Raw genomic sequence first — 55,844 nt, 5'->3', positions numbered from 1 at the left:
GGTCGGCTCGAACGACGACCCGCTGTTCGGCGAGAAGGCCTTCAAGGTCCCCGCCGGCCAGGCCTCGTACAAGCTGACGACCTCGGTCAAGCGCAGCGTCAAGGTCGCGGCGGCCTCCACCCGGATCGACGCCAGCTGGACGTTCTCGTCGAAGAAGACGGCGGACTTCACCAAGCTGCCCGCCTCCATGGTCCGCTTCAACGCGAAGACGGGTCTGGACAGCAGGGTCGAGGCCGGCAAGACGGTCAAGATCCCGCTGACCGTCGAGGGCTCCGCGAAGGGCTCCAACCTCAAGTCCCTCGCGGTGTACGTGTCGTACGACTACGGCCAGACCTGGAAGAAGGTCACGGTCTCGGGCGGCAAGATCACCGTGAAGAACCCGGCGAAGGGGAAGGCCATCTCCTTCCACGCCAAGATCGCCGACAAGAAGGGCAACAAGTCGACGATCTCGATCTACAACGCGTACTACGGGAAGTGACCCGCAGCACGCGCTGATCGAGAGGCCCGCCGGAAGCAGCACGACGCTTCCGGCGGGCCTTTCGCATGCCGTCAGCCCGCGGTCCAGGGCCGCAGCTTCTCCGGGTTCCGTACCGCCCAGACCCGGGTGACCCGGTCGTCCTCGACATCGAGGGCGAGGACCGCCTGAACGGTGTCGTCCACCTGGACCACCAGGCCGGGCCGGCCGTTGACCGTGCGTTCCAGGAGGACCAGTCCGGGGGCCCCGGCGACAAGGCCGGCCAGGAAGCGGGCGATCGGCTCACCGCCGTGGAGCGGTACGGGCAGAGCGCTGACGAGGCCGCCGCCGTCGCTGGTGGCCACGGCGTTCGGGTCGAGGAGCTGGACGAGGGCGCCGATGTCCTTCGCCTGCCAGGCCTGCTTGAAGTCCCGGACCACGGCCGCGTGCCGGCTCGGCGGGGTCACGGGGGGTCGTTGCTCGCGCACCCGTCGGCGGGCCGACACGGCCAGCTGACGGCAGGCCGCCGGGCTGCGGCCGACGATCTCGGCCACATCGGCGAACGGGTAGCGGAAGACGTCGTGCAGGACGAACACCACCCGCTCGGCCGGGGTCATCGACTCCAGCAGCACGAGGAAGGCCATGCCGACCGACTCGTCCAGGGTGACCCGGTCGGCCGGGTCCGCCGGGGCACCGGCCCACTCCGCGCTGTCCGGCAGCGGCTCCGGAAGCCACTCACCGACGTACCTCTCCCGTCTGGCCCGCGCCGAGCCGAGCACGTCCAGGCAGATCCGCCCCGCGACCGTGGTCAGCCAGCCGCCCGGCGACCTGATCGCCCGCTGCTGCTCGGGGGCCAGGGCGTACCAGCGGACGTACGTCTCCTGCACGACGTCCTCGGCGTCCGCCAGGGACCCGAGGAGCCGGTACGCGAGGTTGATCAGCCGGCGCCGCTCACCCATGATCGCGCTCAGGGCCGGCTCGGGCGGTGTGCTCATGATGGTCGCCTCCTTTGCCGGTACGACGGGACAGCGCCCCGAGACGTGACGTCCTCACATTCCCGGTGGCCGTGTCGTCGTACCGGTGAGACCGAGGAGGAGAGCGATGACCGACATCCGGACCCTTGCCGACCGCATCGAGATCCAGGCGCTGCCCGGCGAGTTCACCGACGCGGCCATGCTGCGGGACTACGACCGCCTGGCGGCCCTGTTCGCCGAGGACGGTGTCCTGCGGATACCGGCCGCCGGCGTCGAGTTCACCGGCCCTAAGGAGATCCGCGAGGGGATCGAACGGCTGCGGGCCGTGTGGGAGTACTTCGTGCAGACCGTGCACCCGGGAGTGACCCGGGTGGACGGCGACAGCGCGTACGGGCGGGCGTACATCGTGGAGTTCGGGCGGATGCGTGACGGGAGTTCGCACGGCAACCACGCCCTGTACCACGACCGCTACCGGCGCACCCCGGACGGCTGGAGGTTCACCGAGCGCTCCTACGAGATCCGCTACCTCGACACCAGCGCCCTCACCGGCGCCCCACCGGAGTCCGGACCGGTCATCACCCTTCCCGCCGGGACCGCCGAGGCAGGGCGGCCGGGACCGGGTCCGGCGAGCTGACCGGCGACGCGTCCTCGCCCCCGCCCGCGGCCGCAGCAGGCCCGGCTTCGTCAGCCGGTTCCCGGAAGGGCGGCTTCCGGCGGCCGTCCGTGTTTGAGTGGCCGTATGACCACAGAGACCGTCGAGTACATCCGCTACCGCATCCCGGAAGACCGCTCGGCGGAGTTCCTGTCCGCCTACACGCACGCCTCGGTCCAGCTGGCGGCGGCACCGCAGTGCGTCGACTTCGAGCTGGCGCGCTGCGAGGAGGACTTCGAGCACTTCGTCCTGCGCATCACCTGGACCTCCACCGAGGACCACCTGGAGGGCTTCCGCAAGTCCGAGCTGTTCCCGGACTTCCTCGCCGAGATCCGGCCGTACATCGAGAACATCGAGGAGATGCGCCACTACAAACCGACGACGGTCCGCGGCCGGGGCGCCGCCGTGCCCACCCTGTTCGCATGGGCCGGCGGCGCGGAGGCCTTCGCCCGGCTGACCACGGTGTTCTACGAGAAGGTGCTGGCCGACGACCTCCTGGCCCCGGTGTTCGCGGGTCTGGCCCCCGAGCACGCCGAGCACGTCGCCCTGTGGCTCGCGGAGGTCTTCGGCGGGCCGACCGCCTACTCGGAGACCCAGGGCGGCCACGGCCACATGGTCGCCAAGCACCTGGGCCGTGGCATCACCGAGCCGCAGCGCCGCCGCTGGGTGAACCTCATCCAGGACGCCGCCGACGAGGCCGGGCTGCCCACCGACGCGGAGTTCCGCTCGGCGTTCCTCGCCTACGTGGAGTGGGGCACAAGGCTCGCGGTCCACTTCTCGGGACCGGACGCCAAGCCGCCCGCGGAGCAGCCGGTGCCGAAGTGGAACTGGGGGGCCGCACCGCCGTACCAGGGCTGAGCGGGCGCCGGGTCACGAGCGCGCGGACTCACCCGCTCGGGTGGCGTCCGCGCCCCAGCTCGCCAGCAGCCGCAGGGCGTCGGCGGACGGCGAGCCCGGCTCCGCGTGGTAGGTGATCAGGAGCTGTTCGGTACCGTCGGACAGCGGGAACGACTCCCAGTGCAGGGTCAGTTCGCCGACCAGCGGATGACGCAGGTGCTTGGTGCCGTAGCTCTTCTCCTTGACGTCGTGCATGGCCCACAGACGCCTGAACTCCTCGCTCTTCACCGAGAGCTCCCCGACGAGGGCGGACAGCCGGGGATCGTCGGGATGGCAGCCCGCGTCCATGCGGAGGTAGCTGACCACGTCACTGGCCTTCTGCTCCCACGGCACGAACAGCTCCTGGTACTCCGGGCGCAGGAAGATCAGCCGCGCCCAGTTCCGCTCCTGGGCCGGCAGCTCCGCCCAGTCCCCGAAGACCGCCGCCGCCATCCGGTTCCAGGCGACGATGTCCGACCGGCGCCCCGAGACGTACGCCGGGACCTCGATGGAGTCCAGCAGGTGCCTGACCGCCGGGCGCACCTGCTCGGTGCGCGCGGTGGTCCGCTTCTTGTGCTCCTTCGGCTTCGCCAGATGCGTCAGGTGCGCGTGCTCGGCGTCGGTCAGCCGCAGGGCGCGGGCGATCGAGTCGAGGACCTCCGCCGAGACATTGCGCCCGTTGCCCTGCTCCAGGCGCGTGTAGTACGCCACGGACACGCCCGCCAGCTGTGACAGCTCCTCGCGGCGCAGTCCCGGCACCCTGCGGTGCCGCCCGAAGTCCGGCAGCCCCACGTCCTCCGGCTTCAGCCGGGCCCGCCGGGTGCGCAGGAACTCGCTGAGCTCGGCACGCCGGTCCAGTGAGCCGCTTCCGGGCAGTTCCTCGGCCATCTCGTCCATACGTCAAGTATTCACGGTCGTACGCTCACCATCCTGTCCCCGCCAGTAGTAGGCACAGCGAACGTACGCAAAGCTGTGACCTGGGTGGATCGTGATTCGTCGGGCAGGGTGGAGAACGTGCCCGGACGGATGGACAGAAGGCAGCCGGGCATGAACCCCCTCGCTAGGAGAACCCCCGGCATGACCACTGTCGCCGCATACGCCGCCCCCGCCGCGAAGGCTCCCCTGGAGCGCACCACCATCGAGCGCCGGGCGGTCCGTGAGCACGACGTCCTGATCGACATCAAGTTCGCCGGCATCTGCCACTCCGACATCCACCAGGCCCGTGAGGGCTGGGGCGAGGCCATCTTCCCGATGGTCCCGGGCCACGAGATCGCCGGCATCGTCTCCGAGGTCGGATCCGGCGTCACCAGGTACAAGGTCGGTGACCGCGTCGGCGTCGGCTGCATGGTCGACTCGTGCGGTGAGTGCGAGAACTGCAAGGCCGGCATCGAGCAGCACTGCGTCAAGGGCAACGTCCCCACGTACAACGGCATCGGCAAGGACGGCGAGCCCACCTACGGCGGCTACTCCGAGAAGGTCGTCGTCGACGAGAACTACGTCGTCCGCATCCCCGAGGGCCTGTCCCTCGACGAGGCCGCCCCGCTGCTGTGTGCCGGCATCACCACCTACTCCCCGCTCACGAAGTGGGGCGCCGGCCCCGGCAAGAAGGTCGCCGTGATCGGCCTGGGCGGCCTCGGCCACATGGGCGTCAAGATCGCGCACGCGCTGGGCGCCGAGGTCACCGTCCTGTCCCAGTCCCTGCGCAAGAAGGACGACGGCCTCAAGCTGGGCGCCGACCACTACTACGCGACCAGCGACGCGAACACCTTCAAGGAGCTGGCGGGCTCCTTCGACCTCATCCTCTCCACGGTCTCGGCCCCTCTCGACTTCGGCGCCTACCTGAGCCTGCTCAAGACGGGCGGCGCCCTGGTCAACGTCGGTGCCCCGGAGGAGCCGATCGCGCTGAACCTGTTCTCGCTCATCGGCGGCAACAAGACCCTCGCCGGTTCGATGATCGGCGGCATCGCCGAGACCCAGGAGATGCTGGACTTCTGCGCCGAGCACGGCATCGGCGCCGAGATCGAGCTGATCGCCGCGTCGGAGATCAACGAGGCGTACGAGCGGGTCGTCAACAGCGATGTCCGCTACCGGTTCGTGATCGACACGGCGACGATCTGACCCACCGCGCGCACAGGAAGGGCCCCGGTCCCGTGCCGGGGCCCTTCGGCGTACGGCCGGCTGCCGGGCCCTTTCACCGAACGGCGCTCCGCCGCCCCAGCAGCCACAGCAGATACGGTCCTCCGACCAGCGAGGTCAGCGCCCCGACCGGGATCTCCAGCGGCGGCAGCAGCGTGCGCGCGACGAGATCGGCGGCCACCAGGACCAGGGCACCGGTCAGCGCCGAGCACAGCAGCGGCAACTGGGGCGTGCGGGTCAGCCGCCGGGCCAGCTGCGGCGAGGTCAGCGCGACGAACCCGATCGGCCCGGCGGCCCCGGTGGCGGTCGCGGCGAGCACCACCCCGAGCACGGTCACCCCGAGCCGCACCCGGTCCACCCGCACGCCCAGCGCGGCAGCGGTGTCCGCGTCGAGCCCGAGCGGCCGCGCGGCCCTGCCCGCCCACACCAGGGCGGGCAGAGCGAGCAGGAGTACGGCGCCCAGGGGGCCGGCCTGCTCCCAGCCGCGCCCGTTGAGACTTCCGGTCAGCCACAGCTTCACCTGCTCGGCGGCTTCCAGCTCGGAGTCGGCTAGGTACAGCTGCACCACGGCGGACAGGGCGACCCCGATCCCGACACCGACGAGCACGAAACGGCCGCCGGCCTGCACACCGCGCCGCCAGGCGAGGACGTGGACGAGGGCGGCGGCGCCGAGACCTCCGGCGACGGAGACGAGCGGCATGGCGGCGGGCGAGCCGACCGCCCCGGTGGCGAGGGCCAGCACGGTGGCGGCTGCCGCCCCGTGTCCGACCCCGATCACATCGGGACTGGCGAGCGGATTGCGGGTGACGGTCTGCACCAGCGCCCCGGCGGCCCCGAGCGCGGCCCCGACGAGGGCGCCGAGCACGATCCGGGGGACGCGCAGCTCGTTGACGACGAGGTCGTGGGGCCCGGCTCCGGTCCGCAGGGCGCGCCAGACCTCGGCGGGGGAGACGTAGCTCTGCCCGAGGCAGGCGGAGAGGGCCATGACGGCGAGCAGGAGCGCGAGCAGAGCGAGGGCCACGCCGACGGAACGACGGTGGACGAGGAAGGAGAGACGGGGGTGCGGGCGCAGGACGGCGACCGTCGTCCGCCCGCCCCGGCTCGGTGATTGCTGATCGCGCAGCCGCACGACCGCACGCCGAGGCGCCTGCGCGGGCGGGCCGGCCCGCCGAGCACCGCTCACGAGACGGCCCCCCGCCGCCGTACGAGAAACACCAGCACCGGCACCCCCACCAGCGCGGTCATCACTCCGGCCGGGACCTCCGCGGGGGCCCGTACCACCCGCCCCGCCACATCCGCCCCCACCAGCAACGCGGCCCCGAGCAACGCGGACAGCGGCAGCACCGCCCGGTGCCCGCCCGGCACGAGCCGCCTGGCCAGGTGGGGCACCGCGAGCCCGACGAACGCGATGGGCCCCGCCGCGGCCACCGCCGCCGCGGTCAGCAGCGCCGCCCCCAGCGCCGCGGATCCCCGCACCCACGCGACCCGGTGCCCGAGCGCCCGGGCCGTGTCGTCGCCCAGCGCCAGCGCGTCCAGCCCCCGGGCGCACCCCAGCACCAGCACCGCCCCGGCGGCCAGGAACGGCAGCATGCGGACGACCGTCCCCGCGTCCCGCCCGCTCAACGCCCCCACCTGCCAGAACCGGAACTGGTCGAGGGTCGCCGCGCTCGACGTCAGGACGACGGTCGTGCCCCCGGCCGTCATCGCCGAGAGCGCCGTCCCCGCGAGCGCCAGCTTCACCGGTGACGCCCCGTCCCGGCCCCGCGCCGCGATCCCGTACACGAGCAGGGCGGCGAGCACGGCCCCCGCGAAGGCGTACCAGACGTATCCGGAGAACCCGTCCGCGAGCCCCAGCCCGATGGCGATCACGACCCCCGCGGCCGCGCCCTGGCTCAGGCCGAGGATGCCGGGGTCGGCGAGCGGATTGCGGGTCACGGCCTGGAGCGCGGCTCCCGCGACTCCCAGCGCGGCACCCGCCGTCAGCCCGATCTCGGTCCGCGGCAACCGCAGCGACCGTACGACCAGCGCGTCCGGCGATCCGCCGCCGTGCAGCAGGGCGTCCGCCACGGCGGACAGCGGCACCGCCCGGGTCCCGACCGTGAGGCTGAGCACCCCGGCGGCGGCCACCACGAGGACGGACGCCGGCCAGGCGAGACGGCGTATCACGCGACTACTTGCCGACGGTGTCGGCGAGTCGGGAGATGACGAGCCGCGCGGCGGACGGCCCGGCGTTGAGGTACCAGGGGTCGTCGTCGACCCGCACGGCCTGCCCGGCCCGCACCGCCTTCATCGACTTCCACAGCGGCCCGGCCACGACGCTCGCCGCGTCCGTCCCGGCCGCGTCCCCCTGCACGGAGTAGAAGATCCAGTCCCCGTCGGCCGTGTCGATGCTCTCCGCGCCGATGTCCTGCGAAATGGCGTGGAACCGCTGGGACTTGGGCCGCGACAGGCCCATGTCGACGGCGAGGGACCCGGTGAAGGAGGAGACGCCGAACATCCGGGTGCGGTCGGGTGTGAAGCGGACCATGGACACGGCCGGGTCGCCCTTGATCCGCTGCCCCTTCGCACGGGCGTCGGCGACGATGCCGTCCAGCAGCCTCCGCGCGGCCTCGCCCTTGCCGACCGCGGCGCCGACGAGCAGCAGGTCGCGCTTCCAGTTGATGCCGTTGCCCGCGGTGATCACGGTGGGCGCGATCTTCGACAGCTTGGGGTAGAGGTCGCCGAGGGAGTCGTTGGCGAGGATCAGGTCGGGCTCGGCGGCGGCGAGGGTCTCCAGGTTGGGCGCCTGGCGGGTACCGGCGTCGGTCATGCCGGCGAGCCGCTTCTTGTACGCCGGGAAGGCGTCCGCGAGATAGCCGGGCACGAGACCGGCGTTGTCGGCGCGGGTGGTCGCCGTGGGCACGACCCCCAGGGACAGCAGGTCGTCCAGCTGCCCGGTGCTGAGCACGGCGATCTTCTTCGGCTGGGCCCCGACCGTGGTGCTGCCCTCGAAGTGCGTGACCGTGCGCGGGAAGGCCCCGTCGGTGTCCTGGTCGGATCCCATGCCGTCGGCGAGGGCGGCGGGGGCGGCGGAGGGGCCCTCCAAGGCGTTTCCGGTGGCCCCCAGCACCGGGTGCCGGTCGGCCTTCCCGGTCGTCCCGCCGGTGTCCGAGGACGAGCAGCCGGCGAGCAGCCCTCCGACGACGATCGAGGCCAGGACGGCCCGCACTGCTGCTGTACGCACGACTACTCCGGTGGTGCTGGGTTCTCACTGACTCGCTAAGGCAAGGCTTACCTTAACTGCTTGCGGAGTATGGTCGTGCGGAGGAGGCCTCCACGATGACCGTTCAGCTGAACCACACCATCGTCGCCGCACACGACAAGCACGCCTCGGCCCGCTTCCTGGCCGACATCCTGGGCCTGGCGGTGAGCCCGCAGTACGGCCCCTTCGTCCCGGTCGAGATCCCCAACGGCGTGACCCTCGACTACATGGACACGACGGAAGAGATCACGCCGCAGCACTACGCGTTCCTCGTCTCCGAGGAAGACTTCGACACGATCTTCGCCCGGATCCGGGACGCGGGGCTGACGTACTGGGCGGACCCGTCCCACCACCGGCCCGGCGAGATCAACCGCAACGACGGGGGGCGGGGCGCGTACTTCGACGACCCGGACGGCCACCGGCTGGAGATCCTGACGCGGCCTTACGGCAGTGGGGGTTGAGTCTCTCGGACGGGGTGCGCGTGAGGGTGCGCCGCCCCTTTTTAGGGTGCGCACCCTCTGTCTGCTGCCCGGCTACCGAGTGCCGTCTGCGGTGTTGTCGGTGGTGCCGCCGATGGTGCCGTTGGCGGCGAACGTCCACACGGCACGGCTGCCCGGGCCGACGGTGAGCGTCGAGTGACCGATCTGCTCCACGTGCCGGTCCTTCACGGGCCGGTTGAGCGACATCTCGACCTGCTGGAACCCGGCTTGCTCGCGCGGGACGGAGTCGAACCGGATCGTGGTGCCGCCCCCCTCCGCGACGACACCTCCGCCGGCCACGTTCTTGACGGCGAACCCGCCGGCCCGCAGCAGCGGCACGGTGTCGGCGAGGTCGCCCTCGGTGACCGCGATGCGGACGGAGGTCACGTCACGCATCAGATGCGTGCGGTAGTCGTCGGACAGGACGCGCTCCCGGCCCACGTCACCCGGGAAACTCGCGGGCTCGGTCTTGCTGCGGGGATCGGCGAAGTACTCCGGCCGGTACTCCATCGCCCAGGCCCCGAAGGCGTCGTACTCGGTGGCCGTGAGGATGGCGTCGAACCACGGCACGGGCACCCCGTCGCCGAAGTCCCGGGTCTGGAGGAACTCGATCGGGTCGGCGACCCCCGCGCTCTTCAGCCGCTCGGTGACCGTCGCCAGGTCGCCGTCCCGTTCGGTGGACAGGCCCAGCCCGGCGGAGCCGAGGGTGCCGTCCTGGCCCGCGATGTCACCGACTCCGAACAGTTCGAGATAGGTCTCGCGGCCCATCAGATAGCGGCCGGTCCAGGTCTGCCCGCCGGTACCGGTCGTGGTGCGGACCTGGAAGTTGGCGAAGTCCCTCAGATAGTCGGAGTGTTCGATGGCATCGGCGGTCTCCCGGTCGAAAACCCCGTAGGAGTGGTTGTAGAACAGCAACTGCCGGTCGTCCGAGGACGGGTTCCCCTCGGCCTGTGCCTTCCCCTGGGCCTGTGCCGTCCCCACGGCACCCCCGAGCGCTCCGGTGAGGGCCAGAGCGAGTACGACGATCATCCGTAATGTCCGATGAATCAGCATGCAGGCGATCGTAGGTCGGGGAGGCGGCGGCCGCGGTTGTTTTTCAACGGGGTCGAAATGCTTGACACCCGGGGTTCGGCGAGGTGTTGCACGGCACCGCCTGACGGCCGTCGGCTCGGGCACGGCGCGGGGGTCGCATCGAGGGACGGCACCGCTCTTCAGGACGGGGTGGCGATGCCGGTCTCCGGCTCGGCGGTGCCCGGATCCTGTGACGGCTCCTGGAGCTGCTCGCGCATGTAGTTCCAGATCACCGCGATCAGCGCGGCGACCGGTACCGCGAGCAGGCTCCCCACGATTCCGGCGAGGCTGCCGCCCAACGTCACCGCCAGCAGGACCACGGCCGCGTGCAGGCCGAGCCCCCGGCTCTGGATCATGGGCTGGAACACGTTGCCCTCGAGCTGCTGCACCACCACGATGATGGCCAGCACGATCAGCGCGTCCATCAGGCCGTTGGAGACCAGCGCGATGAGAACCGCGACGAAACCGGCGAAGAAGGCACCGATGATCGGCACGAACGCCGAGACGAAGGTCAGCACCGCCAGCGGGAGCACCAGCGGTACCCCGAGGATCCACAGGCCCAGGCCGATCAGGACGGCATCGATCAGGCCGACGGCCGCCTGGGAACGCACGAAGGATCCCAGCGTGTCCCAGCCGCGCGCGGCCACGGTCGGGACGTCGGTGGAGAGCCGACCGGGCAGCTGACGGGCGAGCCACGGCAGGAACCGCGGACCGTCCTTGAGGAAGAAGAACATCAGGAACAGGGCCAGGACGCCGGTGACCAGGCCGTTCACCACGGTGCTCACTCCCGTGACGACAGCGCCGACCATGCTGCCGAGACCGTCCTGCGCCCGGGAGACCGCGGAGTCGAAGGCCTTGTCGATCTGGGCGTCACCGATGTTCAACGGCGGCCCGGCGGCCCACTCGCGCACCTTCTGGACGCCGTCGACCACCCCGTCGGTCAACTCGCCTGACTGCGACGCCACCGGCACCGCGATCAGTGCCACGACCCCTGCGGCGACCAGCAGGAACAGCACGGTCACCGTCGACGCCGCGAGAGCGGGCTTCCACCCGCGGCGCAGCAGGAAGCGAGTTGGTGGCCAGGTCAGCGTGGTCAGCAGCAGACCGATCACGAGCGGCCACACGACCGACCACATCCGGCCCAGCACCCACAGACTCACCGCGAGCATCAGCAATATGAGCAGCAACTCCGCGGAGGCCCGCGCCGACGTGCGCAGCGCCGCGCGGGCTTTCGTGGAACTCAAGTTGGCAGTCACGGGTGCACCCTATGGGTACTCACATCACACCGGCACCATGGCTGCGTCACCGGTCGGCCGTGGAATCGCCCGGCACCCTCGCGCGTTGAGGGGGAGTGGGCAGGGGCTGCCGGCGGTGTGCCGGCCGACCGGCCCGAGCGAGCAGATATGGGAGGACAGCGATGGCTGCGCAGACACAGAGGGCTGTGCTGGCGGGCGGATGCTTCTGGGGAATGGAGGAGCTGATCCGCCGGCTGCCGGGCGTGACGGCGACCCGGGTCGGATACACCGGGGGTGACGTGCCGAACGCGACGTACCGCAACCACGGCACGCACGCGGAGGCCATCGAGATCCTTTTCGACCCCGAGCAGACCGACTACCGCACGCTCCTGGAGTTCTTCTTCCAGATCCACGACCCGAGCACCAAGAACCGCCAGGGCAACGACATCGGCCTCAGCTACCGCTCGGCGATCTACTACGTGGACGACGAGCAGAAGCGCATCGCCGAGGACACCATCGCGGACGTGGACGCCTCCGGGCTGTGGCCCGGCAAGGTCGTCACCGAGGTGGAGCCGGTCGGCCCCTTCTGGCAGGCCGAGCCTGAGCACCAGGACTACCTCCAGCGCTACCCGGACGGCTACACCTGCCACTTCCCGCGCCCGGGCTGGCGTCTGCCGAAGCGCGCGGAGAGCTGAGGCGTCTGACGTCTCTGACGCCCCTGTGCGTCACATACCCGGCGCGCGCGTCCACAGGGTCACGTCGCTGCTCGTCGCGACGGCGAGGGTGCGGCCGGAGGGGGAGAAGCCGGCCGCCCGGTGTTCGGAGCCGTGGGAGTGGAAGACATGCCACCACCGCTCGCCGTGCGGATCGCGGTGGGGCATGCCGCTGCCGCGGGAGAGCAGGACGCGGTGGTGGGGCCAGGCCGGCGAGACGACCTCCACGTGCCAGCCGTCGGCGGTGGTGGCATGCAGCCCGCCGCCGAACAGCCCGGCGATGTGGACCCGACGGCCGGCGATCGGCCCGAGGCCCGGACAGGTCAGATCCGGGGCCGCGTCCGGCGTACCGCTCTCCGGATCGGGATCCCGGTCCCGTGCGACCTTCTCGCCGGTGACGGCGTCGAAGAGACCGTGGCCGTCGGTGGAGACGACCATCACGAGGTCGTGGCCACTGTCCGGATGCGTCGCGAAGCCGATCCCGAGCAGCCCTCCGACCGCGGCGCAGGAGTCGAACACCGGCTGCCAGGGAGCGGGCGCGGGAAGCACGGGGACAGACGCGAGGCGATCCCGCAAGTCCCGCTGGTAGGGGGAGAGTTCCGTCATCCCTCCATGATCCCCTGTGGTCCCCTGTGATGCTTGACGGCGAACGCGATGGCCTGGGCGATCGCGTCGGGCGGAATCGCGATCTCGTCCACGGAGGTTGATAGCCCGTCGGATGACCTCCCGAAGGCGTTTGACCGATGCCGGCACGCCTGGAATCAATCGGGCACGACACCCTGGTGCCGCTCAACCCGCAGCGCCCGTTAAGACCTTGGCCCTGCTCAAATTTGCTCGTATACCTTGACCAGATCCTTGGCGATGACTTCTGATCCGTACGAGGAAGCAACAGAGAGTGACCGTTGGCCAAATCTTTGGCGGGCCTCGGGACTTGAAAGCAAGTAATCGACTTGATCAATAAAATCAGGGATGTCTTCTGCTGTCAGTCTGTCGATGCCGGGCTCGCCGAATATGTCATCGTAAACGGGCAACCTTCGGGTGATTATGGGTAGTCCCGATGCTGCGGCCTCAAGGATGGCCAAGCCGAACGTTTCATGATGCGAGGGGAAAAGGAAGACGTCCGCCGCGCGGCACCACTGCGATACGTCCTCCCGCGGCAGGCCGCCGGTGAAGTGCAGGTTCCTCGGTGCTCCGGCCATCAGTGATCTGATTTCCGCTCGACTGGCGGAAATAGGGCCAAAAAGAGATTCCCCAACCCATACGAATTTTACGTCAGAGAATTTTCGCGCGCATTCTACGAAGATGTGCGGACATTTGCGTGGCTGTAGCTGGGCGACGCACAGGACCACCCGTTCGTCCTGCCCGACTCCTAGTGCCTTGCGGCTGGCTTGTCGCGCACTGGGGCTGGATTTGAAAACCGTGAGGTCAACGCCGTTGTGCACCACGTGCACGGGTTTTCGTATGCCACGTGAGAGGAGCTCCGAACGTACTTCTTCGCTCACGGCCAGGATTGCATCTGCCTGGCTGTAGAAACGGTCAAGGTATGCGCTCCATGCCGCGGTGTACATCCGTGCGCCCGCGAGGCTCCCTAGGAGGCTATGGCTGGCGAGGTGGGCAGAAACCAACACGGGGCCTCGATGATTGATCATCTTGATCAGGGATGCCGGGCCCACTGTGTGGATGTGCAGTACTCCATCCCTCCACCACTGGTTGACGCCCAAATTGAGGCCTGGCATCGCCTGCAGGGCGGAGATGGTGTCACAGAAGACCGAGTGGACGCCGTGTGGCGCAGGGAAGTAAAGACTTTCCGAGAATTGGTTTACCCGTAGAAGTTCTGGGTCGTTCGAAATCACCTACTCGACACTCTCCTTGCATATTGTCTTTGGATGCGGCCGGGCAGAGTGGCTGGAACGGCAGTATTGGATCGAGCGAGCTCGATGGAAGCCAAGGCTATCAGTGTGAGGCAAAGGGCGATGCCCACGCCGTCGAACCAGGCGACATTGAAGTCATGCCAGTGCAGAGACGCGCTTTTGATCAAGCTGCATGCGATGAAGATGATGAACGTAAGCAGGTAAAAAACCTGCGTGGCGATTACGCTGGCGCGATTCCTGTACTTGTCGGCGAATGCAAACCGCTCAAGGGAAGTCAGGTCGCGTGGATTCATGCTCAACGTTTCGATGAGCTCTTTCAGGACGCGTAGACGTGCCACGTCGGTGTAAAGTTGGATCTGATACGTCAGTGAAGCGGCCAGGGCGTATGGGGCCAGAATTATTACCGACTTCTTTCCGTCGACCACGCCGAATTTCACTGCGGCAATGGCTATCAGGCCTGAGAAGTAGACGAACCGTTCGGCGCTGGCCGTCATCAGCTGCACGCGCGATGCTAATTCGCGCAGATATGCAGTGATCTCTTCCCGCGACGCCTCATTGGGTATTGCCATGTCGCCCCCGCATGCCGTTGGACTAGGGGCAGGATAGCGGGACTCAACCGTGCTGTTGAGGTCTTCGCCCAACGGGTCAGCAGACCGTGTGTCAGCCTGCTGCGCGACTGCGGTCTCCGCACCGGACACTGAAGGATGCTTCTCGGTGTACCGACGATGAGTTTGCTCCAGATCCGCCGCTTGATCCGGGTGCAATCTGCGACTGATGCAGCCACGAGTGCCATAAAGTGCCCGGTCATCCGGCACAGCGCCAGTCGCTACGGGATCACTCCGCAGCGGGGGCAACACCGATCGGACAAGAGACACCCGTCCCAGCGAGCCTTTGCTGCCATGTGACCCGTGGACCTGGCGTCGGACCGATCAGTCCGTCATCCCTGTAGCGGGGCGAGGACTTCCTCCTCAATGGGGTAGGGGTCCTCTTGAGGCAGCAGCCGGGCGGCGGAGTCCAGATCGCCGCCGCTGACAAGGGCATGGATCTCGTGGGCGAGCGGGGTCACGTCGCGTATGGAGGTGGTCCACTCGTCGGCGTAGCGTCGTGCGGCCTCGCCGGAGAGGCCCAGTTGCAGAGACCGGTACGGCAGGGGCCGGAGGTGCAGATCCCGCTCGGGGTCCCACTGCACGCGAGCCGGCGCGCGCTTCAACTGACGTTGCCAGGCAGCCTGGTCGGGGTGCACCCCTCGGACGTAGCTCGACAGGCATGCGTGGCGCAGTGCCCACTCGAAACCGTCCCGGGTGATCTCAACAGCGAGGACGGTCTCCTGCCCGGCTTTCGCGCCCCAGCCGCAGCGGTACATCATCCACAGGAACGACGGCTTGATCCACGTCATCCTGTCGCGCTTCCACGCGGCGGGGAAGCGGCCTTCCTGGACGGCGGGCAGACCGATTTCCGGGGCGTAGGCCTGGTAAACGGTGATCGTGGAATCCGTGCGCAGCGCACGGATTCTGTGGTGCGGTTCGTCCATGACGTACAGGGTGCAATTCGTTGATCCCTGCCTGCCATCGAATTTCGGAGGGGGCGAGCCGGCCGATGAGGCGGACAGGGCTTGTGAGTTCAGGTGATGGACCACTTGAATGGCGTCGTGACCATGGCGTCGAAGAACTCTATGAGACTCCTTGCCGGCCGGGCCTCACTGGACGACGTCATGGCGGAGCTGTGTCGGGACAGGCCGGTCTTCCACTCCGAAGCCGACCTTCAGCACAGCTTCGCCAAAGTCCTCTGGGAGTTGGCGCCGGATGTGCGCTCCAGGCTTGAGGTGCCGCAGCGAGGATCGGACAGGACCGAGTATCTGGATCTCCAGTGCCTTGGGCCCGAGAGCCGCACGGCGATCGAATTCAAGTACTTCACCCGAGGCTGGACGGGCGAGGCCGGCAGCCCGGTCGAGGATTTCATTCTGAAGGCGCATGGTGCCACCGACCTGGCTCGCCTGCACTTTGTTCGTGACATAGCGAGGTTGGAGCGCTTCTGTCGCCGACCTGATCAGAACGGTCTCGCCCTCATGCTGACCAACGAGGCGTCCCTCTGGGCTCCGCCTGGCCCTGGCCGCCGTCGCACGCGGGATCATGACTTCCGGATCCACCACGGACGGGAGCTCGCGGGGACGCTGCTCTGGGCCGAGGGCGCCTACGAGGCGAATACGTGCAGCCTGAGAGGTGAGTACCCCCTCACATGGGAGCCGTACTCCGACCAGGGCGGACCAGGTGGAGAATTCCGCTACCTGGCGGTGTTCGTCGAGTCATCCGGTCAACGGCAGGGTCAGTCATCCGTGGGAGACGGTGCGAGCCCCGTCGGGCATGACGCGCCCCAGTTCGTCTCGAACGCACCCAACCTGACCCCCGTCCCGCCGATGCCGCAGTAACCCGCCGGGTTCTTGTCGAGGTACTGCTGGTGGTAGCTCTCCGCCGGGTAGAAGGGCCGACCCTGTGCGGGCAGGATCTCGGTGGTGATCGTGCTGCGGTGGCCCGAGGCCGTGAGGGCCCGCTGGTAGGCGGTGCGGGAGGCCTCGGCTGCCGCTGCCTGCTCGGGGGTGTGGGTGTGGATCGCCGAGCGGTACTGGGTGCCGACGTCGTTGCCCTGGCGGAAGCCCTGGGTGGGGTTGTGGGACTCCCAGAAGGTCTTCAGGAGGCGCTCGTACGAGATGAGGGCGGGGTCGAAGACCACGCGGACCGCCTCGGTGTGGCCGGTGAGACCCGAGCAGACCTCCTCGTACATGGGGTTCTCGGTGTGGCCGCCCTGGTAGCCGACCAGGGTCGTCCAGACACCCACCGGGAGCTGCCAGAACTTTCGTTCGGCGCCCCAGAAGCAGCCCAGGCCGAAGTCCGCGATCCGGTAGCCCTCGGGGTAGGGGCCGAGCAGTGGCGTGCCGAGGACGGTGTGCCGGTCGGGGAGCGTGAACGCCGGCTCGGAGCGGCCCTGCAGCGCCTGCTCGGGGGTGGGCAGGACGGGCGTACGGCCGAACAGCATGACGCGGGCTCCTTCAGATCGTGCGTGCCGGGCAGGGGCGCGTGGCGGTAGGGAGAACAACGGTTCCCTGCCGGTCCGCATTCCGACAGGACCCGGCGTCGACCTGCACGGCAGTAGGGGTGGCTGGTGCCGACGCGGAGACCGTCCCGAAGACATCACCGCGTCACTGCGTCAGCGTCGCCGGGCTGCCGCCGTTCGCCTCGTAGCCCGCCACTGCCAGTGCCCGGTATATCGCGAACTCCGCGGCCGGGTCGGCGGACAGGGTCCAGGGCAGGGCGCCGACGTGGCCGTCGATGTGCACGAGCTGGTTCATGGCCTCCGCCCAGCGTTCGCCGCGGACCAGGAAGAAGACCAGCAGGTGGCGGACGTGGGCCAGCATCGGATCGTCGGCGCGGGCCGAGTGGACGGCGTGCAGCGCGCCGTGCATGGCCTTGGTGACGACCTCGCTCTGGTAGAAACCGCTGACCAGATTGACCTCGGGCAGGTGCTCGAAGACCGCGAACAAGGGCATCGCGGCCAGCAGCGAGCCCTGCGGGGCCCGGGCGGCCGCCGCCTCCGCGAAGTCGTACGCAAGCTGCCGCGAGCCGTGCCACTTCTCGCACCAGTAGTGCAGCGCCGCCAGATGCGCCCCCATGTGGTTCGGGGCGCGGTCCAGGATCTTCAGCCACAGCTGCTCGAACTCCGCCTGCGAATAGGCCAGTCCGCGCGCGACGGAGAGCTCGACGAGGTAGGGGACCGGATCGCCGGGAGCCAGCAGTGCCGCCTCGCCGCAGGTCGCCCGCGCCTCCTCCATGATGATCCGGAAGTCGTCCGTGCCCGGGGTCGACGTCCGCCACGCCTGCTGCACCAGGAACTCCGCGTGCACCGCAGCGCCGCCCGCGTCCTTGGGCTGCTCGGCCCGCCACACCCGCAGCCACTGACCGCCCGGCGCCTCGCTGACCCCGCCCGGCCGCTGCTGCAGTTCCAGCGAGGCGGCGCCGGCGAAGGCCTGCACGCGCTGCCAGCGCAGCTCGCCCTCCCGATCGGTGCCCGCCAGGAGTTGGGCGGCGGCCTTGTAGTCCTGGGTGCGCTGCACCAGGTCCAGGACGTCCAGCAGGTCCTGGTCGGGGCCGGGCATGCGGATGTCCAGCTCCTCCTGCCGTACGAAGCCGTAGTCCGCCGGGTCCGCGGCGTCCGGGTGGCCCGCCGGGACCTGCTCGATCCCGCCCCGCCTGCGCCGCAGGAACGGAAGCAGGACGAAGCCCAGCAGGACCGCCGCCATCAGGACCCAGAGAATCTCCATGCCCCAAGAGTTCCAGACGCCGCCGACAATTGCCCAACCCGGTCCGTGCCCTGTGGAAAACTCCCGGACCGGCCCGGACACCCTGGGGAAAACGTGCCGGACGGGCCCGAACACCTGGGGAAAACCCTGCCGTACGGCCGAGGGGAGCCCGTCGTCCGTCATCGGTCCGCCGGGCGGACTACCCTCGGAGCCCATGAGCGACAGGCACATCAGTCAGCACTTCGAGACCCTCGCGATCCATGCGGGCAACACCGCGGACCCCCTCACCGGCGCGGTGGTCCCGCCGATCTACCAGGTCTCGACCTACAAGCAGGACGGCGTGGGCGGTCTGCGCGGCGGCTACGAGTACAGCCGCAGCGCCAACCCCACCCGCACGGCCCTGGAGGAGAACCTCGCCGCCCTCGAAGGCGGCCGCCGGGGTCTCGCGTTCGCGTCCGGACTGGCGGCCGAGGACTGCCTGCTGCGTACGCTGCTCAGCCCCGGCGACCACGTGGTCATCCCCAACGACGCGTACGGCGGCACGTTCCGCCTCTTTGCGAAGGTCGTCGCCCGCTGGGGCGTCGAGTGGTCGGTCGCCGACACCAGCGACCCGGCCGCCGTACGGGCCGCCATCACCCCGAAGACCAAGGCCGTGTGGGTGGAGACCCCCTCCAACCCGCTGCTCGGCATCACCGACATCGCCGCCGTCGCCCAGGTCTCCCGGGACGCGGGCGCCAAGCTCGTCGTCGACAACACCTTCGCGACGCCCTACCTCCAGCAGCCCCTGTCGCTCGGCGCCGACGTCGTGGTGCACTCGCTGACCAAGTACATGGGCGGCCACTCCGACGTCGTGGGCGGCGCCCTGGTCACCGCCGACGAGACGCTCGGCGAGGAGCTGGCGTACCACCAGAACGCGATGGGCGCGGTCGCCGGGCCCTTCGACTCCTGGCTGGTGCTGCGCGGCGCCAAGACGCTGTCGGTGCGCATGGACCGGCACAGCGAGAACGCCACGAAGATCGCCGACATGCTGACCCGGCACGCGCGCGTGACGCAGGTGCTCTACCCGGGCCTGGCGGAGCACCCCGGCCACGAGGTCGCGGCCAAGCAGATGCGGTCCTTCGGCGGCATGGTCTCCTTCCGGGTGGAGGGCGGCGAGGAGGCGGCCGTCGAGGTCTGCAACCGCGCGAAGATCTTCACGCTGGGGGAGTCCCTGGGCGGTGTCGAGTCGCTGATCGAGCACCCCGGCCGGATGACGCACGCGTCCGTGGCGGGCTCCGCCCTGGAGGTCCCCGCCGACCTCGTACGCCTGTCCGTCGGCATCGAGAACGTCGACGACCTGCTGGAGGACCTGCAGCAGGCGCTGGCCCGGTAGCCGCCGGCCGGCCGCCGGCCGGCCAGACCGGACCGGTCTCACCAGCCCGTCATGGGTGGAGTCGTCGTGGACGGCGGCTCCACCCACGGGCGCGCGGTCAGCGCCCACACCACGAACGCCACGCTCGCGGCGAGCAACAGCAGCCACATGAGCCGGCGCGCCGCGGTCCTGCGCCGCAGCATGCGCGAGCCCCGGCGCACGGAGTCCGCGTACAGATCCGCCGGTACCTGCGGCGTCCCCCGCTCCATGAGCTGCCGCACGGCGGCCTCGCGCTGGGTCCGGTTCACGTGCGCCTCCCGGGACGGGCCGTGTGTCTCATGACGCCGCCACCTTGGCCCCCACGACCGCCGGTGCGGGCCCACGCGGTGGGTGCAGCAGGGTGGCCGTCGCCCGGTCGCAGATCGTGCGGACGCGTTCCGTCGGCAGGCCGAGCAGGGCGGCCGCCTGTTCCTCGGCCACGCCCTCGTAGAGGCGCAGTACCAGGACCAGACGCTCCTGAGGGGCCAGGTGGGACAACGGGCCGGAGGGGTGCGTGCGGCCGCCGAGCAGGATGCCGTGGCGGCGCCATGCCCCGTGGGCGAAGCGCAGGGCGAGGTACTGGCGGGCCCGGTCGTAGGGGTCCTCGCCGCGCAGCCGGTCCCAGCACGCGTACGTGTGGGCGAGCGCCAGCGTCAGCAGACGCCGCGCGCGCGGGTTGTCGTCCGGTGGCTCCGCCGTCAGGAGCGTCGCGGCGTGCAGCAGCCGCCCGGCCGCGCCCGCGACGAACGCCTCGAACTCCCGGGCCCGACGCGCGCTCTGGGACGCCTGCCGTTGCCGCACCGCACCTCCCCGCCTGCGGATGGCCGTACGACGGCTTCGTACGGCCTGGAGGACCCGGTCCCCGAGGAGCAGGTCGCCGGGGACCCGATCTCATATGAGGCCCGGCGCGGCCGTCCGGTCAAGAGGTGCGGCGGCACACGCGCGTGCGCGCCACGGGGAGGACGCGTGTCTAGGAGGTCTGCGCCTCCGGGGCCGGAACGCCCTGGGCCGCCATCCGGGAGGAGAGCGCGGTGTTGAAGCGCGTGAGGAGCGTGCAGAACGCCTCGCGCTCCTCCGGCGCCCAGTCGTGTGTCAGCTCGGCCATCAACTGACGCCGGGAGGAGCGCACTTCCTCCAGCCGGGACTGTCCGCGCGGGGACAGCTGAAGGACCACCGCGCGGCCGTCCTCGGGGTGCGAGGTCCGCTTGACCAGGCCGGTGTCGACGAGCGGCGCCACCTGACGGGTGACCGTCGACGAGTCGATGCCCATGCTCGCCGCGAGCGCCTTGACGCCCATCGGTCCTTCCTTGTCGAGCCGGTTGAGCAGCAGGTACGCGGCGCGGTCCATGGAGTTGCGCACCTGCCCGATCCCGCCGAGGCGGGTCTGTTCGGCACGGCGGGCGAAGACCGCCACCTCGTGCTGCAGGGTGTCGAGGAGACCGGTGTCACCGACGGTCGTCATGTCCATCGACATTTCAGGTGTTGTGGGCATGGCCGGGGGCTCACTTCATGAAGGGCTGCTGGGTTGGGGGACAGGGTACGCGGCCGGGGGGCGGGCCGTACCGGCGCTGCGCAAACCCGTCTCGGACGTTGGTCACAGCGCGAACACGCACGTGTGAACTGCGAGACTTGAGTCATGAACTACCGCAAGGCCCACCCCGTGCCGCCGGTGACGCTCGACGATGTGCGCGGCGCGCAGAAGATGCTGTCGGGCGTGGCGCGGACGACCGCGATGGAGGGCAGCCGCCATCTGAGTCAGCTGGTGGGCGCGCCGGTGCACTTCAAGTGCGAGAACCTCCAGCGGACCGGGTCGTTCAAACTTCGCGGCGCCTACGTCCGGATCGCCGGGCTGCTGCCCGAGGAGCGGGCCGCGGGTGTCGTGGCCGCGAGCGCCGGGAACCACGCGCAGGGCGTCGCGCTGGCGTCCACGCTGCTCGGCGTGCGCTCCACGGTGTTCATGCCCAAGGGCGCGCCGCTGCCGAAGATCAGTGCCACCCGGCACTACGGCGCCGAGGTGCGCCTGCACGGCCAGGTGGTCGACGAGACCCTGGCCGCCGCGCAGGAGTACGCGGCCGAGACGGGCGCGGTGTTCATCCACCCCTTCGACCATCCGGACGTCATCGCGGGCCAGGGCACGGTCGGCCTGGAGATCCTGGAGCAGTGCCCGGAGGTGCGCACGGTCGTCCTCGGGATCGGCGGCGGCGGACTCGCGGCCGGTGTCGCGATCGCCGTGAAGGCGCTCAGGCCCGATGTGCGGATCGTCGGCGTGCAGGCGGCGGGCGCGGCCGCGTACCCGCCCTCGCTGGCGGCCGGGCGCCCGGTGTCGATCGAGAACCCGGCCACGATGGCCGACGGCATGAAGGTGGGGCGGCCCGGGGACGTGCCGTTCGGGATCGTGGGCGCACTCGTGGACGAGGTCCGCACGGTGACCGAGGACGAGCTGTCCGCCGCGCTGCTGCTGTGTCTGGAGCGGGCCAAGCTGGTCGTCGAGCCGGCCGGGGCGAGCCCGGTCGCCGCTCTGCTGAGCGACCCGGGCGCCTTCGAGGGCCCGGTCGTCGCCGTGCTGTCCGGCGGCAACGTCGACCCGGTGCTGCTCCAGCGGGTGCTGCGGCACGGCATGTCCGCGCAGGGCCGCTACCTCGCCGTCCGGCTGCGGCTGACGGACCGGCCCGGTGCCCTCGCGACACTTCTCGGGGTGTTGTCAGTGGTCGACGCTAATGTCCTGGACGTGAGCCACGTCCGGACCGATCCACGGCTCGGGCTGGCGGAGGCGGAGGTCGAGCTGCATCTGGAGACGAAGGGTCCCGAGCACTGCGCCGAGGTCGGCCGAGCCCTGCGCGAGGCCGGTTACACGGTCATCGACTGAGGTCAGGGCCCCTCGGGGACTCAGGAGTCACTCTTTCGGGCAACTCCATTGAGAGACGCGATACATCGCGTTATGGTGTGTCTCGTGCCGCCGCTCACGCCGCCCGCGGAAAAAGAACGGGCGGAGGAAACCGCGCAAACCTAGGCTTTCCCAAGAATCCCCGACGACGTGGAGACTCATATGCCAGGCGCCATCTATGCCGAAGGCCTGGTCAAGACCTTCGGAGACGTAAAGGCACTGGACGGCGTCGACCTCGATGTCCCGGAAGGCACCGTGCTGGGCCTCCTCGGACCGAACGGCGCGGGCAAGACGACAGCCGTCCGCTGTCTGACCACCCTGCTCCAGCCGGACCGCGGCTCGGCGGTCGTCGCCGGCATCGACGTCCTCAAGCACCCCGACGCCGTGCGCCGCTCCATCGGCCTGTCCGGCCAGTTCGCGGCGGTCGACGAATACCTCACCGGCCGCGAGAACCTTCAGATGGTCGGCCGGCTCTACCAGATGAAGGCCAAGCCGGCGAAGGCCCGCGCGGCCGAACTGCTGGAGCAGTTCGACCTCGCCGACGCAGCCGACCGCCCCACCAAGACTTACTCCGGCGGAATGCGCCGCCGCCTCGACCTCGCGGCCGCCCTGGTGGTCTCGCCGCCCGTGATGTTCATGGACGAGCCGACGACCGGCCTCGACCCGCGCAACCGCCAATTGCTGTGGGAGGTCATCAAGAAGCTGGTCTCCGGGGGCACGACCCTGCTGCTGACCACCCAGTACCTGGAAGAGGCCGACCACCTGGCCCACGAGATCGCTGTCGTCGACCACGGCCGTGTCATCGCCACGGGCACCTCCGACCAGCTCAAGGCCCGCACCGGCGGCGAGCGCGTCGAGGTCGTGGTGCACGAGCGCGAGCACATCCAGGCCGCCTCGGAGATCCTGCGCGGCTTCGGCAAGGGCGACACCACGGTCGAGGACCACATGCGCAAGCTCACCGTGCCCGTCTCCGGCGGCGCCAAGCTGCTCGCCGAGGTCATCCGTGAGCTCGACAGCCGGGGCATCGAGATCGACGACATCGGCCTGCGCCGCCCCACCCTCGACGACGTCTTCCTGTCCCTGACCGGACACGTGGCCGAGGCGAAGGACGAGGAGAGCGACAAGAAGGAGACCACCAAGTGAGCGCCGTCACCGACACCGCCCGGGTCGCGCCGGCCGCGAACCCCGTCAGCCAGTCCCTGAGGGACTCCATGGTCGTCGCCCAACGCAATCTGATCCGCATGTCCCGGATCCCCGAGATGATCATCTACGGGCTCATCCAGCCGATCATGTTCGTGGTGCTGTTCACCTACGTCTTCGGCGGATCCATGCAGATCGGCAGCAGCACCAGCGCGACCGACTACAAGAACTTCCTGATGGCGGGCATCTTCGCGCAGACCGTCACCTTCGCCACCGCCAGCTCCGGCGCGGGTATCGCCGACGACATGCACAAGGGCCTCATCGACCGCTTCCGCTCCCTGCCGATGGCCCGCGGCGCGGTGCTGACCGGACGCACCTTCGCCGACCTGGTGCAGACGGCCCTGACCCTGATCGTCCTCGCCGTGGTCGCGGTGCTGGTCGGCTGGCGCGTCGGCTCGGACGGCAGCACCAATGCAGGGAAGGTGCTGGCCGCCTTCGGCCTGCTGCTCCTGCTCGGCTACGCGTTCACCTGGATCGGCGCCCTGATCGGCATGTCCGTCTGCACCCCCGAGGCGGCCACCTCCAGCGGGCTGATCTGGCTCTTCCCGGTCACCTTCATCTCGAACGCCTTTGTGGACACCAGCCACATGACCCCGTGGCTCAGGCACATCGCCGAGTGGAACCCGTTCAGCGCCACCGTCCAGGCCTGCCGGGTGCTTTTCGCCAACCCGGGCCAGTCCACCTCCGCCGCCTGGCCCATGCAGCACCCGGTCTGGGCCTCACTGATCTACTCGGTCCTGATCATCGTCGTGTTCAGGACGCTGGCGGTCCGCAAGTACCGCTCGGCCACCGCATGACAGAGCCCCCGGCGTCGCGAGGACGCCGGGGGCCCGCCGAGGACAGACGGTCGGCCGGGGTCAGCCGTTGTAGGGCTCGGCCTTGAGGATGGTCACGGAGGCCTTCTTGCCGTTCGGCAGTTCGTACTCCGCGTCCTCACCGACCTTGTGGCCGATCACGCCGGAGCCCAGCGGGGACTGCGGTGAGTAGGTCTCGACGTCCGCGCTCGCGTACTCGCGCGAGGCGAGCAGGAAGGTCATCGTGTCGTCCTCGTCGCCGTCGAAGGCGATCGTCACGACCATGCCGGGCGCCACGGCACCGTCCGTGGACGCCGGAGCCTCGCCGACCTTGGCCTTCTCCAGGAGCTGGGTCAGCTGGCGGATGCGGAGCTCCTGCTTGCCCTGCTCTTCCTTGGCCGCGTGGTACCCGCCGTTCTCGCGCAGGTCGCCCTCCTCGCGCGCTGCCGCGATCTTCGCGGTGACTTCCTCGCGCGCGGGACCAGACAGGTACGCCAGCTCTTCCTTGAGCTTGGTGTACGCCTCCTGCGTAAGCCAGGTGACGTCTTCGCTGGTCTGGGTCACAGGTGCTCCTCGTAGGTACTGGGAATACAAAGCATCGCCCTACCCAGAAGAATGTTCCTTCACGGATGGGCGAAACCACGAGCCTAACAATTCAGGAGCCGAAGGGGGAGGACATAAGCCATCAGAAATACGTCGACGCAGGTCAACGCTCCCGTATCGGGGTGACGTCAGTCGGCGTGACAGCCCAGCAGCTCGGCAGTGGTGCCCCGGGCCGTCGTACGGAGCGTGACGACCTTGTCGATGCGGGTGGCGTCACCGCCGAAGCGGAAGTCCGCCCGGCCCACCTCGGAGCCGTCCGCCGCCTGGGAGCGGATCGTGCAGTAGCCGGAGGTGCCGGAGTCCTTGCGGACCTCCAGATGCACCTCGACCGCCGAGGTCTTCGCGTCGAAGGCGATCACCTCGCCGCTGATCTTGTTCTGGCCGACGTAGTGGTAGGCGAAGTAACCGATCAACGCGAGCAGGAAGGCGCCGAGCACGGCACCGGCGATCTTGAGCTTGTGGTCGGCACGCTCGTCCGAGGAGCGGCCGTAGCGGCCCTCGGGCAGCTGAGTGCTCGCCGTGCTCATGATCGTCTCCTGGGAAACCAAGGCCGTGGAATTAAACGCCCCCCGATTCGGTCACTATAGAAGCCGCCGTTCGCACCCGAAGACACCGGGGGCGCCGACTTACGAGGATTGAGTCTTGACTGACCAGCTGCGACTGATGGCCGTGCACGCCCACCCCGACGACGAGTCGAGCAAGGGCGCGGCCACCATGGCGAAGTACGTGTCCGAGGGGGTGGACGTGCTGGTCGTGACCTGCACGGGAGGGGAGCGCGGCTCCATCCTCAATCCGAAGCTCCAGGGCGACAAGTACATCGAGGAGCACATCCACGAGGTACGCAAGAAGGAGATGGACGAGGCCCGCGAGATCCTCGGCGTCCGGCAGGAGTGGCTCGGCTTCGTCGACTCCGGCCTGCCCGAGGGCGACCCGCTGCCGCCGCTGCCCGAGGGCTGCTTCGCCCTGGAGGACGTCGACAAGGCGGCCGGCGAGCTGGTGAAGCAGATCCGCGCCTTCCGTCCCCAGGTGATCACCACCTACGACGAGAACGGCGGCTACCCGCACCCCGACCACATCATGACCCACAAGATCTCGATGGTGGCGTTCGAGGGCGCGGCGGACACCGAGAAGTTCCCCGAGTCGGAGTTCGGGACGGCGTACCAGCCGCTCAAGCTCTACTACAACCAGGGCTTCAACCGTCCCCGTACGGAGGCGCTGCACCACGCGCTGATCGAGCGGGGCATGGAGTCGCCGTACGGGGACTGGCTCAAGCGCTGGGACGACTCGCCGATGCGGGACCGCACCCTGACCACGCACATCCCGTGCGCGGAGTTCTTCGAGATCCGCGACAAGGCCCTGATCGCGCACGCCACCCAGATCGACCCCGACGGCGGCTGGTTCCGCGTTCCGCTGGAGCTCCAGAAGGAGGTCTGGCCGACCGAGGAGTACGAGCTCGCCAAGTCCCTCGTCGATACCTCCCTCCCCGAGGACGACCTCTTTGCGGGCATCCGCGACAATGCCTGACATGAGCGCAAGCGCAAGCCTGGCAATGACGCACTTCGTGACCCTCGCCAAGGAGGTCGACGAAAACAAGGTCACCCCCGGCGTCCTCGGCTTCATCGTCTTCGCGGCGATGGCCCTGGCGGTGTGGGCCCTGATGAAGTCCATGAGCAAGCACATGAACAAGGTCGACTTCAAGGAGTCCCCGGACGACGCCTCCGGCAAGAACACCGCCGAGAGCCCGTCCGGCAAGGCCTCGCCGGCCAAGGGCTGAACCGCACGGCCGGGGCGGCCGGGGCGGGAGGTGTACCCCTCCCGTCCCGGCCCAGCTGTGCCCGACCGGCGGCAGCGGCGGCGAACGGCACGACTCCGTCGACGGCGGAGCGGAGTGTGCCTCGGCAGACCCCGGGTTGCGGAGGCGTCGGCTTCTTGGGCATCGGGGCCCGCACCGCGCCCGCCCTCACCCCCGTGCCGCAGTCGCCGCCACCCCCATCACCTCGCGCGCATGCCGGTTCGGGACCATGCCCAGGCGCCAGGCCTGCCAGCCCGCGTCCAGGTTCACCCCGCGTTCCAGCAGCAGGCCGTACGCCCCCACGTAGTCGTCCAGCTTCTCGTCCCGTGCTCCGTGCTCCCGGCGGCCCAGTTCCGCCAGTTCCTCCTGGGCGACCGCGGCGCCGATCTCCACGCCGCCCGGTGCCGCGTACGGCAGCAGCGTGCAGCGCAGGAAGCGGGCCCAGTCCTCGCCCCGCTGGTCGCCGTAGGAGGCGAACAGGGCCGCCGCCTCGTCGCACAGGGCCAGGGCCTGCGGGGTACGGCCGTTGCCGGCGTCGACCACCGCGAGTTCCAGGCAGGTCCACGCCTCGCCGTGGGCCACACCGATGCGCTGGAAGTCGGCACGGGCGTCGACCAGGAGCTGACGGGCGAAACCCGAGTTGCGCAACGAGCCGGTCTGCGCGGCCCGTTGGTCGCGGGTGACACGGGCCGAGTGGTGGCGGGCGCAGGCCAGGCCGTAGACGTCCCGCATCCGGGAGAACATCGTGCGGGAACGTTCCAGCTCGCGGACCGCCAGATCCAGGTTGCCGGTCTCCTCCAGCGCCTGGCCCAGGTAGTACACCGTCCACGCCTCGCCGCGCGCGTCCTCGTTGTCGCGGTGCCGGGACGCCGCCTGGCGCAGACCGTCCACCGCGGTCGAGGGATCCCCGGCCACCAGACGGGCCCGGGCCAGCTGGGTCAGCGCCCACGCCTCGCCACGGGCGTCGCGGGTACGGCCGTACAGATCGAGGGCCGTTCTGAGCTCCGACTCCGCGCGCGGTACGTCGCCCATCCGCAGGGCCAGCTGGCCGAGCTGGAAGTGGGCCCAGGCCTCGCCGTGGACGGACTCGCCGGCGCGGTGCAGGACCAGGGAGCGGGTGAGCAGGTCCAGGGACTCGACCACGCGGCCGCGGTCGCGCTCGACGGCCGCCAGCGCGTGCATCGTCCAGGCACGGTCCGTGGCCAGTTCGGGAGGCGACTGGAGGGCCAGCGCCTCCTGGAGCTTCGCCGCCGCCTCCGTCAGATGACCCTGATGGTGCAGGGTGATGCCCAGCGAGCACAGGGCGCGCGCGGCGCCCGCGTCGTGCTGGGCCTCCATGTACAGGTCGACCACCGAGGTCAGCGTCGTACGTGCCTTGTCCAGCTCGCCCAGCTGCCGGGCGGCGATACCGGTGCGCCACTGCACCGAACGGACCAGCAGCCCCTGGTCCACCGCCTGCGCCAACTCGCTGATCTCGCCGAGGCGGTAGAGGTCGCCGCGCAGCAGGCAGTAGTCGCACAACGCGCCCAGGAGATTGAGGACCGCCCCCTGGTTGACGCCCTCCGCGTGCCGCAGCGCCGCCGTGATGAAGCTGGACTCGTCGTCCAGCCAGCGCAGCGCCTCGTCGAGTGAGGTGAAGCCGTGCGGGCTGAAACGGTCCGAGCGGGTCGACATGTTGCCGTCGACCAGGCGCAACACGTTGTCGGCGAGGTCGGCGTAGTTGACGATGAGGCGCTCCTGCGCGGCCGTGCGCTCGGCCGGCTCCTCCTCGTCCAGCAGCCGGGCCTGGGCGAAGGCGCGGACCACGTCGTGGACGCGGTAGCGGCTGCCGCGGACGTGGTCGATCAGGCCCGCGCGGGCCAGCGCCACCAGATGCCGGGTCGCCTCCGTCTCGTCGGTGCCCAGCAGCGCGGCGGCCGCGGCGGCGCCGAGCGAGGACCGCCCGGCCAGCGCGAGCCGGCGCAGCAGCCGGCGGGCCGGATCCGACTGGTCGGTGTAGCGCAGCCACAGGGCGCGTTCTACGGGCCCGACCGGACCGTACGCGCCGAGATCCGCGGCGAGTTGGCGTGGCGAGCGGGGGCCGAGGGAGGAACCCGCTACGCGCAGGGCCAGCGGCAGTCCGCCGCACAGCTCCCTGATCCGGTCGGCGGACTGGGCGTCGTAGGGACCGGCGGCGGACTCCGCGGACGCGTCCAGCAGTTCCTCGGCGCCCGCCGCGTCCAGGGCGTCGACCGGCAGCTCGTGGACATGGGCGGCGAGGTCCGACGGCAGGCCGAGCGGCTCGCGCGCGGTGACCAGGATCAGGCTGTCGGAACGCTCGGGCACGAGGGCGCGGACCTGCTCGGGGTCCGAGGCGTCGTCCAGCACGATCGTCACCGGCAGACCCGTCAGATGCTGGTGGTACAGCTCGCTCAGCCGCTTGACCTGCTGGTCCGGTGAGGAACGCTCACGGAACAACAACTGCTCGCGCGGGGCGCCGAGCCGGTTCAGCAGATGCAGCAGCGCGTCCCGGGTGGACAGCGGGGACTCCTCCGGGCTGTCGCCGCGCAGGTCCACGACGCAGGCGCCCCGGAAGTAGTCCTTGAGATCGTGCGCCGCCCGGACCGCGAGGGCCGTACGGCCGCTGCCGGGCGAGCCGTGCAGCACGACCACCGTGGGCCGGGTCTCGGTGGTCGCGCGCGAGGCCTGCACCCACTGCCTGATCCGGCCCATCTCCGTCCGACGTCCGGCGAACTCGCCTATTTTATCGGGAAGTTGACCGAACGACTGCTCCAGCACACTTCTTCCCCGAGCGGCCGCGCTCTTGTCCGTGCCGCGCAGCCGCGGGCCCGCCTTCTTCGGACCGGTCGACGCGCTCAGCACCCGCTGCTGGTCGAGGAAGGGCCGGATCCCCCGCACCTCCAGGGCCGTCAGCCACTGGAGCCGCAGCTGTTCCGGGCCGCCGGGCTGCCCGATCGCGCCCGCCCGGTGATGCGCGGCCGGCAGATGCGAGCCGGCCACCTTCACCACGGTCGCCGCGGCGCCCACGACCCCCACGACCACACCCGCGCCCAGCGCGGTGCCCGCACCGGTGCCGAGCGCCAGGTCGGCGACGGCGGCGGCTACGGCGGCGACCGCGGCCACCAGCAGGGGAGTCCCGGACGCCTCCTTCGCATACCGCTGCCCGAAGGTCAGCTGCCCGGCCTGCGCCTCGTCCAGCGCGCGCGTGTAGGCCTCGTACTCCTCAGCGGACGTCCGCGCCATCGCGTCCAGCGATCCACGGGCCCGCGCGAGCAGTACGGCACCGTCGACCCGCCCGCCCGATCGCCGCACCTCCTCCTCCACGGCCCGCCCCAACAGCCGTTCGGCTTCCGCCCGATGGCTGTCCCGCATGTGCGTCCCCCTCCGGCGGCAAACGGCTTCGCCTATGAGTGTCCTTCGGGGCGGGCGTGAGCGCGAGGGGGCGGCGATCATCCGGTTCGGCCGATGTGACCTTCGGATCATTCGCTCGTTTTCACGGATGTAGTGCAGGCAGTCGAATGGGGGGATGTCGTGACTCGTGATGAAGCGGGCGACCCGCGCAAGCTGATTCCGGTCCTGTCCTACGCGCGTACGTCGGAGGACGACCGGCAGCGCGACGGACACGGTGTGCGTTTCCAGCTGCGGGTCAACGAACGGACCGCGCAGGACCATGGCTGCGTGGTGATCGCCGCATACAGCGACAACGGCTGCAGCGCGTCGAAAGGGGGAGTGGTGAGGCCCGGTTTCGAGCGTTTGATCACGGACCTGCTGCGCGGGTGCACCGAGGACGGGCAGCGCATCGCGGGCGTCGTCTGTGTCGCGGACGACCGGCTCTATCGCCGGGCCGAGGATCTGGCCCGGTTCCTGGCCGCCCTGACCAGTTCGCCGGGACGGATTCACCTTGATCAGGAAGGAGTTCGAGACCCATATTCGCAGGAAGGCCTGATGCAGGCGGTCCGGTCGTTGAACGCGGCCGTGACCGAGACACGGGTCAGGAGCCGACGGCTGACGAACTGGCATTGGGCCCGGGCTGTCGAGGGCGTGCCCCACAGCGGGCCCCGGCCCTTCGGCTGGTTGGAGGACAGAATCAGCCTCTACCCGGAAGAGGCCGAGCTGGTCGCACGGGCGATCGGAGAGCGGGTCTCCGGTAAGGCAGTCCGGGCCATCGCGCGTGACTGGTGTGAGCTCGGGGTGACCGGCACCCGCGGCGGCAGACCCAACGGGCAGACGGTCACGCAGATCATCACCGCGCCCAGAGTGTGCGGCTATCGGGCGAACAGAGGTGAACTCCTGCTTGATCCCGAGACAGGAGCGCCGGTGCTGGGTCGGTGGGAAGCCATCGCGACACCCGAGGACTGGCAGGCGGTGTGTGCGACCTTCTCAGCGGGAAGTCTGTTCATGCATCGAGGCAGCGGTGCCCCCAGACGCACGGGCACCCCTCGACCGGCGCCTCGCTATCTCGGTACGAGTTTTCTCCGATGCGGGGCGCAGAGCGCTGACGGTACGGTGTGCCGCGGTGCCATGTGTGCCCAGAAGGGGCGGAGCAAACAGAGCCCCTATGTGTACTCCTGCCGCAACTGCGGACGGTGCAGCATCAGTGGACCTCTGGCCGACACGAGCCTCGAAAGCCTGCTCTTCGACAAGGGGCGAAGCCACGGCCGACTGTCCGAGGACACGCGGCAGCGCTGGCAGACCGGCGAAATGTCTCTTGAGGAGAAGCGGAAGATCGTGGCCTCGATCGTCGCTCACTGTCTCGTCCATCCCGGTGTGAAAGCGGAGCACTCCTGGGACTTCTCACGTCTCGAGCCCCTCTGGCGTTGAGCGGATCGGGTGGCGGCGAAAGCGGCACCAGCCGACGGGTAGGCCACGCTGTCACCTGCCGGTGCCAGTCGGGCACGATGGAGACATGCCGAACCGACTGGCCCACGAGACGTCCCCCTACCTCCTCCAGCACGCGGACAACCCGGTCGACTGGTGGCCCTGGTCGGCCGAGGCCTTCGAGGAGGCGCGGAAGACGAACAAACCCGTGCTGTTGAGCGTCGGGTATTCGAGCTGCCACTGGTGTCACGTCCTCGCCCGGGAAAGCTTCGAGGACGAAGCGGTCGCCGCTTTCATGAACGACCACTTCGTCAACATCAAAGTCGACCGCGAGGAACGCCCCGACGTCGACGCCGTCTACATGGAGGCCGTGCAGGCAGCCACCGGGCAGGGCGGCTGGCCCATGACCGTGTTCCTCACCCCGGAAGCCGAGCCCTTCTACTTCGGCACCTACTTCCCGCCCTCGCCCCGCCAGGGCATGCCCTCGTTCCGGCAGGTGCTGGAGGGGGTGCGGGCCGCCTGGACCGACCGGCGGGACGAGGTCGCCGAGGTGGCCCAGAAGATCGTGCGGGATCTCGCCGGGCGGGAGATCTCCTACGGCGACTCGCAGGCGCCCGGCGAGGAGCAGCTCGCGGCGGCCCTGCTCGGGCTGACGCGGGAGTACGACGCGCAGCGCGGCGGGTTCGGCGGGGCGCCGAAGTTCCCGCCGTCCATGGTGGTGGAGTTCCTGCTGCGCCACCACGCCCGCACCGGTGCCGAGGGCGCTCTGCAGATGGCCCAGGACACCTGCGAGCGCATGGCCCGCGGCGGTATCCACGACCAGCTCGGCGGCGGCTTCGCCCGCTACTCCGTGGACCGGGACTGGATCGTGCCGCACTTCGAGAAGATGCTGTACGACAACGCCCTGCTGTGCCGCGTCTACGCCCACCTGTGGCGTGCCACCGGCTCCGACCTGGCCCGTCGGGTCGCCCTCGACACCGCCGACTTCATGGTGCGGGAACTGCGCACCGCCGAGGGCGGGTTCGCCTCCGCGCTGGACGCCGACAGTGACGACGGGACGGGCAAGCACGTCGAGGGCGCGTACTACGTGTGGACGCCGGAGCAGTTGCGTGAGGTGCTCGGGGAGCAGGACGCCGAGCTGGCCGCCCAGTACTTCGGCGTCACCGAGGAGGGGACCTTCGAGCACGGGCAGTCCGTGCTGCAACTGCCTCAGCAGCACACCGTGTTCGACGCCGAGAAGGTCGAGTCGATCCGGCGGCGGCTGCTCGACGCCCGCGCCGAGCGTCCCGCTCCCGGCCGGGACGACAAGGTCGTCGCCGCGTGGAACGGGCTCGCGATCGCCGCGCTCGCCGAGACCGGTGCCTACTTCGACCGTCCTGACCTGGTCGAGGCCGCGCTCGGTGCCGCCGACCTTCTGGTACGGCTGCATCTGGACGAGCAGGCCCGTCTCTCGCGTACCAGCAAGGACGGTCAGGTCGGTGCCAACGCGGGGGTGCTGGAGGACTACGCCGATGTGGCCGAGGGGTTCCTCGCGCTGGCGTCGGTGACCGGGGAGGGGGTCTGGCTCGACTTCGCCGGGTTCCTGCTCGACCATGTGCTGACGCGGTTCACGGGGCCGGAGGGGGCGCTGTTCGACACCGCCGCCGATGCCGAGCGGCTGATCCGGCGGCCGCAGGACCCGACCGACAACGCGGTGCCCTCCGGGTGGACGGCCGCGGCCGGGGCGCTGCTCTCCTACGCCGCGCAGACGGGCGCCGAGCCCCATCGGGCCGCCGCGGAGAAGGCGCTCGGGGTGGTGAAGGCGCTCGGGCCGCGGGTGCCCCGGTTCGTCGGGTGGGGGCTCGCGGTGGCGGAGGCGTTCCTCGACGGGCCGAGGGAGGTCGCGGTCGTCGGGCCCTCGCTGACCGACGCGGGGACAAGGGCCTTGCACCGTACGGCACTTCTGGGGAACGCGCCGGGGGCGGTGGTCGCCGTCGGGACTCCGGACAGCGGGGAACTCCCGCTGCTCGCCGACCGGATCCTCGTCGGCGGGGAACCCACCGCGTACGTCTGCCGGCACTTCACCTGTGACGCGCCTACGACCGACGCGGAGGCGCTGCGGGTGGCGTTGGGCGGTTAGCCTCCGCGAGGGCGTTCGCCACGATCGCCTCCAGTTGTTCGTGGTGGGCGCCCTTCCAGTAGGCGCGGCCGCACTCCTGGCACTGGGCGAAGACGTCGTAGGAGCGTTCGGTGCCGCCCTCCAGGCGGTCGGCCACCTCCTCCTTGGTGGCGTCCTTCAGCAGGCCGTTGCAGGCCGTGCAGCGGGTCCAGGGGCGCAGATCGGGGCGGAAACGGTCCAGGACGTCGCGGAGCTGGTCCTCGGGGCGGGTGCTGTAGACGAAGGCGCCCGCCCACAGTTCCCTGCGGTGCAGCAGGCCCCGGTCGCGGCTGAGCAGGACCCGTTTCTCGGTCGCCGAGCGGGTGGCGAGGGCGGGGTCGCCGATGTCCGTCGACTCGTACGCCGTGTCCACGCCGAGCAGGCGCAGGCGGCGGGCGAGGGTGCCGAGGTGGACGTCGAGGAGGAAGCGGAGCGGGGCGCCGGGGATGTGCTGGGGGCGGGCGACCGGGAGGACGGCCACGGTGTCGCCCGCGGAGGGGACGTACGACCTCGGGACCTCGCGGCCGTCGACGCGCAGGGCCCCGACCTCGGTGAGCGGGACGCCGAGGGATTCCACGACATGGCCGAGGGAGGAGGCGCCGTCGGTGGTGACCGGGGTGGGGCCGCCGCGGCGTCCGTGGGCGACGAACAGGGCCAGCTCGGGGGCGAATTCGACGTGGATCTCGGGTGCGCTCACCGGGTCAGGATGGCATGCGGACGTGCGGTGGTCTCAGGGCTTTTTCGGGGGGAGTCCGTGTTCCAGTACGTGCAGGGCGCGGTCGGTGAGGCCGTGCAGGTCGTCCCGCATGCCGTTCTCCGCCCAGTACTGGTACACCTCGGTGAGGCCGCCGATCAGGGACATCGTCTGAACCCGCACCTCCAGGTCGTCCGCGTCGCGACCGGCGCGTTCCGCGATGACCTCGGCGAGCAGCCGGCCGGTGACGGACATGCTCTCCATCATGCGGGCGCGTACCGCGGGCACCTGGATCATCAGGTGGGCGCGCAGCCGGGTGATCTCGTGGTCCGCTTCGGAGACGTCGAGGGCGCGGTGCAGGATGTGCCGTACGGACTCCATCCACGGCTCGTCCGCGGGCCGGGCGCGCAGTTCGTCCTGCATGACGCTGTCGTACTCGTCGGTGAGGACGATGTCCTCCTTGGTGGGGAAGTAGCGGAAGACCGTGGACGGCGACACCTCGGCGCGCTCGGCGATCTGCTCGACCGTGGTGGCCTCGTAGCCCTGTTCCTCGATCAGCGCGTACGTCGCGTCGCGGATCGCCGTCCGGGTCTTGATCTTCTTCCGCTCGCGAAGTCCCAGCTGGGGGACGTCAGCGGGGGAAGAGGAGTGTACGGGCGTCATGGGTGCCATTCTCAGGCATGGGCCTCCTCGGCAGCCATGTCCGGGTCCGTGGAGGTGTCGGCCGGGCGGGGTGTGCCCGGCAGGAACGCGGCCGCGAGGAGTGCGGCGACGAGGGCCGCGATGCCGCAGACCAGCAGGACGACGCCCATGCCGTGGACGTACGAGGCGTTCGCGGAGGCCAGCAGGTCGGCGTTGCCGGTGCGTTGGGCGACCAGGTGGGCGGCGACCACGGACTCCCCGGCGGTGTCGGCGGCCGGTGCGGACAGTCCGGTGACGTCGAGGCGGTCGCGGAAGGTGCCGGCGAGCAGGCTGCCGAGCAGGGCGATGCCGATCGCTCCGCCGACCTGGCGCATGGTCATCAGGAGTCCGGAACCGCTGCCGGCGCGGTCGCGGGGCAGGGCGCTGAGGCCGCCGTTCATGGCGGGGATGAGCGAGAGGCCGAAGCCGAAGCCGGTGAGGGAGAGCCACAGCGCGACGAATCCGTAGCCGGAGTCGACGGTCGTACGGCTGCCCAGGAGTCCGGAGAAGGCCAGGACCACCAGACCGGCGCTGACCGTGGCACGGGCGCCGAAGCGGGTGACGACCTTGGGGGCCAGGCGGGAGGCGAGCAGCAGTCCGCCCATCATCGGCAGCAGGCGGACGCCGGTGCCGAGGGCGTCGTGGCCGAGGACGGCCTGGAGGAAGGGCGGCAGCACGAACAGCAGGCCGGACAGGATGAAGTTGACCAGGGTCGCGGCGATCGTGTTGAAGAGGAAGCCGCGGTGGGTGAGCAGGGTCATGTCGAGCATGGGCCGCTCGATGCGGCGCTCGCGCAGGACCAGTCCGGCGATCAGGACGACGGATCCCGCGAGCATGCCCAGCACCAGCGGGTCGCCCCAGCCGCGGGTGGGTGCCTCGATGATCGCGTAGACGAGGGCGCCGAGGCCGGTGACGGTGAGCGCGGTGGAGAGGGCGTCGACCCTGGGGGAGGAGGGGTCCCGGGTCTCGGGGAGCAGGAAGACGCAGGCGGCGATGCCGATCGCGGCCATCGGGACGTTGACCAGGAAGACCGAGCCCCACCAGAAGTGGTTGAGCAGCCAGCCGCCGATGATCGGGCCGAGCGGCAGGCCGAGCGCGGAGGCGGCGGAGACGATGCCGACGGCCTTGGTGCGCTCGTCGGGGGCGAAGAGGGTGGGCAGCACGGAGAGCGCGAGCGGGGTGACGAGGGCGCCGCCGACGCCCATCACCGCGCGGGCGGCGATGACCGCGTTCACATTGTCTGCCAGGGCGCCGACCAGGGATCCGGCGAGGAAGACCGCGAGTCCGGTGATCAGCATCCGGCGCCGGCCGAACCGGTCGCCGAGCAGGCCCGCGGGGAGCATCAGGGCCGCGAAGACGACGACGTAGGCGTCCGCCATCCACTGCTGCGCGCCGGTTCCGGCGTCGAGGTCGGCGGCCATGGTCGGCAGCGCCACGTTGAGGATCGTCAGGTCGAAGCCGAGCGTCAGCATGCTCGCGACGAGGGCGGCCAGGGCCCACCAGCGACGGGGGTCCGGAGTGAGAGTGTCCATAAAATGAGAGTAGCTCTCAAAAGCTACTTGCTGTCAATCAAATCGGGCATGCAAAAAGGGCCACGGCTCGGCAGCCGTGGCCCTCGGACGAGGTGGGCGGTCTACGTGTGCTGGTACGCCACCAGCGAGATGCCGACGTAGTGGACGACGAACGCGGCCACGGTGAGGGAGTGGAACACCTCGTGGAAGCCGAACCAGCGCGGTGACGGGTTCGGCCGCTTGATGCCGTAGATCACGCCGCCCGCGCTGTAGAGCAGGCCGCCGATGACGACCAGGACCAGGACCGTGATCCCGCCGGCGCGCATGAAGTCGGGCAGGAAGAAGACCGCGGCCCAGCCCATCGCGATGTAGCAGGGGGTGTAGAGCCAGCGCGGGGCGCCGACCCAGAAGACCCGGAAGAGGATGCCGGCCACCGCGGCGCCCCAGATGCCCCACAGCAGCCAACGCCCCTTGCTGCCGGGCAGGAGCAGCATGGTCAGCGGGGTGTAGGTGCCCGCGATGATCAGGAAGATGTTGGCGTGATCCAGGCGTCTGAGGACGCCGTCCATGCGGGGACTCCAGGTGCCCCGGTGGTACAGCGCGCTGACGCCGAAGAGCAGACAGGCGGTCAGGGCGAAGATCCCACAGGCGATCCGGCCTCTGGTGGAGTCGGCGAGGGCGGTGAGCACCAGCCCTGCGATCAGTGCGGCCGGGAACGTGCCGAGGTGGAGCCAGCCGCGCAGTTTCGGCTTGATGGGCTCCGCCAGGTCGTGGGCGTGCTGCTTGATCTGGTGGGGCAGGGACGGCGGTGCGTCGGCGTCGGGGGCGGGCGGCGTCATGCCCGGCATCGTACCTACGGCGCCGTAAGTTACGCATGAGTACGGCCGCGCGACCGTCGAGAGTGGCCATCCTCTCACGGGAGTTGACCAGTAAAGAAACGGTTGGCCGAACGCTAAGTGCATGCAAATAAACGCGCTGTGTACATCGAAAGCGTGGCGATCCTCACTCCGCTCACCTGTGATGCCCTCTGGACAGATGGGCGCTTCGGTCGGATGATCAAATGAGTGCGGTCGGCACCGGATGAGCGCCAAGGTCACCACCGAAAAGGCACGAGAAGCATCCGGGTCGCAGCCCCCACGGGGCCTCCAAACAAAAAATCCCTCATCTAGGAGCAATCGTGGCGCGCGACATCGCGGCTCCCCCCGTCATCCCCACCCAGCACAAGGAACTGATCTCGTGGGTGAACGAGATCGCCGAACTGACCCAGCCGGACAGCGTGGTCTGGTGTGACGGATCCGAAGCGGAGTACGAGCGCCTGTGCGAGGAGCTCGTCGCGAAGGGCACCTTCAAGAAGCTCGACCCCATCAAGCGCCCCAACTCCTACTACGCGGCCTCCGACCCGACCGATGTCGCGCGCGTCGAGGACCGCACCTTCATCTGCTCGGAGAAGGAGGAGGACGCCGGGCCGACCAACCACTGGAAGGCACCGGGGGAGATGCGGGACATCTTCGCCGGGGACAAGGGCGTCTTCCGCGGCTCGATGAAGGGCCGGACGATGTACGTCGTCCCCTTCTGCATGGGCCCGCTCGGCTCGGACCTCTCCGCGATCGGCGTCGAGATCACCGACTCCGCCTACGTCGCGGTCTCCATGCGCACCATGACCCGCATGGGACAGCCCGTCCTCGACGAACTCGGTGACGACGGCTTCTTCGTCAAGGCCGTGCACACCCTCGGGGCGCCGCTGGAGGAGGGCCAGGAGGACGTTCCCTGGCCGTGCAACTCCACCAAGTACATCTCGCACTTCCCGGAGTCCCGCGAGATCTGGTCCTACGGCTCCGGCTACGGCGGCAACGCCCTGCTCGGCAAGAAGTGCTACGCCCTGCGCATCGCGTCGGTGATGGCCCGTGACGAGGGCTGGCTCGCCGAGCACATGCTCATCCTCAAACTCACCCCGCCGCAGGGCGAGTCCAAGTACGTCGCCGCCGCCTTCCCGTCCGCCTGCGGCAAGACCAACCTCGCCATGCTGGAGCCCACGATCTCCGGCTGGACCGTGGAGACCATCGGCGACGACATCGCCTGGATGCGGTTCGGCGAGGACGGCCGCCTCTACGCGATCAACCCCGAGGCCGGCTTCTTCGGCGTCGCACCCGGCACCGGTGAGCACACCAACGCCAACGCCATGAAGACGCTGTGGGGCAACTCGGTCTTCACCAACGTCGCCCTCACCGACGGCAACGACATCTGGTGGGAGGGCATGACGGAGGAGACCCCGGCCCACCTCACCGACTGGAAGGGCAACGACTGGACGCCCGAGTCAGGCGTCCCGGCCGCCCACCCCAACGCCCGGTTCACCACCCCCGCCGCGCAGTGCCCGATCATCGCGCCCGAGTGGGAGGACCCCAAGGGCGTGCCGATCTCGGCGATCCTCTTCGGCGGCCGGCGCGCCTCGGCGGTGCCGCTGGTGACGGAGTCCTTCGACTGGAACCACGGCGTCTTCCTCGGCGCCAACGTGGCCTCCGAGAAGACCGCCGCCGCCGAGGGCAAGGTCGGCGAGCTGCGCCGCGACCCCTTCGCCATGCTGCCGTTCTGCGGCTACAACATGGGCGACTACATGGGGCACTGGGTCGACGTGGCCAAGGACAAGGACCAGTCGAAGCTGCCGAAGATCTACTACGTCAACTGGTTCCGCAAGAACGACGAGGGCAAGTTCGTCTGGCCCGGCTTCGGCGAGAACAGCCGTGTCCTGAAGTGGATCGTGGAGCGGCTGGAGGGCAAGGCCGAGGGCGTCGAGACGCCGATCGGCATCCTGCCGGCCAAGGACGCCCTCGACACCAAGGGCCTCGACCTGGCCGAGTCCGACCTGGAGTTCCTGCTCACGGTCGACAAGGAGGTGTGGCGGGACGAGGCGTCGCTGATCCCCGAGCACCTCAACACCTTCGGCGACCACACCCCGAAGGAGCTGTGGGACGAGTACCGCGCGCTGGTGCAGCGCCTGGGCTGACGTCCCCCAAAGACGCCGCGGCCGGCTCCGATCGTGCCCTGACCAGCAGTATCGTCACGGCCGGCCGCGGTTTCGGTACGGCGAGGCCGCACACAACGAGGTGTGCGGCTGTGGGCCCGTCCTCACCTTTCCCGTCCGCCCCGACGGGGAGCCCGGTGAGGGCGGGCCCTCGCCGTTCCCCGCGTTCCTAACGGTCCGACCGTTCCTCCAGGTAGCGGGTGTGGGTCTCCTGCCTTCGGGCCTCCGCGTCCCGCAGGCCCGCCGCCAGTTGTTCCGCGTCCTTCTTCATCAGGCCCAGCTGCTGTTCCAGATGCAGTTCGGGGGACTGGGTGCCCGGCGTCATCCTCGTCCACCAGCGGGTCCGGGCGAAGCTGTCCACCGCCTCCGGGAGGTCCCGGCGCACGATCCGGGACAACGCGTGGACGCTCTCCGGGTCGTGCGCCAGAAGCTGCGTCGACCAGTCGCGGTCCAGCAGCGCGGACAGGAGTTCCTTCAGCTCACGCAGCCGGGCCGCCGCCGTGACCGACAGGTCGATGTCCGCCAGGTAGGCGCGCACCTCCTCGAAGTCCGCCCGCACCTCGTCCAGTTGCGCCGACGGGTCCGGGAGGTCCGGCGGCGCGGGGCGCTCCGGCGGGGCGACCAGCGCACCCGCGCCGTAGAGCCCGGCCACGACCACGGGCCAGTACGGGCCCGCCACCCCCGTGAAGGTCAGCACCAGGCCCGCCAGCCCGCACGCGCTGCCCGCGATGTTCTTGCGGGACTCCAGGTACCTACTGATAGCCACGGATCTCCTCGAAGGCGCCGTCCAGCGAGCCCTGGCGGGCGTCGAAGAGGCGGCCGCCGGTCAGGTCGGCGATGTGCGCCAGCTCGGAGCGGTCGGAGTCGCCGAAGAGGATGGGGAAGACGGGGGTGTCCCGGGCCTCCCGGCCGAGCCGGGCGTAGAAGGCCTCGAAGTCCCGCGCCCCGGCCCCGGCCGTGTTCTCGCCGTCCGTCATCAGCACGATCGAGGTGAACGCGTCGCGGCCGGTGCCGAGATGGCCGTACGCCTTCTCCAGCGAGGTGTAGATCGCGGTGTCGCCGTCGGCGGAGAGCGCCGCGGTGTCCGCGCGGATGGCGGTCAGGCCGGTCCGCGGGTCCGCCGGCTCGACCACATGGGTCCGCACGCTCTTGACCTGCGAGCCGAACGGCATCAGCGTGACCTCCTCGCGTTCGCGGAAGTCGCCGGTGAGGCCGGTGAGGGCCGTCTTGAGGCGGGCCAGGCGGTCGCCCTCCATCGAGCCCGAGGTGTCCAGGACGTACACGGTCCGCGACGGGCGGCGCAGCTCGTTCTCGTAGGAGTCGAGCAGGCCGTCGGCGACGGAACGGGTGCCCGGGAAGGGCAGTTCACGACGGCGGGTGGTGTCCAGGCCGCTTGCCGGAGGTACCGAGGCGACCACCGGGCGGCGGTGGGTGCGTGCGGTGATCTCCCGCTGGATCTTCGCGGTGCGCAGGTCCTCCGTCACGCGGCGCACGTCCTCGCGGGTCCGGGCGCTGGTGGACCTGAGCGAGGTGAGCGGGTAGTCGGCGGTGATCACGCCGTCGTGCGGGCGGATCACGGTCAGGCCCGGGATGCCCATGAGGACGGACTCGTAGTTGAGCAGGGCGTCGACGTCGCCGCGCCGGTCGTAGGCCGCGGCCAGCCAGCCCGAGGAACCCGAGGTCAGCTTCTGGCCCTTGAAGAACTTCTTCAGCCGGGGCGTGGCCTTCGTGACGTCCGCGTCGGTGAGCGCCGACTGGGCGCCGGAGAGGGCGGAGGCCACCGAGACCAGGGTGGAGAAGCCGGAGTTGGAGCGGGCCGGATCGGTCATGCCGTACGTCAGTTTCCCGTCCTGGACGGCCTGTTCGACCTGGGACCAGGTGACGTCGGCGGGCTTCCAGCCGAGCGCCCTCACCGTCGCGGACCGCACCCCGATCGCGACCGGGCTCGACATGACGGGCGTCTCGGAGACCACCTTGCGCGCCGCGTCGGGGCGCAGCCGGAGGTAGTCGTTCGAGGACAGCCACAGGGCGTCGTACCGGCCGTCGGTCTTCCCCTCGGCCAGCATCCGCACGGCGTCCAGCGTGCCGATGGGGTTCAGCTTCACCTTGACGCCGGTGTCCTTCTCGACCTGGGCGAGGACCGGGGCCATGTCGCCGAGCTCGCTGGAGGAGAGGACCCGGAGGGTGCCCGGCTCGGCGGGCCCGGGCACGCCGAGCGTCGAGAGACCGCTGATCCCGTCGTCCTGGGTGGTGCAGGCGGTGAGCAGACCGAGCGCCACGAGGCAGCCGGCCACTGCGCGTCGTCTCATCCCAGGCCCCCTTCCAGGGCGCCCTGCGAACGGCTGCGCTCCAAGTACGTGCCGGCGTGCTGGAGTTCCGAGGTCAGCGACTCCACGGTGGCCGCCATCACCTCGGTCGCCTGGACCTTGTACGTGTCGATCGCGTCGAGGGTCCGGTAGATCTGCTGGAAGGCGGACCGCAGGGTCTCGGCGCCGACCGCCGGGTCGGCCGCGATGCGCTGGATCTCCCCGCTCTGGGTGGCCAGCATCTCGGCGTTGCCGCGGATCAGGTCCTCGGTGGTCCCGCGCAGGGCGTTGACCTGCTCGATGACCTTCTTCTGGTTGTCGAGCGCGGAGGCCAGCATCACGGAGATCCGCAGGGCCGACACGGTGGTCGTGGCGGCTCGGTCGACGCCCTTGATCAGCTCCTCGTTGTTGCGCCGTACGACGTCCATGGCGAGGTAGCCCTGCGCGCAGACGGCGAGCTGGGTGAGCAGGTCCTGGTGCTTCTGCCGGACGGGGAAGAGCACGTCGGCGCGGAGCGAGTCGGCCGCCTCGGGATCTGCCACGGCGGTGATGTGCTGCTCGACGGCCGTGTCCAGGGCCTCGGTGAGCACCACGTACTCCTGGAGCTTGCCCATGGTCTCCCACAGGCGGACCCGCTCGGTCTGCAACGCGGCGTTGTCCCGGCGCAGTTCGTCCTGGCCGCCGCGCAGCGAGCCGACGATCCTGTTCAACGTCCCCTGCGCGGAGGCGTACTTGGCGACGTGATCGCGCAGCCTGTTGCCGCCGGGGAGCCGGGAGAGGAACTTGCGGCCCTTGGCGGCGGGCAGGTCCCTCGGGTCCAGGTCCTCGACCACCCGCCGCAGTTCGACGAGGGAGCCGGCCACCTGGGACTGGGCGTCCCCGCCCTTGCCGGGCAGGCTGCGCACGGTCCGCTCCAGCATCCGGTTGGACTGCACGGCGGCGCCCCGCAGCTCGCCGGCGCCGAGCCCGGTGATCTCGCCGACCTTGCCGGCGAACTCGGGCGAGCGGGCGTCGAGCGTCGCCAGTCCCTCGACGTACGCGGCGGCCTTCCTGGCCATGTCGGTCCGTACGGAGTCGTCCACGGGGACGAGCCCGCCGGCCTTCTCGCGTGGCACGGCGGCCACGGGCTCGGGCGGAGTGAGCGTGAAGGTGTCGTTGTCGTTCATGGATGTCATCGGTGCTGTCCCCCGTTATCCGCGCGCCCGTCGCGCCAGCTCGTGCAGCACCGCGGAGGTGGGCACGGGCGCCTGGCGGACGCCGGTCAGTTCCTGCTTGAGATAGGTGGTGGCCGAGGCGAACTCGGTGGTCCGGCCCTGCGGCCGGAAACCGTGCCGGACCTCCAGCTCACGCAACCGCGGGTCGGTGGCGAGGAGTCCGGCCAGAACCTGGCCGTTCTCGGTCAGCGGTACGACCGTGTGGTCGCTGTCGACCGTGGTGTCCGGGTAGAGGACGACCAGGTCGTCGGGGCGCTGCCCGGCCTCCAGGAGCGCGGCGACCTGGGACTCGTAGACCAGGACGAGCGGATTGCCGGCGCCGCTGACGAAGTCCCGGAAGGCCGCGTCCGTGCTGGACTGCTGGGCGCCCTGCACGCTGACGAGCTTGTGCAGCAGCGGAGCCGTCCTCGCGATGTCGGCGGCGCCGGCGACCACCTTGCCGCCGTTGGCCACGTAGGAGGCGGCGGCGAGGTACAGGGCGCCGGAGTTCGAGGTCTCCGGATCGGTGCTGGAGAGGTACAGGGTGCCGGTCAGCTCCCCGTACTTCCCCGCGCCCTTGAGCTGCTGCCAGGTGCGGTCCGCGCGGGCCGCGTCGACATAGGCGGCCATCCTGAGGGTGCCGCGGTGTTCGGCGTCCAGCGTGGCCAGGCCGTTCCGCGCGAGGACCTCGGCGGCGTTCTTTTGGGCCACGACGACCAGGGGCGAGTAGAAGGGGCGCGGGAGGGTTCCCCGCACCCCGTGCTTCGCGGCGAGTTCGGTGGCCGGGGCCTGGCTGGACGGGAAGGCGAAGTCGTACCCGTCGAGGTCCAGGCCCTCCATGGCCCAGGACCCGGAGGTCTCGGCCTTCACGGTGTAGCCCTTGGCGGCGAGGGCCTTCACCACGTCGGGATCTTCGAAGAACTCGGCCTTCTCCGATCCGATCACTCCCAGCACGGTCTTCGTTGCCGTGCCCTTGTCGTCCGCTTCCCGGCCCGCCACGACGGCTGCCACCACGCCGCCGACCAGCAGAACCGCGAGGACGATCCCTACGATTCGTCTCACACGAGGAGAGTGCTCGCGGAACCCAACATTCCCCGGTGAACAGGATGAACGGCAGGTGTAGTCCCGGTCCCGGCTCAACACGCCCGGCCAGGAACGCCCCTCCAGGGGCGCGGGGAACTGCGCACCAAGCCACGACGCACCCGCCGAACTGACCCACCCGCACGGGGACGCCCCTCCAGAGGCGCGGGGAACTGCGCGACAATCCACCACGCAACCGCACCCGCACAACGACACAAGGCCGGTGGCGGATCAACCCACCCGCACGGGGACGCCCTCCCAGGGGCGCGGGGAACTGCGCAAGCCACGACGCACCCACCGAACCAACCCACCCGCACGGGGACGCCCCTCCAGGGGCGCGGGGAACTGCGCGACAAGCCACCACGCACCCGCACCCGCACAACACCCCGCACCCCTACGGCGACCAGGCACCCCGCTCAAGCCAACGCAGTGCATGGCACCCGGTCCGCACGTCGCAGTAGGCGCGCGGACCGGGGCCGAATGAGGGAGCCGTACGGCTCAGTGAGCGGCGAGTTCGCGGGGGTCGGCCAGAGCCGCGCTGTGCGCGTCCATCCGCTCCGCCGCCAGGATCGCCGCCGCCGTGTCCGCCCGCGACGCCGCCACGAGCAGCGCGCGCCCGGCCACCGCGTGGGCGCGCCGGTGAAGGTCGTCGACGCGTGGGTCCGGGGCGACCGAGGTCAGCGAGGCACGGGCCGGTGCGCCGCCGCCCCGCAGCCGGGCCACCTGCTCGGCGAGCCGCCCGGCCGCGGTGTCCAGGTCGGCGGACGGGGCCAGGGCGCGCAGCTCGTCCGTGACGGCGAGCAGGGCGGCGAGATGGCCCGCGAGCTGGATGTCCAGCTCTTCCTCGCGGGAGCGGTGAGGGAAGTCGGAGGGGGTGTCGGCCATCGTGGAGTGGACCGACTTGGTGCGGATCGGTTCGTACATGGGATGGCCTCCTGTGCAGTCAGGAAACCATCCTAGCTTAGATTCCGTCTAAAGTTGAGGGAGCGAAAAAGATCCGGTGCCGACGAGGTTTACGGCTGGCTGTACCCGTCCAGGAAGTTCCCGATCCGCCCCACCGCGTCCCGCAGGTCGCCGACCGTCGGCAGGGTCACCACCCGGAAGTGATCGGGCTCGGGCCAGTTGAAACCGGAGCCCTGGACGACCATGATCTTCTCCTGGCGCAGCAGGTCCAGGACCATCCGCCGGTCGTCCTTGATCTTGAAGACCTTGGGGTCGAGTCGGGGGAAGAGGTACAGCGCCCCCTTCGGCTTCACACAGCTCACGCCGGGGATCCGGGTCAGCAGCTCGTACGCCACGTCACGCTGCTCGACGAGCCGGCCGCCCGGCAGCACCAGGTCGGTGATCGACTGCCGTCCGCTGAGTGCGGCGACCACTCCGTGCTGTCCCGGCATGTTCGCGCACAGGCGCATGTTGGCCAGAACGGTCAGGCCCTCGATGTAGGAGTCGGCGTGTGCGCGCGGGCCGGAGATCGACATCCAGCCCACCCGGTAGCCCGCCACCCGGTACGCCTTGGACATGCCGTTGAAGGTGAGGGTCAGCAGGTCGGGGGCGACCGCCGCGGTCGGGGTGTGCGTGGCGCCGTCGTAGAGGATCTTGTCGTAGATCTCGTCCGAGCAGACCAGCAGGTTGTGCCGGCGGGCGATGTCGGTCAGCCCCTTGATCATGGTCTCGTCGTAGACCGCGCCCGTGGGGTTGTTGGGGTTGATGATGACGATCGCCTTGGTGCGGTCGGTGACCTTCCGCTCCACGTCCGCGAGGTCGGGCATCCAGTCCGCCTGCTCGTCGCAGCGGTAGTGCACGGCCGTACCGCCGGAGAGGGAGACCGCGGCCGTCCACAGCGGGTAGTCCGGGGCCGGTACGAGGACCTCGTCGCCGTCGTCGAGCAGGCCCTGCATCGCCATCACGATCAGCTCGGAGACGCCGTTGCCGATGAAGACGTGCTCGACGTCGGTCTCGATGCCGAGGGTCTGGTTGTGCATGACGACGGCCCGGCGCGCGGCGAGCAGGCCCTTGGCGTCGCCGTACCCGTGGGCCGTGGAGACGTTGCGGAGGACGTCCTCCAGGATCTCCGGCGGTGCCTCGAACCCGAAGGCGGCGGGGTTGCCCGTGTTCAGCTTGAGGATGCGGTGCCCGGCCGCTTCCAGGCGCATCGCCTCCTCGAGAACCGGACCCCGGATCTCGTAACAGACGTTGGCGAGCTTGGTCGACTGGATCACCTGCATGTCTGGGAGCTTACGGCCCGGTAACGCCTCACGGGTCGTGTTTTCCGCCACGTGAGACGCGTCGGTTTGGGCTGTTATCGCCGGTAGCTGTCCCAGCCGCCTCATCCGTCCCTAGAATCCGTCGCCATGTCGAGGCCAGTCGAATACGAGTCCGGGGCGCCGAACGTCTACCAGCCGCAGCCCACCGCGGCCCCGGCGTACGAGGAGTACCCGGACCCCGCGGCCGCGCACGGCTGGCAGACCGCGTACGACGCGACGGCCGAGCTCCCCCGCGTCGGACCCGCGGGAGCGGAGTCCGGCGACCGGGAGCCGAGCGGGCCGGATTCCGTCGGCCGGGCCGCCCGGCGGCGGGCCGCGCGCGGCGGGAGCGGTCGGCGTTCGCGCCGGGTGCTCGTGGCCGTCGGTGCCCTCGGAGCCGTGGGAGCGGCCGCGCTGATCGCGGGGCTGTCCCTGTCGGGCTCCTCCGAGTCCGGGCAGAACCCGGCGAGCGAGGCCACCTCGGCCTCCGCGGAGACCGGCGCCGGCACGGACCCGGCCTCCGCCACCCGCCCGGCGGCTCCGGGCGCGACGGCCTCCGGTGGACCGGCGACCGGTGCCGACGCGCCGGGCACGAGCCCCTCCCCGGACGCGTCCGGGGGCCCGCGGACGAGCGGGAGTCCGTCGGCCGGGGCCTCCTCCGGCGCCTCGCCCTCCGCCGCGGCGAGCTCCGCCGCGGCCGGCGCCGACGGCCCGGGCAACTCCGACGGGAAGGGGCGCGGACAGGGCGTCACGAAGAAGCCCAAGTAGCCGTGGGAATGGGTAAGTTGATCTCGCAGGACGGGCGGCGGGGGGTTCGTGCTGTCCCGGATGTGGAGGTGTCGCCCGCCGAGAGGCGCGGGCTCGGCACAGCTTCTTGCCCAAGTGACCACCCTTCTTCACAATGTTCATGACAAACTCACGGGCGGCCGGAAGATTTCCGGCCGCCCAAGTCGCAAGAGGGGACCCCCACATGAGAAAGCCTCTCGTCGCCGCGCTCAGCGCTCTGGCCCTGGCCGGGATAGGCGCGGCACCCGCGGTCGCCGCCGAGCCGACCGCCTCCGGCGTCGGCAAGAGCGTCGACACGGACACCCCCGTCTCCGTGGTCCACGACGTGGTCACGTCCGCCGGTGCGGCCCTGTCCCAGGTCACGTCACCGTCACCCCAGCTCAAGGCCGTGACCCTCGCCGGGACCGTCTCGCTCAGCAACTGCTCCGGCTCGGTCATCCGGTTCCCGAACTCGGCGGACACCGACCCGGCGCTGGTGCTCAGCAACGGGCACTGCCTCACCACCGGCTTCCCCGAGCCGGGCGAGGTGCTCACCAACCAGGCGTCCAGCCGCACCTTCGGGCTGCTGAACTCCTCCGGCACCCGGGTCGCGACCCTGCGCGCCAGCAAGCTCGCCTACGGGACGATGACCGACACGGACGTGTCGATCTACCAGCTCACCAGCACGTACGCGTCGATCAAGAGCTCGTACGGCATCTCCGCGCTCACCGTGCAGGACACCCACCCGACCGCCGGGACCGCCATCACGGTGGCCTCCGGCTACTGGAAGCGGCTCTACAGCTGCAACATCGACGGGTTCGCGTACCGCCTGAAGGAGGGCGACTGGACCTGGAAGGACTCGGTCCGTTACACCTCCGCCTGCCAGACCATCGGCGGCACCTCGGGCTCGCCCGTCATCGACCAGGCCACCGGCAAGGTCGTCGCCGTCAACAACACCGGCAACGAGGACGGCGAGCGCTGCACGGAGAACAACCCGTGCGAGGTCGACGCGAACGGCAACGTCACCGTCCGTGAGGGCATCAACTACGCCCAGGAGATCTACAACATCCCGGCCTGCTTCACGACCGGCAACCAGCTCAACCTGAACGCGAGCACCTGCACCCTGCCCAAGCCGTAAGGACCGCACAGCAAGGCACGAGTCGTTCCGTCACACGGGACTGTGACGGACCGCTCTGCCGGCCAGGACGTCCGTGCGGAGCCCGTCCTCGATCACGAACCTGCCGTCGACCAGGACGTGCGGGATGCCGGTCGGCAAGCGGCGCGGGTCCTCGAACGTCGATCCCGGGGCCACCGTCCGCGGGTCGAAGAGGACCAGGTCCGCCCGGTAGCCCTCCTTGACCAGACCGCGGTCCGGCAGCCGCAGCCGGGACGCCGGGCGCGAGGTGAGATGCGCGACGCACTCCTCCAGGGACAGGACGCCCAACTCCCTTACGTACGTGCCGAGATAGCGCGGGAAGGTGCCGTACGCCCGCGGATGCGGCTTGGCGCCCTGCAGGATGCCGTCGGAGCCGCCGGTGTGCACCCGGTGCCGCATGATCGTGCGGACGTTCCCCTCGTGGCCGACGTGCTGGAGGATCGACGGCGCCAGCCGGTCGGCGAGCAGGAGTCCGCGGGCCGTCGTCCAGGGGCTCTCGCCGCGCAGCCGGGCCGACTCCGCGACCGTACGGCCGACGAAGTCCGCGAGGGCCGTGTCGCCGACGCCCGAGATCTCGATCGTCTCCCACTCGACGGGCACGCCGTGGCAGCCGTCCGCCCCGACGACCTCCAGGTGGTGCCGGATCCGCTCGGCCGTGTCGTCGTCCGCCAGCCGCTTCAGGACCGCCTCGGGGCCGCCCTCGCCCGCCCAGCTCGGCAGCAGGGCCGCGAGGGTCGTGGCGCCGGGCGTGTAGGGGTAGGTGTCCAGGCTGATGTCGGCGCCGGAGGCCAGCGCCTCGTCCAGAAGGGCGAGCAGCTGGGGTGCCCGGCCCCTGTTCTCGGCGAAGTTCATGGTGGCGTGGGCCAGATGGAGCGCGCAGCCGGCCTCCCGGGCCAGGGCGACCATCTCCTCGTACGCCTCCAGCGCGCCCGCCCCGTACGAGCGGTGGTGCGGGCAGTAGTAGCCGCCGTACCGGGCCACCACCCGGCACAGTTCGGTCAGTTCGGCGTCCTTGGCGTACATGCCGGGGGTGTAGGTCAGGCCCGATGACATGCCGAGTGCGCCCTGTTCCATCCCCTCGGCCACCAGCGCGCGCATGCGGTCGAGTTCCCGGGGAGTCGCCTCGCGGTCCTCCCAGCCGACGACGAGCGCGCGGACCGTGCCCTGGGGGATCAGATAGGCCGCGTTGACGGCGATCCCGCGGTCGAGACGATCCAGGTACTCGCCCACCGTCCGCCAGTCGAAGTCGATGTCGTCGCCGTAGCCGTTCCACCCGGCGACGGCCCGGCGGACCTCCTCCAGGGTGCGGTCGTCGACCGGGGCGTACGACAGCCCGTCCTGGCCCAGCACTTCGAGCGTGACGCCCTGCGCGGCCTTGGCGCTGTGGTCGGGGTCGCGCAGCAGGGCCAGGTCGCTGTGGGCGTGCATGTCGATGAAGCCGGGGGCGAGGACGAGCCCCTCGGCGTCCAGCTCCCGGCGGGCCTTGGGGCGTTGGCACCCGGCGTCGGCGGCCTCCTTGACGATCGAGACGATCCGGCCGCCGTCGACGACCACGTCGGCGCGGTACGAGAAGTCGCCGCTGCCGTCGACGACGTCCGCGTCCCTGATGACGAGCTCTTCCATCGCCGGGGTCCCTTCGCGTCTCAGAAGAACGTGCGGATGTAGTCGACGACCGTGCCGTCGGCCTGCGCCACCGGGATCAGCTGCCACTTGTCGAAGGACGTGCACGGGTGGGAGAGGCCGAGGCCCAGCCAGTCGCCCACCTCCAGATCGGCCTCGGGGGCCGTGGCCAGCCAGGCGTGCTGGTCGGAGAGGGAGGTCACCTCGATGCCGGTGGCCGGGCGCTCGACACCGCCGCGGCGGACCACCTGCGGGAAGGGGAGGTCGAGGTCGTGGGCCGCGTCCCGCTTGCCCGCGTTGGCGAAGGCCTGGGCCGGGGAGGGGCGCGAGACGATCTGCGTCCACAGCCGGAACGCCGGCTCCAGGGCGCCCTCCTCGGGGATCCGGTTGAAGGGGGTCACCTTGCGGTAGTGGCCGTCGTCGTGCGAGACGTAGGCGCCGGAGCGGAGCAACTTCAGAACGGGGAGGGAGAGTTCGGGGATATCGGCGAAGACGTCGGCGACCGCGTCGAACCAGGCGCTGCCGCCGGCGCTGACCACGATCTCGTCGAGCCCTCGCCCGGCGAACCGTCCGGCCTTGTCGAAGTCGACGGCCAGGGCGACGAGTCGGCGCAGCCAGGCGTGCACCCGCTCCGGGTCCGCCCCGGGAACCTCGCCCTCGTACCCGGCGACGCCGACGAGCCGCAGCGTCCCGGTGGCCGCGACCGCGTCGGCGACCGCCGCGCACTCCTTCTCCGTGCGGACACCGGTGCGCGCGCCCTCACCGGCGGCGAGTTCGACGACGACGTCCAGGGGACGGGGGGTGCCGGTCAGGGCCGCGTCCATCAGCTCGACCCCGCGTACGGAGTCGACGTAGCAGACGAAACGGAAGCCGGGGTCGGCCGCCAGCTCACCGGCGACCCACTTCAGCGCCGCCGGGTCCACCAGTTCGTTGGCGAGGAAGACCCGCTGGACGCCGAACGCCCGCGCGACCCGCACCTGGTGGGGGACGGCCAGGGTGATGCCCCAGGCGCCGCGCTCGATCTGGCGCTGGAACAGCTGGGGGGCCATGGTCGTCTTGCCATGCGGCGCGAAGGCGAGGCCGTGGCGGACGGCGTACGTCTCCATGAGCGCGAGGTTGTGCTCCAGGCGCTCGGCGGAGAGGGCCAGCACGGGGGTCGTGAAGCCGTCGGTGAAGAGGTTGCGGCGCTGGGCGGTCAGCTCGGCGACGGTCAGGCCGTCCGCGTCCGGGGGGAGGCCCTTGAAACGGTGGTCGACACGGTCCTCCGCGAGGCGGGCGAGCGCTTCGGTACCGGACAAGAGGGCCTCCCTGAGGGCCGTTGCAGTGCGTGCAACGTCCATTGCGTATATCGCTGACTGCTGTCTAACATCCACGCCAACGCCGGGTCAATGAAGGAGCCAAGGACCATCGTGCATGCCCCCGACGCCGTGGACGTCGTCGCGCTCGGCGAGTCCATGGTCACGTTCCTGCCCAGCCGGCCGGGGCGGCTCGCCGACGTGCCGTCCTTCGACCGGGCGATCGGGGGCGCGGAGTCGAACGTCGCGTGCGGATTGGCTGCCGCCGGGCATGCGGTGCGGTGGGTCAGCCGGGTCGGGGCCGACGGGTTCGGGGACCACCTGGTCGAGACGGTCGGAGGGTACGGCGTCGATGTCTCCTCGGTCGGTCGTGATCCTTCGCGTCCTACGGGGGTGTACTTCCGTACGGCGGGGGACCGGGCCACGGCCGCGCATGAAGTGGCGTACTACCGGGCGGGGTCGGCGGCTTCGGCGATGTCGGTCGAGAACGTCGACCTGGCGGCGGTGCGGGCGGGGCGGGTGCTGCACCTTTCGGGGATCACGGCGGCCCTGTCGGACACCTGTCTCGAGCTGGTGCGGGAGTTGACGGCTTCCGGAGCGGAACGGCCCCTTGTCTCCTTCGACGTCAACCACCGGGCCGGGTTGTGGCGGGACGCGGACGGTCCGCGGGTGCTGCTGGAGCTGGCCCGGCAGGCGGACATCGTGTTCGTGGGGGAGGACGAGGCGGAGGAGGCGTGGGGGGTTGTGGGCGGTCCGGCGGCTGTTCGTGCGGTATTGCCCGAGCCGGGGGTGCTGGTGGTGAAACAGGGGGCGGTGGGCGCTACCGCTTTCGTGTCGGCGGCGAGCAGTGGTGAGCTGGTCGCGCAGTTCCCCGCGCCCCTGGGCGGGTCCCGGGCGGCGTCAGTCGACGGGTCACCCTCGGCGGGCACCTTCGTACCCGCCCTCTCCGTCGACGTCGTGGCCACCACCGGAGCCGGCGACGCCTTCGCCGCGGGCTTCCTGTCGGCGACCCTGCGCGACCTCCCCCTGAGGGACCGCCTCCGCCACGGCCATCTCTGGGCCGCCGCCGCCCTCACCGTCCCCGGTGACCTGGCCGCGCCCCCCTCCCGCCCACACGCCGACCGCCTCGCCGCGGTCGCGGACGACACGTGGGGGACACTTCGACTCGGCCCCGGCTGGACGCAAGCCGACCCGGCCCCGGAGGAGGTACGCACCCCATGAGCCAGACCGTCGACCGCGCACTGAGCATCCTGCCGCTGCTCGCCGCGGGCCCCGCCGACCTCGGGCAGGTCGCCGACCGCCTCGGCGTCCACAAGTCCACCGCGCTGCGACTCCTGCGCACCCTCCACGAACACGGCATGGTCTACCGGCAGTCCGACCAGCGCTACCGCCTCGGCGCCCGGCTCATCGCCCTCGCCCAGGAGGCGATGGAGAACCTCGACATCCGCGAGATCGCCCACCCCCACCTCGTACGGCTGAACGAGCAGTGCGGCCACACCGTCCACCTCGCCGTGTACGAGGAGGACGAGGTGCTCTACATCGACAAGGTGGAGAGCCGCTACCCCGTGCGCATGTACTCGCGGATCGGCAAACCGGTGGCCATCACCGTCGCCGCGGTCGCGAAACTGCTGCTCGCCGATCTTCCCGAGGCCGAGCGGCGCGCCCTCGCGGACACCCTCGAATACCCCCTGTACACAGCCCGTTCGACACCCAACGCCCCCGCGTTCCTGAAGGAGTTGGAGCGGGTGCGCGAACAGGGCTGGGCCACCGACCTCGGTGGCCACGAGGAGTCCATCAACTGCGTCGCGGCCCCCGTCCGCGGCGCCGACGGCAGGGTCGTCGCCGCGATGTCGGTCTCCGCGCCCAACGTCGTCGTCACCACCGAGGAACTCCTCGCCCTCCTCCCACTGGTCCGCCGTACCGCCGATGCCATCAGCGGCGAGTACTCGGGCAGAACTACAGCCAAGGAATCCGTATGACGGACAAGATCGCGCTCACCCCCGGGACCCACACCACCCCGCCCGCGAAGTTCTCCCACGGGGTCAGGAAGGGCAACATCCTCCAGGTCGCCGGGCAGGTCGGCTTCCTGCCGGCCGAGGAGGGCAAGCCGCCCACGCCCGCCGGTCCCACCCTGCGCGAGCAGACCCTCCAGACCCTCGCCAACGTCAAGGCGATCCTGGAGGAGGGCGGCGCCTCCTGGGACGACGTGATGATGATCCGCGTCTATCTGACGGACGTGGACCACTTCGCCGAGATGAACGCGCTCTACAACACCTACTTCGAGGAGCAGGGCCTCACCGCCCCGCCCGCCGCCCGGACCACCGTCTACGTCGGCCTTCCCGCCGGGCTCCTCATCGAGATCGACGCGCTCGCCGTTCTCGGCTGACGCTCTCGCGACTCCCGCACGTCCTGCACGGCACGGCATCCCCCGGGACGCCGTGCCGCGATCCCCCCTGCCCGAAAGCTCCATGTACTTACGCAGAGGACCTCCTTCATGTCCCTACCGCTCGCCGCGACCACCGAGACACCCCCGCACACCGGTGGTCTGCTCCTCCTCGTCGACGGCACCGCAGGTCTGCTCACCGTCGCCGCGCTCGGCATCGCCCTGCTGCTCTTCCTGATCATCAAGGCGAGGCTCCAGCCCTTCGTCGCCCTGCTCGGCGTCTCCATAGCCGTCGGCCTGCTCGCCGGTCTCTCGGTCACCGAACTCTTCGGCACGGTCCAGCGCTCGGACGCGGTGTCCACCATCGAGTCCGGGATGGGCGGCATCCTCGGCCATGTCGCGATCATCATCGGCCTCGGCACCATGCTCGGGGCGATCCTCGAAGTCAGCGGCGGGGCCGAGGTGTTGGCCTCCCGGCTGCTGAATCTCTTCGGGGAGAAGCGGGCGCCCCTCGCCATGGGCCTCACCGGCCTGATCTTCGGCATCCCGGTCTTCTTCGACGTCGGCATCTTCGTGCTCGCGCCCATCGTGTACGCGGCGGCCAAGCGCAGCGGCAAGTCGATCCTGCTCTACTGTCTGCCGCTGCTGGCGGGCCTGTCGATGACCCACGCCTTCCTGCCCCCGCACCCCGGCCCGGTCGCGGCCGCCGGACTGCTCCACGTGGACCTCGGCTGGGTCATCCTGATGGGCGTCGTCTGCGGCATCCCGGCGGTGTTGGCCGCGTGGGTCTGGTCCGCGTGGGTCGGCCGACGCATCTTCGTCGCCGTGCCGCAGGACATGGTGGAGGCGGCCGCGGAGGCGAGGCAGGCGGTGATCGAGGAACAGCGGGCGCAGGGTGTCGTACCGCGTGAGGACCCCGTCCCCCTCGGCACGGTCCTCGGCATCATCGGTACGCCCCTGGTCCTGATCCTCGCCGCCACGTTCTCCTCGATCGCGTTCGACCCCTCCACGGGCCGCTCGGTGATCGAGTTCTTCGGCAGCCCCTTCGTGGCGCTGACGATCGCCCTGGTCCTCGCGTACTACCTGCTCGGCATCCGCCGCGGCTGGTCCCGCAAGTCCCTGGAGACGGTGTCGACCGCGTCCCTCAAGCCCGTCGGCAACATCCTGCTGGTCGTCGGCGCGGGCGGTGTCTTCGGCGCGGTCCTCAAGGCCAGCGGCGTCGCCCAGGCGCTCTCGGACACCTTCAACGACGTCGGTCTGCCGGTGCTCGTGCTGTCGTACCTGATCTCCGTGGTCCTGCGGGTGGCCCAGGGCTCGGCGACCGTCGCCATCGTCACCACGGCGGGCATCGTGGCGCCCCTGCTCTCCGAGGGCCACCACTCCCAGGCCTTCGTCGCCCTCGTCATCATGGCCATCTCGGCCGGCTCGATCTTCGCCTCCCACGTCAACGACGGAGGCTTCTGGATGGTGGCCAAGTACTTCGGCATCAGCGAGCGGGACACCCTGAAGACGTGGACCGTGCTGGAGTCGGTGCTGTCGGTGGCGGGCTTCGTGGTGGCCGCGGTGCTGAGCCTTTTCGTGTAGCCGGCCCGAGTGTGTCCGTGGTGGTGCGGTAGCCCCATGTAGGCGTCCGGTAACGATGTAGGGGCCGACTGTGCCGGGCACAGGATCGTCGACCATACTGCCCGCTGTGGAGCAGCGCATAGGTTCGAGCAGCCAGCCCCTGGAAGGTGCCGGATTCGACCCGGCTTTCGTCCCCGGGCTCACCTCACCCGTGTCCGGCGAGACGGCGGACGCCGAACCGGCGGACGCCGTCGGGGCCACCGGCACCGACGAGCCCACGGACACGGCGGAGGCCGCCGGGAAGGCCGGGGAGGCCGAGGGAACTGCCGGGAAGGCCGAGGAGACCGCCGGGGAGGAAACCCCCGACGGTCCCGTCTTCGAGGCCGCCGACCGGCGCGCGAGGATCGTCGCCGATCACCGGGGCGTACGTCTCTCCCTCGACGACCAGGCCTGCGAGTTCCGCTGGGACGAGATCGGCGCCGTCGAGACGGAGTCCCCGCGCTTCGGCAAGCGGTTCACCGTCACGGTGCACACGCCCGACCGCCGCTGGTACCCGATCGAGATCGAGGCCACGTCGAGGGCGAGCTTCGCCGAGTGGGACGAACAGCTCGACGCGGTCATGGACGAGTACTTCGAGGACGAGGCCCCGCAGGCCGAAGAAGCGGAGCCGGCGGAGTCCGACTAGGCGAGCCGGCCGCAACTCCTAGCAGTACTGCGCCTGCTT

Annotated in this window: 54 protein-coding genes (2 of these 54 only partly in view); 22 read left to right on the top strand and 32 right to left on the bottom strand. The window is 70.4% G+C overall.

Features of this window, described 5'->3' with window-relative positions; all coding sequences use genetic code 11:
* A protein-coding gene (locus tag AQI94_RS09590; RefSeq protein ID WP_031049721.1) for a S8 family peptidase crosses the window boundary here: on the top strand, positions 1 to 478 show its 3' end. It extends 2,843 nt beyond the left edge of the window; 478 of the gene's 3,321 nt are visible here — the last part of the coding sequence; the start codon falls outside the window, past its left edge; its stop codon occupies positions 476 to 478.
* 71 nt (positions 479 to 549) lie between these two features.
* Here AQI94_RS09590 and sigJ read toward each other — a convergent pair whose 3' ends face one another.
* A complete protein-coding gene (sigJ, locus tag AQI94_RS09585) occupies positions 550 to 1,449 on the bottom strand; it encodes an RNA polymerase sigma factor SigJ (protein WP_031049724.1) in 900 nt (299 codons plus the stop codon).
* Between the two features lie 106 nt (positions 1,450 to 1,555).
* Here sigJ and AQI94_RS09580 point away from each other — a divergent pair, with 106 nt between their 5' ends.
* Both AQI94_RS09580 and AQI94_RS09575 read left to right on the top strand, forming a co-directional pair.
* A complete protein-coding gene (locus tag AQI94_RS09580; RefSeq protein WP_037943190.1) occupies positions 1,556 to 2,062 on the top strand; it encodes a nuclear transport factor 2 family protein in 507 nt (168 codons plus the stop codon).
* 105 nt (positions 2,063 to 2,167) lie between these two features.
* Positions 2,168 to 2,938, top strand: a complete 771-nt coding sequence (locus AQI94_RS09575) for a group II truncated hemoglobin (RefSeq protein ID WP_031049727.1) — start codon at positions 2,168 to 2,170, stop codon at positions 2,936 to 2,938.
* Between the two features lie 12 nt (positions 2,939 to 2,950).
* Here the strand turns inward: AQI94_RS09575 and AQI94_RS09570 are convergent, their stop codons facing one another.
* On the bottom strand, positions 2,951 to 3,853 hold the full coding sequence (locus tag AQI94_RS09570) for a helix-turn-helix domain-containing protein (RefSeq protein ID WP_031049729.1): 903 nt from the start codon (positions 3,851 to 3,853) through the stop codon (positions 2,951 to 2,953).
* Positions 3,854 to 4,033: 180 nt separating this feature from the next.
* On the opposite strand from AQI94_RS09570, the gene AQI94_RS09565 reads away from it, so the two are divergent.
* Positions 4,034 to 5,074, top strand: coding sequence for an NAD(P)-dependent alcohol dehydrogenase (locus AQI94_RS09565; RefSeq protein WP_031049732.1), 1,041 nt, complete (start codon positions 4,034 to 4,036; stop codon positions 5,072 to 5,074).
* A gap of 73 nt (positions 5,075 to 5,147) precedes the next feature.
* Here the strand turns inward: AQI94_RS09565 and AQI94_RS09560 are convergent, their stop codons facing one another.
* From AQI94_RS09560 to AQI94_RS09550, 3 genes are read right to left on the bottom strand one after another with little or no spacing between them, the layout of a single operon-like run.
* Complete coding sequence (locus AQI94_RS09560) at positions 5,148 to 6,221, bottom strand: FecCD family ABC transporter permease (protein WP_062229683.1); 1,074 nt, start codon at positions 6,219 to 6,221, stop codon at positions 5,148 to 5,150.
* A gap of 50 nt (positions 6,222 to 6,271) precedes the next feature.
* Positions 6,272 to 7,258 carry a FecCD family ABC transporter permease gene (locus AQI94_RS09555; RefSeq protein WP_062229682.1) on the bottom strand — a complete coding sequence of 329 codons (987 nt, stop codon included), beginning with the start codon at positions 7,256 to 7,258 and terminating at the stop codon, positions 6,272 to 6,274.
* A gap of 4 nt (positions 7,259 to 7,262) precedes the next feature.
* Positions 7,263 to 8,315 (bottom strand): iron-siderophore ABC transporter substrate-binding protein, encoded by a 1,053-nt coding sequence (locus tag AQI94_RS09550; RefSeq protein ID WP_031043561.1) that lies wholly within the window; start codon positions 8,313 to 8,315, stop codon positions 7,263 to 7,265.
* Between the two features lie 95 nt (positions 8,316 to 8,410).
* Between AQI94_RS09550 and AQI94_RS09545 the strand changes: the two genes are divergently transcribed.
* Positions 8,411 to 8,794, top strand: a complete 384-nt coding sequence (locus AQI94_RS09545; RefSeq protein WP_031043558.1) for a VOC family protein — start codon at positions 8,411 to 8,413, stop codon at positions 8,792 to 8,794.
* A 72-nt stretch (positions 8,795 to 8,866) separates the two neighbouring features.
* On the opposite strand, the gene AQI94_RS09540 is transcribed toward AQI94_RS09545, so the two are convergent.
* Both AQI94_RS09540 and AQI94_RS09535 read right to left on the bottom strand, forming a co-directional pair.
* Positions 8,867 to 9,841, bottom strand: coding sequence for a DUF5829 family protein (locus tag AQI94_RS09540; RefSeq protein ID WP_037942103.1), 975 nt, complete (start codon positions 9,839 to 9,841; stop codon positions 8,867 to 8,869).
* Positions 9,842 to 10,023: 182 nt separating this feature from the next.
* Positions 10,024 to 11,127 carry an AI-2E family transporter gene (locus tag AQI94_RS09535; RefSeq protein ID WP_391287604.1) on the bottom strand — a complete coding sequence of 368 codons (1,104 nt, stop codon included), beginning with the start codon at positions 11,125 to 11,127 and terminating at the stop codon, positions 10,024 to 10,026.
* Between the two features lie 173 nt (positions 11,128 to 11,300).
* On the opposite strand from AQI94_RS09535, the gene msrA (AQI94_RS09530) reads away from it, so the two are divergent.
* Positions 11,301 to 11,813, top strand: coding sequence for a peptide-methionine (S)-S-oxide reductase MsrA (gene msrA, locus AQI94_RS09530; RefSeq protein ID WP_031043551.1), 513 nt, complete (start codon positions 11,301 to 11,303; stop codon positions 11,811 to 11,813).
* 30 nt (positions 11,814 to 11,843) lie between these two features.
* Here the strand turns inward: msrA (AQI94_RS09530) and AQI94_RS09525 are convergent, their stop codons facing one another.
* The 6 genes from AQI94_RS09525 to AQI94_RS09505 form a co-directional block, all read right to left on the bottom strand.
* Complete coding sequence (locus tag AQI94_RS09525) at positions 11,844 to 12,437, bottom strand: hypothetical protein (RefSeq protein WP_031043550.1); 594 nt, start codon at positions 12,435 to 12,437, stop codon at positions 11,844 to 11,846.
* 218 nt (positions 12,438 to 12,655) lie between these two features.
* Positions 12,656 to 13,684 carry a glycosyltransferase family 4 protein gene (locus AQI94_RS42640; RefSeq protein WP_078902698.1) on the bottom strand — a complete coding sequence of 343 codons (1,029 nt, stop codon included), beginning with the start codon at positions 13,682 to 13,684 and terminating at the stop codon, positions 12,656 to 12,658.
* Positions 13,681 to 14,400: a hypothetical protein gene (locus tag AQI94_RS09520; RefSeq protein ID WP_159050634.1), complete on the bottom strand. Its 720-nt coding sequence runs from the start codon at positions 14,398 to 14,400 to the stop codon at positions 13,681 to 13,683. The genes AQI94_RS42640 and AQI94_RS09520 overlap by 4 nt, the downstream gene beginning before the upstream one ends.
* A gap of 239 nt (positions 14,401 to 14,639) precedes the next feature.
* Positions 14,640 to 15,233: a DUF4291 domain-containing protein gene (locus tag AQI94_RS09515; RefSeq protein WP_031043542.1), complete on the bottom strand. Its 594-nt coding sequence runs from the start codon at positions 15,231 to 15,233 to the stop codon at positions 14,640 to 14,642.
* A 791-nt stretch (positions 15,234 to 16,024) separates the two neighbouring features.
* Positions 16,025 to 16,732, bottom strand: coding sequence for a peptide-methionine (S)-S-oxide reductase MsrA (gene msrA, locus AQI94_RS09510; protein ID WP_037942099.1), 708 nt, complete (start codon positions 16,730 to 16,732; stop codon positions 16,025 to 16,027).
* A 163-nt stretch (positions 16,733 to 16,895) separates the two neighbouring features.
* A complete protein-coding gene (locus tag AQI94_RS09505) occupies positions 16,896 to 18,014 on the bottom strand; it encodes a hypothetical protein (RefSeq protein ID WP_031043535.1) in 1,119 nt (372 codons plus the stop codon).
* A gap of 193 nt (positions 18,015 to 18,207) precedes the next feature.
* On the opposite strand from AQI94_RS09505, the gene AQI94_RS09500 reads away from it, so the two are divergent.
* Entirely contained in the window at positions 18,208 to 19,365 is a 1,158-nt protein-coding gene (locus tag AQI94_RS09500; RefSeq protein ID WP_031043532.1) for a cystathionine gamma-synthase, read from the top strand.
* Between the two features lie 38 nt (positions 19,366 to 19,403).
* Here the strand turns inward: AQI94_RS09500 and AQI94_RS09495 are convergent, their stop codons facing one another.
* The 3 genes from AQI94_RS09495 to AQI94_RS09485 form a co-directional block, all read right to left on the bottom strand.
* Positions 19,404 to 19,652 (bottom strand): hypothetical protein, encoded by a 249-nt coding sequence (locus AQI94_RS09495; RefSeq protein ID WP_031043530.1) that lies wholly within the window; start codon positions 19,650 to 19,652, stop codon positions 19,404 to 19,406.
* Positions 19,653 to 19,680: 28 nt separating this feature from the next.
* Positions 19,681 to 20,184: a sigma factor-like helix-turn-helix DNA-binding protein gene (locus AQI94_RS09490; protein ID WP_031043527.1), complete on the bottom strand. Its 504-nt coding sequence runs from the start codon at positions 20,182 to 20,184 to the stop codon at positions 19,681 to 19,683.
* A gap of 169 nt (positions 20,185 to 20,353) precedes the next feature.
* Positions 20,354 to 20,857 (bottom strand): MarR family winged helix-turn-helix transcriptional regulator, encoded by a 504-nt coding sequence (locus AQI94_RS09485; protein WP_031043525.1) that lies wholly within the window; start codon positions 20,855 to 20,857, stop codon positions 20,354 to 20,356.
* Positions 20,858 to 21,019: 162 nt separating this feature from the next.
* Between AQI94_RS09485 and ilvA the strand changes: the two genes are divergently transcribed.
* The 3 genes from ilvA (at position 21,020) to AQI94_RS09470 (ending at position 24,264) form a co-directional block, all read left to right on the top strand.
* Positions 21,020 to 22,249, top strand: a complete 1,230-nt coding sequence (gene ilvA, locus AQI94_RS09480) for a threonine ammonia-lyase (RefSeq protein WP_031043522.1) — start codon at positions 21,020 to 21,022, stop codon at positions 22,247 to 22,249.
* Between the two features lie 180 nt (positions 22,250 to 22,429).
* Positions 22,430 to 23,410, top strand: a complete 981-nt coding sequence (locus AQI94_RS09475; protein WP_031043519.1) for a daunorubicin resistance protein DrrA family ABC transporter ATP-binding protein — start codon at positions 22,430 to 22,432, stop codon at positions 23,408 to 23,410.
* A complete protein-coding gene (locus AQI94_RS09470; protein WP_031043514.1) occupies positions 23,407 to 24,264 on the top strand; it encodes an ABC transporter permease in 858 nt (285 codons plus the stop codon). The genes AQI94_RS09475 and AQI94_RS09470 overlap by 4 nt, the downstream gene beginning before the upstream one ends.
* A gap of 60 nt (positions 24,265 to 24,324) precedes the next feature.
* Here the strand turns inward: AQI94_RS09470 and greA are convergent, their stop codons facing one another.
* Positions 24,325 to 24,825 (bottom strand): transcription elongation factor GreA, encoded by a 501-nt coding sequence (gene greA / locus AQI94_RS09465; protein ID WP_031043513.1) that lies wholly within the window; start codon positions 24,823 to 24,825, stop codon positions 24,325 to 24,327.
* 167 nt (positions 24,826 to 24,992) lie between these two features.
* Complete coding sequence (locus AQI94_RS09460) at positions 24,993 to 25,391, bottom strand: DUF4307 domain-containing protein (protein WP_031043510.1); 399 nt, start codon at positions 25,389 to 25,391, stop codon at positions 24,993 to 24,995.
* Between the two features lie 136 nt (positions 25,392 to 25,527).
* On the opposite strand from AQI94_RS09460, the gene mca reads away from it, so the two are divergent.
* A complete protein-coding gene (gene mca / locus AQI94_RS09455; RefSeq protein ID WP_031043507.1) occupies positions 25,528 to 26,388 on the top strand; it encodes a mycothiol conjugate amidase Mca in 861 nt (286 codons plus the stop codon).
* Positions 26,381 to 26,638, top strand: coding sequence for a hypothetical protein (locus tag AQI94_RS09450; protein ID WP_078902697.1), 258 nt, complete (start codon positions 26,381 to 26,383; stop codon positions 26,636 to 26,638). The genes mca and AQI94_RS09450 overlap by 8 nt, the downstream gene beginning before the upstream one ends.
* A 186-nt stretch (positions 26,639 to 26,824) precedes the next feature.
* Here AQI94_RS09450 and AQI94_RS09445 read toward each other — a convergent pair whose 3' ends face one another.
* Complete coding sequence (locus tag AQI94_RS09445; protein WP_062229681.1) at positions 26,825 to 30,028, bottom strand: tetratricopeptide repeat protein; 3,204 nt, start codon at positions 30,026 to 30,028, stop codon at positions 26,825 to 26,827.
* 159 nt (positions 30,029 to 30,187) lie between these two features.
* On the opposite strand from AQI94_RS09445, the gene AQI94_RS09440 reads away from it, so the two are divergent.
* Together AQI94_RS09440 and AQI94_RS09435 are read left to right on the top strand one after the other, a co-directional pair.
* A complete protein-coding gene (locus AQI94_RS09440; protein ID WP_158806497.1) occupies positions 30,188 to 31,477 on the top strand; it encodes a recombinase family protein in 1,290 nt (429 codons plus the stop codon).
* Between the two features lie 85 nt (positions 31,478 to 31,562).
* Positions 31,563 to 33,593, top strand: a complete 2,031-nt coding sequence (locus AQI94_RS09435) for a thioredoxin domain-containing protein (protein ID WP_031059764.1) — start codon at positions 31,563 to 31,565, stop codon at positions 33,591 to 33,593.
* On the opposite strand, the gene AQI94_RS09430 is transcribed toward AQI94_RS09435, so the two are convergent.
* The 4 genes from AQI94_RS09430 to trhA all read right to left on the bottom strand — a co-directional run bounded on the left by AQI94_RS09430 (position 33,550) and on the right by trhA (position 37,336).
* Positions 33,550 to 34,308 carry a Mut7-C RNAse domain-containing protein gene (locus AQI94_RS09430; protein WP_031059766.1) on the bottom strand — a complete coding sequence of 253 codons (759 nt, stop codon included), beginning with the start codon at positions 34,306 to 34,308 and terminating at the stop codon, positions 33,550 to 33,552. The genes AQI94_RS09435 and AQI94_RS09430 overlap by 44 nt on opposite strands.
* A gap of 33 nt (positions 34,309 to 34,341) precedes the next feature.
* Positions 34,342 to 34,968 carry a TetR/AcrR family transcriptional regulator gene (locus tag AQI94_RS09425; protein ID WP_031059768.1) on the bottom strand — a complete coding sequence of 209 codons (627 nt, stop codon included), beginning with the start codon at positions 34,966 to 34,968 and terminating at the stop codon, positions 34,342 to 34,344.
* A gap of 11 nt (positions 34,969 to 34,979) precedes the next feature.
* Complete coding sequence (locus tag AQI94_RS09420) at positions 34,980 to 36,518, bottom strand: DHA2 family efflux MFS transporter permease subunit (protein ID WP_031059769.1); 1,539 nt, start codon at positions 36,516 to 36,518, stop codon at positions 34,980 to 34,982.
* A gap of 101 nt (positions 36,519 to 36,619) precedes the next feature.
* Positions 36,620 to 37,336, bottom strand: a complete 717-nt coding sequence (trhA, locus tag AQI94_RS09415) for a PAQR family membrane homeostasis protein TrhA (protein WP_031059770.1) — start codon at positions 37,334 to 37,336, stop codon at positions 36,620 to 36,622.
* 338 nt (positions 37,337 to 37,674) lie between these two features.
* On the opposite strand from trhA, the gene AQI94_RS09410 reads away from it, so the two are divergent.
* On the top strand, positions 37,675 to 39,498 hold the full coding sequence (locus tag AQI94_RS09410; RefSeq protein WP_031059771.1) for a phosphoenolpyruvate carboxykinase (GTP): 1,824 nt from the start codon (positions 37,675 to 37,677) through the stop codon (positions 39,496 to 39,498).
* 187 nt (positions 39,499 to 39,685) lie between these two features.
* Here AQI94_RS09410 and AQI94_RS09405 read toward each other — a convergent pair whose 3' ends face one another.
* From AQI94_RS09405 to AQI94_RS09380, 6 genes are all read right to left on the bottom strand, one after another.
* The gene (locus tag AQI94_RS09405; protein WP_031059773.1) at positions 39,686 to 40,282 is read right to left on the bottom strand and encodes a ferritin family protein; all 597 of its coding nucleotides are present in this window, start codon (positions 40,280 to 40,282) and stop codon (positions 39,686 to 39,688) included.
* Positions 40,269 to 41,825, bottom strand: coding sequence for a substrate-binding and vWA domain-containing protein (locus AQI94_RS09400; protein ID WP_031059774.1), 1,557 nt, complete (start codon positions 41,823 to 41,825; stop codon positions 40,269 to 40,271). Before AQI94_RS09400 ends, AQI94_RS09405 begins: the two co-directional genes overlap by 14 nt.
* Entirely contained in the window at positions 41,822 to 42,997 is a 1,176-nt protein-coding gene (locus AQI94_RS09395; RefSeq protein WP_031059776.1) for a toxic anion resistance protein, read from the bottom strand. The genes AQI94_RS09400 and AQI94_RS09395 overlap by 4 nt, the downstream gene beginning before the upstream one ends.
* 15 nt (positions 42,998 to 43,012) lie before the next feature.
* Positions 43,013 to 44,077, bottom strand: coding sequence for a hypothetical protein (locus AQI94_RS09390; RefSeq protein WP_031059779.1), 1,065 nt, complete (start codon positions 44,075 to 44,077; stop codon positions 43,013 to 43,015).
* Between the two features lie 516 nt (positions 44,078 to 44,593).
* Positions 44,594 to 45,019 carry an SCO4983 family protein gene (locus AQI94_RS09385; protein ID WP_062229680.1) on the bottom strand — a complete coding sequence of 142 codons (426 nt, stop codon included), beginning with the start codon at positions 45,017 to 45,019 and terminating at the stop codon, positions 44,594 to 44,596.
* Between the two features lie 89 nt (positions 45,020 to 45,108).
* Positions 45,109 to 46,320 (bottom strand): pyridoxal phosphate-dependent aminotransferase, encoded by a 1,212-nt coding sequence (locus tag AQI94_RS09380; protein WP_031053905.1) that lies wholly within the window; start codon positions 46,318 to 46,320, stop codon positions 45,109 to 45,111.
* Positions 46,321 to 46,446: 126 nt separating this feature from the next.
* On the opposite strand from AQI94_RS09380, the gene AQI94_RS09375 reads away from it, so the two are divergent.
* Both AQI94_RS09375 and AQI94_RS09370 read left to right on the top strand, forming a co-directional pair.
* Positions 46,447 to 47,106 (top strand): hypothetical protein, encoded by a 660-nt coding sequence (locus AQI94_RS09375; protein ID WP_062229679.1) that lies wholly within the window; start codon positions 46,447 to 46,449, stop codon positions 47,104 to 47,106.
* A 202-nt stretch (positions 47,107 to 47,308) separates the two neighbouring features.
* Positions 47,309 to 48,241, top strand: a complete 933-nt coding sequence (locus tag AQI94_RS09370; RefSeq protein ID WP_031039278.1) for a S1 family peptidase — start codon at positions 47,309 to 47,311, stop codon at positions 48,239 to 48,241.
* Positions 48,242 to 48,271: 30 nt separating this feature from the next.
* Here AQI94_RS09370 and AQI94_RS09365 read toward each other — a convergent pair whose 3' ends face one another.
* Both AQI94_RS09365 and AQI94_RS09360 read right to left on the bottom strand, forming a co-directional pair.
* Entirely contained in the window at positions 48,272 to 49,882 is a 1,611-nt protein-coding gene (locus AQI94_RS09365; protein ID WP_031039287.1) for an N-acyl-D-amino-acid deacylase family protein, read from the bottom strand.
* 20 nt (positions 49,883 to 49,902) lie between these two features.
* Entirely contained in the window at positions 49,903 to 51,219 is a 1,317-nt protein-coding gene (locus AQI94_RS09360) for an amino acid deaminase (RefSeq protein ID WP_199814293.1), read from the bottom strand.
* Between the two features lie 114 nt (positions 51,220 to 51,333).
* On the opposite strand from AQI94_RS09360, the gene AQI94_RS09355 reads away from it, so the two are divergent.
* From AQI94_RS09355 to AQI94_RS09335, 5 genes are all read left to right on the top strand, one after another.
* Positions 51,334 to 52,395: a sugar kinase gene (locus tag AQI94_RS09355; RefSeq protein ID WP_234438772.1), complete on the top strand. Its 1,062-nt coding sequence runs from the start codon at positions 51,334 to 51,336 to the stop codon at positions 52,393 to 52,395.
* Positions 52,392 to 53,153, top strand: a complete 762-nt coding sequence (locus tag AQI94_RS09350; protein WP_031039295.1) for an IclR family transcriptional regulator — start codon at positions 52,392 to 52,394, stop codon at positions 53,151 to 53,153. Before AQI94_RS09355 ends, AQI94_RS09350 begins: the two co-directional genes overlap by 4 nt.
* Positions 53,150 to 53,560 carry a RidA family protein gene (locus AQI94_RS09345; RefSeq protein ID WP_031039298.1) on the top strand — a complete coding sequence of 137 codons (411 nt, stop codon included), beginning with the start codon at positions 53,150 to 53,152 and terminating at the stop codon, positions 53,558 to 53,560. The genes AQI94_RS09350 and AQI94_RS09345 overlap by 4 nt, the downstream gene beginning before the upstream one ends.
* 108 nt (positions 53,561 to 53,668) lie before the next feature.
* Entirely contained in the window at positions 53,669 to 55,141 is a 1,473-nt protein-coding gene (locus AQI94_RS09340) for a GntP family permease (RefSeq protein ID WP_031039301.1), read from the top strand.
* A 106-nt stretch (positions 55,142 to 55,247) separates the two neighbouring features.
* Positions 55,248 to 55,805 carry a hypothetical protein gene (locus AQI94_RS09335; protein WP_031039304.1) on the top strand — a complete coding sequence of 186 codons (558 nt, stop codon included), beginning with the start codon at positions 55,248 to 55,250 and terminating at the stop codon, positions 55,803 to 55,805.
* 18 nt (positions 55,806 to 55,823) lie between these two features.
* On the opposite strand, the gene AQI94_RS09330 is transcribed toward AQI94_RS09335, so the two are convergent.
* On the bottom strand, positions 55,824 to 55,844 hold the final stretch of the coding sequence (locus AQI94_RS09330) for a M14 family metallopeptidase (RefSeq protein WP_031039306.1). 1,314 nt of this gene lie beyond the right edge of the window; the window shows 21 of its 1,335 coding nt (coding positions 1,315-1,335); the start codon falls outside the window, past its right edge — the gene reads right to left on this strand; its stop codon occupies positions 55,824 to 55,826.

The sequence above is a fragment of the Streptomyces pseudovenezuelae genome (assembly GCF_001513955.1).
Classification (GTDB): domain Bacteria; phylum Actinomycetota; class Actinomycetes; order Streptomycetales; family Streptomycetaceae; genus Streptomyces; species Streptomyces pseudovenezuelae.
This window is presented reverse-complemented; position numbering and strand designations above follow the sequence as displayed.

Bases quoted from the DNA above. Each gene is read 5' to 3' on its own strand.
- sigJ (WP_031049724.1), bottom strand. From the start codon at position 1,449: ATGAGCACACCGCCCGAGCCGGCCCTGAGCGCGATCATGGGTGAGCGG.
- AQI94_RS09580 (WP_037943190.1), top strand. From the start codon at position 1,556: ATGACCGACATCCGGACCCTTGCCGACCGCATCGAGATCCAGGCGCTG.
- AQI94_RS09575 (WP_031049727.1), top strand. From the start codon at position 2,168: ATGACCACAGAGACCGTCGAGTACATCCGCTACCGCATCCCGGAAGAC.
- AQI94_RS09570 (WP_031049729.1), bottom strand. From the start codon at position 3,853: ATGGACGAGATGGCCGAGGAACTGCCCGGAAGCGGCTCACTGGACCGG.
- AQI94_RS09565 (WP_031049732.1), top strand. From the start codon at position 4,034: ATGACCACTGTCGCCGCATACGCCGCCCCCGCCGCGAAGGCTCCCCTG.
- AQI94_RS09545 (WP_031043558.1), top strand. From the start codon at position 8,411: ATGACCGTTCAGCTGAACCACACCATCGTCGCCGCACACGACAAGCAC.
- AQI94_RS09540 (WP_037942103.1), bottom strand. From the start codon at position 9,841: ATGATCGTCGTACTCGCTCTGGCCCTCACCGGAGCGCTCGGGGGTGCC.
- msrA (WP_031043551.1), top strand. From the start codon at position 11,301: ATGGCTGCGCAGACACAGAGGGCTGTGCTGGCGGGCGGATGCTTCTGG.
- AQI94_RS09525 (WP_031043550.1), bottom strand. From the start codon at position 12,437: ATGACGGAACTCTCCCCCTACCAGCGGGACTTGCGGGATCGCCTCGCG.
- AQI94_RS09515 (WP_031043542.1), bottom strand. From the start codon at position 15,233: ATGGACGAACCGCACCACAGAATCCGTGCGCTGCGCACGGATTCCACG.
- msrA (WP_037942099.1), bottom strand. From the start codon at position 16,732: ATGCTGTTCGGCCGTACGCCCGTCCTGCCCACCCCCGAGCAGGCGCTG.
- AQI94_RS09505 (WP_031043535.1), bottom strand. From the start codon at position 18,014: ATGGAGATTCTCTGGGTCCTGATGGCGGCGGTCCTGCTGGGCTTCGTC.
- AQI94_RS09500 (WP_031043532.1), top strand. From the start codon at position 18,208: ATGAGCGACAGGCACATCAGTCAGCACTTCGAGACCCTCGCGATCCAT.
- AQI94_RS09485 (WP_031043525.1), bottom strand. From the start codon at position 20,857: ATGTCGATGGACATGACGACCGTCGGTGACACCGGTCTCCTCGACACC.
- ilvA (WP_031043522.1), top strand. From the start codon at position 21,020: ATGAACTACCGCAAGGCCCACCCCGTGCCGCCGGTGACGCTCGACGAT.
- AQI94_RS09475 (WP_031043519.1), top strand. From the start codon at position 22,430: ATGCCAGGCGCCATCTATGCCGAAGGCCTGGTCAAGACCTTCGGAGAC.
- AQI94_RS09460 (WP_031043510.1), bottom strand. From the start codon at position 25,391: ATGAGCACGGCGAGCACTCAGCTGCCCGAGGGCCGCTACGGCCGCTCC.
- mca (WP_031043507.1), top strand. From the start codon at position 25,528: ATGGCCGTGCACGCCCACCCCGACGACGAGTCGAGCAAGGGCGCGGCC.
- AQI94_RS09450 (WP_078902697.1), top strand. From the start codon at position 26,381: ATGCCTGACATGAGCGCAAGCGCAAGCCTGGCAATGACGCACTTCGTG.
- AQI94_RS09445 (WP_062229681.1), bottom strand. From the start codon at position 30,028: ATGCGGGACAGCCATCGGGCGGAAGCCGAACGGCTGTTGGGGCGGGCC.
- AQI94_RS09435 (WP_031059764.1), top strand. From the start codon at position 31,563: ATGCCGAACCGACTGGCCCACGAGACGTCCCCCTACCTCCTCCAGCAC.
- AQI94_RS09425 (WP_031059768.1), bottom strand. From the start codon at position 34,968: ATGACGCCCGTACACTCCTCTTCCCCCGCTGACGTCCCCCAGCTGGGA.
- AQI94_RS09420 (WP_031059769.1), bottom strand. From the start codon at position 36,518: ATGGACACTCTCACTCCGGACCCCCGTCGCTGGTGGGCCCTGGCCGCC.
- trhA (WP_031059770.1), bottom strand. From the start codon at position 37,336: ATGACGCCGCCCGCCCCCGACGCCGACGCACCGCCGTCCCTGCCCCAC.
- AQI94_RS09400 (WP_031059774.1), bottom strand. From the start codon at position 41,825: ATGAGACGACGCGCAGTGGCCGGCTGCCTCGTGGCGCTCGGTCTGCTC.
- AQI94_RS09395 (WP_031059776.1), bottom strand. From the start codon at position 42,997: ATGACATCCATGAACGACAACGACACCTTCACGCTCACTCCGCCCGAG.
- AQI94_RS09385 (WP_062229680.1), bottom strand. From the start codon at position 45,019: ATGTACGAACCGATCCGCACCAAGTCGGTCCACTCCACGATGGCCGAC.
- AQI94_RS09380 (WP_031053905.1), bottom strand. From the start codon at position 46,320: ATGCAGGTGATCCAGTCGACCAAGCTCGCCAACGTCTGTTACGAGATC.
- AQI94_RS09375 (WP_062229679.1), top strand. From the start codon at position 46,447: ATGTCGAGGCCAGTCGAATACGAGTCCGGGGCGCCGAACGTCTACCAG.
- AQI94_RS09370 (WP_031039278.1), top strand. From the start codon at position 47,309: ATGAGAAAGCCTCTCGTCGCCGCGCTCAGCGCTCTGGCCCTGGCCGGG.
- AQI94_RS09365 (WP_031039287.1), bottom strand. From the start codon at position 49,882: ATGGAAGAGCTCGTCATCAGGGACGCGGACGTCGTCGACGGCAGCGGC.
- AQI94_RS09360 (WP_199814293.1), bottom strand. From the start codon at position 51,219: ATGGACGTTGCACGCACTGCAACGGCCCTCAGGGAGGCCCTCTTGTCC.
- AQI94_RS09355 (WP_234438772.1), top strand. From the start codon at position 51,334: ATGGTCACGTTCCTGCCCAGCCGGCCGGGGCGGCTCGCCGACGTGCCG.
- AQI94_RS09350 (WP_031039295.1), top strand. From the start codon at position 52,392: ATGAGCCAGACCGTCGACCGCGCACTGAGCATCCTGCCGCTGCTCGCC.
- AQI94_RS09345 (WP_031039298.1), top strand. From the start codon at position 53,150: ATGACGGACAAGATCGCGCTCACCCCCGGGACCCACACCACCCCGCCC.
- AQI94_RS09340 (WP_031039301.1), top strand. From the start codon at position 53,669: ATGTCCCTACCGCTCGCCGCGACCACCGAGACACCCCCGCACACCGGT.